Annotated in this window: 45 protein-coding genes and 3 pseudogenes (1 of these 48 running past the window's edge); 24 read left to right on the top strand and 24 right to left on the bottom strand. The window is 50.6% G+C overall.

Features of this window, described 5'->3' with window-relative positions; translation table 11 throughout:
- The 4 genes from F3I44_RS18090 to F3I44_RS18075 form a co-directional block, all read right to left on the bottom strand.
- A protein-coding gene (locus tag F3I44_RS18090; protein ID WP_150015189.1) for an LLM class flavin-dependent oxidoreductase crosses the window boundary here: on the bottom strand, positions 1–663 show its start. Its footprint begins 687 nt before the window's first position; only the first 663 of its 1,350 coding nucleotides appear in the window; its start codon is at positions 661–663; the stop codon falls past the left edge of the window.
- On the bottom strand, positions 660–1,850 hold the full coding sequence (locus F3I44_RS18085) for an SfnB family sulfur acquisition oxidoreductase (RefSeq protein WP_150015190.1): 1,191 nt from the start codon (positions 1,848–1,850) through the stop codon (positions 660–662). The genes F3I44_RS18090 and F3I44_RS18085 overlap by 4 nt, the downstream gene beginning before the upstream one ends.
- 9 nt (positions 1,851–1,859) lie before the next feature.
- Positions 1,860–3,071, bottom strand: a complete 1,212-nt coding sequence (locus tag F3I44_RS18080) for an SfnB family sulfur acquisition oxidoreductase (RefSeq protein ID WP_150015191.1) — start codon at positions 3,069–3,071, stop codon at positions 1,860–1,862.
- 272 nt (positions 3,072–3,343) lie between these two features.
- Entirely contained in the window at positions 3,344–3,811 is a 468-nt protein-coding gene (locus F3I44_RS18075) for an SgcJ/EcaC family oxidoreductase (RefSeq protein WP_150015192.1), read from the bottom strand.
- A 929-nt stretch (positions 3,812–4,740) separates the two neighbouring features.
- Between F3I44_RS18075 and F3I44_RS18070 the strand changes: the two genes are divergently transcribed.
- Positions 4,741–5,778: a tyrosine-type recombinase/integrase gene (locus F3I44_RS18070; protein WP_150015193.1), complete on the top strand. Its 1,038-nt coding sequence runs from the start codon at positions 4,741–4,743 to the stop codon at positions 5,776–5,778.
- Positions 5,779–6,133: 355 nt separating this feature from the next.
- On the opposite strand, the gene feoB is transcribed toward F3I44_RS18070, so the two are convergent.
- Positions 6,134–8,461 (bottom strand): Fe(2+) transporter permease subunit FeoB, encoded by a 2,328-nt coding sequence (feoB, locus tag F3I44_RS18060; protein WP_150015195.1) that lies wholly within the window; start codon positions 8,459–8,461, stop codon positions 6,134–6,136.
- Positions 8,461–8,685: a FeoA domain-containing protein gene (locus F3I44_RS18055; RefSeq protein ID WP_150015196.1), complete on the bottom strand. Its 225-nt coding sequence runs from the start codon at positions 8,683–8,685 to the stop codon at positions 8,461–8,463. Before F3I44_RS18055 ends, feoB begins: the two co-directional genes overlap by 1 nt.
- A 286-nt stretch (positions 8,686–8,971) precedes the next feature.
- On the opposite strand from F3I44_RS18055, the pseudogene F3I44_RS18050 reads away from it, so the two are divergent.
- A pseudogene (locus F3I44_RS18050) lies at positions 8,972–9,293 on the top strand (WbuC family cupin fold metalloprotein); the annotation flags it as partial.
- 639 nt (positions 9,294–9,932) lie between these two features.
- Complete coding sequence (locus tag F3I44_RS18045; protein ID WP_150019505.1) at positions 9,933–10,214, top strand: hypothetical protein; 282 nt, start codon at positions 9,933–9,935, stop codon at positions 10,212–10,214.
- A gap of 719 nt (positions 10,215–10,933) precedes the next feature.
- Here F3I44_RS18045 and F3I44_RS18040 read toward each other — a convergent pair.
- Entirely contained in the window at positions 10,934–11,314 is a 381-nt protein-coding gene (locus tag F3I44_RS18040) for a YgiW/YdeI family stress tolerance OB fold protein (RefSeq protein ID WP_150015198.1), read from the bottom strand.
- A gap of 682 nt (positions 11,315–11,996) precedes the next feature.
- The gene (locus F3I44_RS18035; protein ID WP_150015199.1) at positions 11,997–12,416 is read right to left on the bottom strand and encodes a DUF1090 family protein; all 420 of its coding nucleotides are present in this window, start codon (positions 12,414–12,416) and stop codon (positions 11,997–11,999) included.
- Between the two features lie 382 nt (positions 12,417–12,798).
- On the opposite strand from F3I44_RS18035, the gene F3I44_RS18030 reads away from it, so the two are divergent.
- The 3 genes from F3I44_RS18030 to F3I44_RS18020 all read left to right on the top strand — a co-directional run bounded on the left by F3I44_RS18030 (position 12,799) and on the right by F3I44_RS18020 (position 14,055).
- A complete protein-coding gene (locus F3I44_RS18030; RefSeq protein ID WP_150015200.1) occupies positions 12,799–13,035 on the top strand; it encodes a YgdI/YgdR family lipoprotein in 237 nt (78 codons plus the stop codon).
- A gap of 62 nt (positions 13,036–13,097) precedes the next feature.
- Complete coding sequence (locus F3I44_RS18025) at positions 13,098–13,640, top strand: YfaZ family outer membrane protein (RefSeq protein WP_150015201.1); 543 nt, start codon at positions 13,098–13,100, stop codon at positions 13,638–13,640.
- A 109-nt stretch (positions 13,641–13,749) separates the two neighbouring features.
- Positions 13,750–14,055, top strand: a complete 306-nt coding sequence (locus F3I44_RS18020) for a hypothetical protein (RefSeq protein ID WP_370452858.1) — start codon at positions 13,750–13,752, stop codon at positions 14,053–14,055.
- A 44-nt stretch (positions 14,056–14,099) separates the two neighbouring features.
- Here F3I44_RS18020 and F3I44_RS18015 read toward each other — a convergent pair whose 3' ends face one another.
- A complete protein-coding gene (locus F3I44_RS18015; protein ID WP_150015202.1) occupies positions 14,100–14,282 on the bottom strand; it encodes a DUF2256 domain-containing protein in 183 nt (60 codons plus the stop codon).
- 1,206 nt (positions 14,283–15,488) lie between these two features.
- On the opposite strand from F3I44_RS18015, the gene F3I44_RS18010 reads away from it, so the two are divergent.
- Positions 15,489–15,890, top strand: coding sequence for an H-NS family nucleoid-associated regulatory protein (locus F3I44_RS18010; RefSeq protein WP_098049800.1), 402 nt, complete (start codon positions 15,489–15,491; stop codon positions 15,888–15,890).
- A 225-nt stretch (positions 15,891–16,115) separates the two neighbouring features.
- Here the strand turns inward: F3I44_RS18010 and F3I44_RS18005 are convergent.
- Together F3I44_RS18005 and F3I44_RS18000 are read right to left on the bottom strand one after the other, a co-directional pair.
- Positions 16,116–16,558: pseudogene (locus F3I44_RS18005) on the bottom strand (VOC family protein).
- 58 nt (positions 16,559–16,616) lie between these two features.
- Entirely contained in the window at positions 16,617–18,188 is a 1,572-nt protein-coding gene (locus F3I44_RS18000; RefSeq protein WP_150019504.1) for a diguanylate cyclase, read from the bottom strand.
- Between the two features lie 274 nt (positions 18,189–18,462).
- On the opposite strand from F3I44_RS18000, the gene F3I44_RS17995 reads away from it, so the two are divergent.
- The gene (locus tag F3I44_RS17995; protein WP_150015204.1) at positions 18,463–18,864 is read left to right on the top strand and encodes an H-NS family nucleoid-associated regulatory protein; all 402 of its coding nucleotides are present in this window, start codon (positions 18,463–18,465) and stop codon (positions 18,862–18,864) included.
- A gap of 90 nt (positions 18,865–18,954) precedes the next feature.
- Here F3I44_RS17995 and F3I44_RS17990 read toward each other — a convergent pair.
- From F3I44_RS17990 to F3I44_RS17970, 5 genes and pseudogenes are all read right to left on the bottom strand, one after another.
- Positions 18,955–19,947 (bottom strand): annotated as a pseudogene (locus tag F3I44_RS17990) (GlxA family transcriptional regulator).
- A gap of 74 nt (positions 19,948–20,021) precedes the next feature.
- Positions 20,022–20,801 carry an MBL fold metallo-hydrolase gene (locus tag F3I44_RS17985; RefSeq protein WP_150015205.1) on the bottom strand — a complete coding sequence of 260 codons (780 nt, stop codon included), beginning with the start codon at positions 20,799–20,801 and terminating at the stop codon, positions 20,022–20,024.
- A 274-nt stretch (positions 20,802–21,075) separates the two neighbouring features.
- Complete coding sequence (locus F3I44_RS17980; protein WP_107320469.1) at positions 21,076–22,092, bottom strand: NAD(P)-dependent alcohol dehydrogenase; 1,017 nt, start codon at positions 22,090–22,092, stop codon at positions 21,076–21,078.
- 104 nt (positions 22,093–22,196) lie between these two features.
- Positions 22,197–24,170: a methyl-accepting chemotaxis protein gene (locus F3I44_RS17975; protein WP_150015206.1), complete on the bottom strand. Its 1,974-nt coding sequence runs from the start codon at positions 24,168–24,170 to the stop codon at positions 22,197–22,199.
- Positions 24,171–24,616: 446 nt separating this feature from the next.
- The gene (locus F3I44_RS17970) at positions 24,617–24,910 is read right to left on the bottom strand and encodes a hypothetical protein (RefSeq protein WP_150015207.1); all 294 of its coding nucleotides are present in this window, start codon (positions 24,908–24,910) and stop codon (positions 24,617–24,619) included.
- A gap of 200 nt (positions 24,911–25,110) precedes the next feature.
- Here F3I44_RS17970 and F3I44_RS17965 point away from each other — a divergent pair, with 200 nt between their 5' ends.
- Positions 25,111–25,287: a general stress protein gene (locus F3I44_RS17965; RefSeq protein WP_009093122.1), complete on the top strand. Its 177-nt coding sequence runs from the start codon at positions 25,111–25,113 to the stop codon at positions 25,285–25,287.
- Positions 25,288–25,516: 229 nt separating this feature from the next.
- On the opposite strand, the gene F3I44_RS17960 is transcribed toward F3I44_RS17965, so the two are convergent.
- Positions 25,517–28,621 carry an efflux RND transporter permease subunit gene (locus F3I44_RS17960; protein ID WP_150019503.1) on the bottom strand — a complete coding sequence of 1,035 codons (3,105 nt, stop codon included), beginning with the start codon at positions 28,619–28,621 and terminating at the stop codon, positions 25,517–25,519.
- A 285-nt stretch (positions 28,622–28,906) separates the two neighbouring features.
- Here F3I44_RS17960 and F3I44_RS23775 point away from each other — a divergent pair, with 285 nt between their 5' ends.
- Positions 28,907–29,074, top strand: coding sequence for a hypothetical protein (locus F3I44_RS23775; protein ID WP_190285975.1), 168 nt, complete (start codon positions 28,907–28,909; stop codon positions 29,072–29,074).
- A gap of 232 nt (positions 29,075–29,306) precedes the next feature.
- Positions 29,307–29,654, top strand: coding sequence for an HNH nuclease YajD (gene yajD / locus F3I44_RS17955; RefSeq protein WP_150015209.1), 348 nt, complete (start codon positions 29,307–29,309; stop codon positions 29,652–29,654).
- A 45-nt stretch (positions 29,655–29,699) separates the two neighbouring features.
- On the opposite strand, the gene F3I44_RS17950 is transcribed toward yajD, so the two are convergent.
- Entirely contained in the window at positions 29,700–30,437 is a 738-nt protein-coding gene (locus F3I44_RS17950; protein ID WP_150015210.1) for a 2-phosphosulfolactate phosphatase, read from the bottom strand.
- 191 nt (positions 30,438–30,628) lie between these two features.
- Here F3I44_RS17950 and F3I44_RS17945 point away from each other — a divergent pair, with 191 nt between their 5' ends.
- From F3I44_RS17945 to F3I44_RS17930, 4 genes are all read left to right on the top strand, one after another.
- Positions 30,629–30,964 (top strand): cupin domain-containing protein, encoded by a 336-nt coding sequence (locus tag F3I44_RS17945; RefSeq protein WP_150015228.1) that lies wholly within the window; start codon positions 30,629–30,631, stop codon positions 30,962–30,964.
- Positions 30,965–31,489: 525 nt separating this feature from the next.
- Positions 31,490–33,817 carry an FdhF/YdeP family oxidoreductase gene (locus F3I44_RS17940; RefSeq protein WP_150015211.1) on the top strand — a complete coding sequence of 776 codons (2,328 nt, stop codon included), beginning with the start codon at positions 31,490–31,492 and terminating at the stop codon, positions 33,815–33,817.
- Between the two features lie 241 nt (positions 33,818–34,058).
- Entirely contained in the window at positions 34,059–35,174 is a 1,116-nt protein-coding gene (locus F3I44_RS17935) for a metallophosphoesterase (protein WP_150015212.1), read from the top strand.
- Between the two features lie 77 nt (positions 35,175–35,251).
- Positions 35,252–36,052: an MBL fold metallo-hydrolase gene (locus F3I44_RS17930; protein WP_150015213.1), complete on the top strand. Its 801-nt coding sequence runs from the start codon at positions 35,252–35,254 to the stop codon at positions 36,050–36,052.
- A gap of 52 nt (positions 36,053–36,104) precedes the next feature.
- Here F3I44_RS17930 and F3I44_RS17925 read toward each other — a convergent pair whose 3' ends face one another.
- A complete protein-coding gene (locus F3I44_RS17925) occupies positions 36,105–38,030 on the bottom strand; it encodes a methyl-accepting chemotaxis protein (protein WP_150015214.1) in 1,926 nt (641 codons plus the stop codon).
- A gap of 614 nt (positions 38,031–38,644) precedes the next feature.
- A complete protein-coding gene (locus F3I44_RS17920) occupies positions 38,645–40,309 on the bottom strand; it encodes a methyl-accepting chemotaxis protein (RefSeq protein WP_150015215.1) in 1,665 nt (554 codons plus the stop codon).
- 616 nt (positions 40,310–40,925) lie between these two features.
- Between F3I44_RS17920 and F3I44_RS17915 the strand changes: the two genes are divergently transcribed.
- Positions 40,926–41,255: a hypothetical protein gene (locus F3I44_RS17915; protein ID WP_150015216.1), complete on the top strand. Its 330-nt coding sequence runs from the start codon at positions 40,926–40,928 to the stop codon at positions 41,253–41,255.
- An 80-nt stretch (positions 41,256–41,335) separates the two neighbouring features.
- Here F3I44_RS17915 and F3I44_RS17910 read toward each other — a convergent pair whose 3' ends face one another.
- Positions 41,336–41,569, bottom strand: a complete 234-nt coding sequence (locus F3I44_RS17910; RefSeq protein WP_150015217.1) for a DNA polymerase V subunit — start codon at positions 41,567–41,569, stop codon at positions 41,336–41,338.
- 946 nt (positions 41,570–42,515) lie between these two features.
- On the opposite strand from F3I44_RS17910, the gene F3I44_RS17905 reads away from it, so the two are divergent.
- The 3 genes from F3I44_RS17905 (at position 42,516) to F3I44_RS17895 (ending at position 45,078) form a co-directional block, all read left to right on the top strand.
- A complete protein-coding gene (locus tag F3I44_RS17905; protein ID WP_150015229.1) occupies positions 42,516–43,730 on the top strand; it encodes a diguanylate phosphodiesterase in 1,215 nt (404 codons plus the stop codon).
- 173 nt (positions 43,731–43,903) lie between these two features.
- The gene (locus tag F3I44_RS17900) at positions 43,904–44,113 is read left to right on the top strand and encodes a CsbD family protein (protein ID WP_010256969.1); all 210 of its coding nucleotides are present in this window, start codon (positions 43,904–43,906) and stop codon (positions 44,111–44,113) included.
- Between the two features lie 200 nt (positions 44,114–44,313).
- Complete coding sequence (locus F3I44_RS17895; protein ID WP_150015218.1) at positions 44,314–45,078, top strand: MerR family transcriptional regulator; 765 nt, start codon at positions 44,314–44,316, stop codon at positions 45,076–45,078.
- Between the two features lie 71 nt (positions 45,079–45,149).
- Here the strand turns inward: F3I44_RS17895 and F3I44_RS17890 are convergent, their stop codons facing one another.
- Positions 45,150–45,638, bottom strand: a complete 489-nt coding sequence (locus F3I44_RS17890) for an Hsp20 family protein (protein WP_150015219.1) — start codon at positions 45,636–45,638, stop codon at positions 45,150–45,152.
- Positions 45,639–45,811: 173 nt separating this feature from the next.
- Complete coding sequence (locus tag F3I44_RS17885; protein ID WP_150015220.1) at positions 45,812–46,051, bottom strand: transcriptional regulator; 240 nt, start codon at positions 46,049–46,051, stop codon at positions 45,812–45,814.
- 370 nt (positions 46,052–46,421) lie between these two features.
- On the opposite strand from F3I44_RS17885, the gene F3I44_RS17880 reads away from it, so the two are divergent.
- The 3 genes from F3I44_RS17880 (at position 46,422) to F3I44_RS17870 (ending at position 50,438) form a co-directional block, all read left to right on the top strand.
- The gene (locus F3I44_RS17880; protein WP_150015221.1) at positions 46,422–46,646 is read left to right on the top strand and encodes a DUF3606 domain-containing protein; all 225 of its coding nucleotides are present in this window, start codon (positions 46,422–46,424) and stop codon (positions 46,644–46,646) included.
- Positions 46,647–47,156: 510 nt separating this feature from the next.
- On the top strand, positions 47,157–48,941 hold the full coding sequence (locus F3I44_RS17875; RefSeq protein ID WP_150015222.1) for an EAL domain-containing protein: 1,785 nt from the start codon (positions 47,157–47,159) through the stop codon (positions 48,939–48,941).
- Between the two features lie 309 nt (positions 48,942–49,250).
- Positions 49,251–50,438, top strand: a complete 1,188-nt coding sequence (locus F3I44_RS17870) for a diguanylate phosphodiesterase (protein ID WP_150015223.1) — start codon at positions 49,251–49,253, stop codon at positions 50,436–50,438.
- 1,482 nt (positions 50,439–51,920) lie between these two features.
- Here the strand turns inward: F3I44_RS17870 and F3I44_RS17865 are convergent.
- Complete coding sequence (locus tag F3I44_RS17865) at positions 51,921–52,994, bottom strand: RepB family plasmid replication initiator protein (protein ID WP_150015230.1); 1,074 nt, start codon at positions 52,992–52,994, stop codon at positions 51,921–51,923.
- A 2,260-nt stretch (positions 52,995–55,254) separates the two neighbouring features.
- On the opposite strand from F3I44_RS17865, the gene F3I44_RS17860 reads away from it, so the two are divergent.
- Both F3I44_RS17860 and F3I44_RS17855 read left to right on the top strand, forming a co-directional pair.
- On the top strand, positions 55,255–56,457 hold the full coding sequence (locus F3I44_RS17860; RefSeq protein WP_150015224.1) for an AAA family ATPase: 1,203 nt from the start codon (positions 55,255–55,257) through the stop codon (positions 56,455–56,457).
- Complete coding sequence (locus tag F3I44_RS17855) at positions 56,454–57,425, top strand: ParB family protein (RefSeq protein ID WP_150015225.1); 972 nt, start codon at positions 56,454–56,456, stop codon at positions 57,423–57,425. Before F3I44_RS17860 ends, F3I44_RS17855 begins: the two co-directional genes overlap by 4 nt.
- Positions 57,426–57,671 lie beyond the last annotated feature (246 nt).

Raw genomic sequence — 57,671 nt, 5'->3', positions numbered from 1 at the left:
ACGCTGGGGGGACGGACTGCTGAGGTGATAGCCCTCAACCTGATAAAATTCACCCTGATGCCTGACCGGATGAATTTTCGTGGCGTCTGCGTAAAGGCGATTCGCGCGATCGACAACCAGCGCATCATCCTGCCAGCTTCCTTCCCATAGCTGATAACTGACATCGAGAAACTCATCAGCCTGTGCATAGCGCTCATCGTGTGCCAGCAGCTGTTTGTTTCCCATGGCACGGGCGGCGCTGTCCAGGTAGCCGGTGACGATGTTCCAGCCTATCCGTCCCTGAGTCAGATGGTCGAGTGTTGATAGACGGCGCGCAAAAGGAAACGGTGCTTCATAACTGAGATTAGCGGTAACGGCGAAGCCAAGATGCTGCGTAACGCCCGCCATAGCCGAAACCAGCATCAGCGGATCGTTGACCGGTAGCTGTATTGACTCGCGTGCCGTTAGCGTAATACCCTGCTGATAAACGTCATAGACGCCCAGAATATCCGCAATAAAGAGCCCATCGAACAGTCCGCGTTCCAGCAGGCGTGCCAGATCAGTCCAGTGGGCCAGCGTATTGAACTCGATTGAACGATCTTCAGGGTGCGTCCACATACCGTGATGGATATGGCCGACACAATTCATATTAAACGCGTTGAGCAGAATCTGTTTCTGAGTCATAGCGTGCCCCGGCGAGGCGGCAGAACACCATTCAAAAGGTAATTGCCGATGGCAGGATATTTCCAGCGTACCGGATCGTGCAGGGTATGGGTGCGAGCGTTACGCCAGTGGCGATCAAAATTATATTCACGCAGGCTGGAGCGTGAACCGCCCAGTTCAAACAGCAAATTAGCCGCTTCCAGCGAGACTTCTGTCGTCCAGGCGCGCGCTCTGGCTACCTCAACCGAGGCCAGCGCTACCGTCGCGGCGTCAGACTGCTGTTGCGCGGCGTCGATGACTGCGCCTGCCTCAGCTAAGAGGGCGTCACCGGCGCTCAGTCGCGCCGCCAGACGTCCGGTGCGATCGAGCGTTAAGGGGTCATCAGTGGCACGCGTTACCCCGCTGTCAGGCCAGGGCCGGGCACGCTGGCGCAGAAAGTCGAGCATGTCGTTAAATGCGGCGCGTGCAATTCCCTGATCGATAGCGGCGTGCATAATCTGCGCAAAAGGGCCGACAGTCGTTGGCCGCTCAAATGCTGTCTGAAACGGCACCACATCTGCAGCATCCACCGTGACGTTTTCGAAGAGGACGCTGCCGCTGCCTGTGGTGCGCTGACCAAACCCGCTCCAGTCATCAATAACGGTCACACCCGCCAGATGACGTGGCACAAATACCAGTTGCTCTTTATCCTCTTCATCGCGCGCAGCCGTGGGAATGCGGTCAGCAAACAGCGCACCGGTAGCGTAGAACTTGTTGCCGTTGATAATATTGCACCGAATCTGCGTGGTCCGCTGATGTGCGGCACGGGAGGAGAACTCAGCCAGCGCATTACCCAGATGCACGCCAGTCAGTACTTCCCGATACAACCGCTGTTTTTGTGATTCACTGCCGTTAACGCGCAGAACTTCCAGCGCGTAGTAGTGATTCTGCGGAACCTGACCGATCGCTGCATCAGCCTCGCTAATCAGCGTGATCACAGACACGAGTGTGGCGGTTGATACGGCAATGCCTCCATAGGCCTGCGGCACGGTAATCGCCCCTAATCCTGATTGAAACAGGGTCTGCAGAGGGGAATGCGGCAGTTCACGTTCACGATCTCGCGCTGCGGCCCCCTCGCGGAACTGCTGCGCCAGTTGCGCAGCCACTTCCAGTGCATGCTGCTCGTTACAAATACGGGAAGCATACTGTTTGGGCTGAACCTGACTCATTCTGTCTCCTTAAATCCATGCATGACGCGCGGGGTAGATCGCATTGAGGTAGTAATTGCCTATAGCGTATGTTTTCCAGCGCACCGGATCGTGCAGCGTATGAGTGCGCGCATTGCGCCAGTGGCGATCCAGCCCATGCTGCAGGAGCGTGGCGCGACTGCCGCCCCACTCCAGCAATTTTTCACTGGCACGCAGCGCAATGTCGGTGGTCAGCACTTTGGCTTCCGCTACGGCAATAGAGGCGGCTGCGCTGTTTTCCACTGTCAGTGCCTGCTGATCGAGTGAATCAAGCATCTTTGCGGCTCGGCGCAGTAAGGCATTTGCGGCGCTCAGTTCAGTACTGATACGACCGATGTCAGCAAGGATGTAGGGATCGTCAGCGTTGCGCTCCACGCCTGCATCCACCCAGGGGCGTGAGCTGCTGCGGACAAACTCCAGTGCATCGTCCAGCGCACCCTGGGCGATACCGGCATCAATCGCCGCCTGAATCAGCTGCGAGACAGCACCGCGCAGGGTCGGTTTTTCAGCTGGCGGCAAGGGGATAAGCAATGCAGGATCTACGGCAACCCGATCAAGCCTTACCGTGCCGCTGGCCGTGGTTCGCTGACCCATGCCTGACCAGTCATCAATAATCTCTACGCCGTCGGCAGGCAGCGGGATAAAAGCCATTGCAGGCTGGTCACCCTCCTGCAGAGCGGTGGTTACCAGAATGTCTGCGAATAATGCACCGGTTGAATAGAATTTCTCTCCGGTCAGATGGTGTTCCAGACCGTCACTGACCAGCCGTGCCTGAATGTCCCGCGTATGGCGGGTGTTCTTCTCGGGGCCCCCGTTGCCCAGTCGTTTGCCACTGACCACCGCCTGCAGCAATGTTGACTGTTGTTGCGGGTTGCCTTCGCCAAGAATGAACTGGATCAGACCAAAGTGATTTTGCGGAATCTGGCCCAGAGAGGGATCGCTGGCTGAGATGATGCGGAATACCTCCGCGATTGTCTGAAAATCCAGTCCCCCGCCACCATAGCGGCGTGGAATACTGATGCTGCCCAGGCCGAGCCGGGTAAACTTGTCGAGCAGGTCGCGGGGGTAAAGTCGTTGCTGATCGCGTTCGATGGCACCAGGTTTCGCCTGTTCAGCCAGCGAATGGGCAGCCTGAATAGCCTGATCGCGTCGGGTAATGACGGCCGCCAGGCAAGTCTCGGGAGGATCTGAGATGAGTTTCATAGCGCTTCCGGAAAAAGAGACAGGCGTCAAAGCAGACTGGCTGATATTGAGCGCGTCACATTTATTAACGTTGAAAGCGATAATAGTCAGTTGGTCAGAACGAAGTAAATAGCGTGGTTATTACAATATTCGCAAAGCTAATTCATAATAAAGCTTTGCCTTCTTCGGGTGTTTCTGGTTGGTACTAAATAAATTTTTTTGACCATAACAATCAGCCTCTGAAATATCCAGAGGCTGATTTTAAAAAAATCAATAATAATGCGAAACGAATATTACTGGCTCACTGGTTCTGGCATAGCTGAAGAGTGATGGGTTGAGATTTTCCAGCCCTTACCATCCCAGACGTAAGTAAAGGTATAGCGTGCTGTAACGTGCGTATTATCTTTGAAGGTAAAGGTGTAAACGCCGGCATCAATCGCTTTATTACAGCCAATTCGGATGGTGCGGGAATCAATTTTACCGCTCGGACCTTTTTTCAGGAAGTCTTTAAAATAGTTGATGCGTTCCTGATCTGTCAGACGCACATGGTTTGAAATAGTTGGCAGCAGCACGGCATCGCTGACATATAATTCAGAGACTTTAGTGGCATCGCCAGTTGCCAGCGTAGTGTTCCATGTATCAAACAGATTGGCCACATCCTCCTCAGAAGCTTTAACACAGGTCACAGGCTGTTGAGCCAGCGTGATAGCGGGTGTGCACGACAAGCCTAACAGGCACAGCGACAATAACGTTTTTTTCATGAGATATCCTCTTTTTACCCTGGTGATTACAGCGTTCTGTGACTTAATTCAGACGCAGTTATAAAATTTTTTAACGCATCAGGAAGAAATGCCCGTTACCTTGCCAGAAATTAATTTTCGGCAATAGATTAATTATCAGTCTCATTTGATAAAGTATCTGGCATAAAGCATCAACGTTGCTTTTTATTTCAGGCTGAAAGATAACGGATAGTCGCTAACAGTTGACATTTAAATCTTTGCGAAGTCAGTATTTAGTTTTTTATTCTGATTTCGGATGCAGACATGCTCCGGGAGAGCGTGAATGAGAAGTGTTCATATGATGATGGCTGAGACAGCATGGGAAATTTTCGCTGCAGCAATTCAGTAAAAGAAGTGATTTCAAACGGATCTGATAGACAGAAGTTTCATTCGGGATCCTTCAATTATCTATAAATTAAACTGGCTGAATACATAATAAAATTTCAATCCTCAATAGTCTGTTAATTGAATTTCACGTTTTTTTCGCCTTACTCAGCGCATTGGAAGTGCTGACTTTATTCAGATTCTATTTATCAGGTTACTATTTCACGATTTCACTAGATAGTTATTCAGACTTCTCTTCTATTTTTCATTTTATGCCTTGTCATAAATAACCGCTTCGTCATTAACCCTGGATAGGTTGGTGTTTCGAACGTCTCCCTGCCTTACCCATTTGAGAATCTGTTTATCAGGTCAAAACCGGGCTGAATCCTGCACATTCACATGACTTCGTATAATTGTTCTTATACGAAGTCATGACACAGCAAAGTCGTCGGGTTATGATAAAGAGCAGCAAAGATTACCCTGCAAAATGGCAACGCTACGTAAATTCTGGCCGGTAATCCCCCTGCGAAATTCTCAGAATTCACGTAGCGCGATCATCGCGTTTTCTGATTGATAAGTGAGCAAAAATGAGCGAGATAGTGCCGTTAACCCGTCTGACGGTCACCCGGAACAGTGATATCACCGAACGGCTCAGGCAGTTCGTCCAGGACAAAGAGGCATTTTCCCCTAATACCTGGCGACAGTTGCTTAGCGTCATGCGAATCTGCAATCAGTGGTCAGAAGATAATCAGCGTACTTTTCTGCCGATGAGTGCAGAGGATTTACGCGACTATCTCTCTTTTCTGGCTGAAAGCGGTCGGGCCTCCTCGACTGTCACCTCCCATGCTGCGTTAATCTCGATGTTACACCGTAACGCCGGGTTGCCCGTTCCCAATGTGTCTCCGCTGGTTTTCCGCACCATGAAGAGAATTAACCGGGTTGCCGTCGTAAGCGGCGAGCGCGCGGGTCAGGCCGTGCCTTTCAGGCTGACAGACCTTATGGCGCTGGATAAAAAGTGGTCAGGTTCTGACAATCTCCAGGTGCTTCGTGACATGGCTTTTTTGCATGTCGCTTATGCAACACTACTGCGTATCAGTGAACTGTCACGATTACGGGTGCGTGATGTGATGCGTGCCGGTGACGGTCGTATCATTCTGGATGTGGCGTGGACAAAAACAATTGTGCAGACTGGCGGATTGATCAAGGCGCTCAGCACTCATTCAACCCGGCGGCTTGAAGAGTGGATTGAGGCATCCGGCCTTTCCAGTCAGCCTGATGCCTGGCTGTTCAATGCAGTACATCGCTCTGGCCGGATAATTATTACAGAAAAACCAATGAGTACCCGGGCACTGGAACAGATTTTTAAGCGCGCCTGGCGAACGGCCGGTAAAGCAGGTGCAATAAAAGCCAACAAAAATCGTTATACCGGCTGGAGTGGTCACAGTGCACGAGTGGGAGCAGCTCAGGATATGGCAGATAAAGGCTATCCTGTCGCCCGGATCATGCAGGAAGGCACCTGGAAAAAACCGGAGACGCTGATGCGCTATATCCGTCATGTGGATGCGCATAAAGGCGCTATGGTGGAGTTCATGGAACAGTATGCTGAACCCGATATTCCCGGCTGATAGCTTCATGAAGCGCGAATTTGACCTGTTTTCAGGCCAGAGTTATCCACAGAAAAAGTGGACAGCCTGTGTGTAAGCCGGTACGGTTTATCACTATTGCGGGAGCATGGTCGGTTCATCCGGCTGATTTCATTACTTTCTTCGTGCTGCCATACCATCTGCTGTGAATCTGTCTCTGAGATAGCAACTGCCAGCTTAACAGGAATGACCAAAACGCGCGGTGCGCCAGGGGATATCGATCAACGCTCTTCACTGATGTTCCTGACTTATCACTGTCAGCGAAAGGACGATCGGGTATCTCTCCGCTGCGGCGCTGATAAATCAGCATCGCAACGGAGAGCATCGATGTTTATCTTTACTGCGCGTAGCCTTTCTGTTTATCACAGCTTCCGTGGCAGCCGCGACAACCTCTTTTTTCCTCTCCAGGCATAACCGGTATTGCCTGCACCCTGTTTCCAGCTTTACGCAGTGTCAGCAGGATGATTCCATTCAGCAACAGCACGCTTATCAGGCAGACTGCACTGAATGCAGGATGCGCGTTAAATGTGACGGTCTGATAAAAGAGTGTCGCCATGGTATAGGCGATGTTAAGCCCCCAGAAGAATGAGAACATCATCCATTTTTTCCCGGCCTCTCGCGCGATTGCACCCATGACTGAGACGCAGGGAACGTAGAGCAGGACAAAGATTAAATAGCTGTAAGCGGCAAAGCCGCTGCCAAATTTTGCTGCCATCACGCCCATTGAACCGGATGCCATCTCACCATCGCCTTTACTGGCATCAATAGGATGGGCCAGCGAATCAATTCTGAATGCAGCCGTCAGGCCCGTCCAGGTTTCCGTCAGCGCCTCTTTCAATTCATCCGCCAGGTTAAAAGCCTGCGGATTAAACACACTACTCTGAATCGCCTCCGTGGTGTAAAGGCTGTTAAGCGTACCGACCACAACCTCTTTTGCCATAATGCCGCTCACCAGCCCCACTGTCGCCTGCCAGTTATCCTGTGTCACGCCGATGGGCAGAAGCACGGGTGTGATGGCTTTACTGGTCGCTGCCAGCGCAGAGTGATTTATGTCATCAACCAGCTGACCATTGAATGCAAAGCTGCTCAGCACACCAATCAGCATACTCACCAGGATAATGACCTGACCGGCACGCACTACAAACATTTTCAGCCGTTGCCAGCTCTGCAGCAGCAGGCTTTTAAGATGAGGTCGGTGATAGACCGGCAATTCCATGATAAACGGTGAAGCTTCGCCACCCAGCAGAGTATGCTTGAGCACCAGTCCGGTCACAATCGCCACGACAATGCCCAGCAGATAGAGTGAAAATACCAGGCTGGAACTGTGAGCATCAAAGAATGCCGCGGCGAACACCGCAAAGATTGCCAGCCGCGCGCCGCAGGACATAAAAGGTGCAATCAGTACCGTAAGCAGACGCTCACGCGGCGTGTCCAGCGTCCTTGTACCCATGACTGCCGGCACATTACAGCCAAAGCCGACAATCAGTGGCACAAAAGATTTTCCCGGCAGGCCAAGTGACTGCATCAGCCGATCCATCACAAAGGCGGCGCGCGCCATATAGCCTGAATCCTCAAGGAAAGAGAGGAACAGGAACATCAGGCCAATTTGTGGAATGATTGGCAGCACGGTATTGATACCGGCACCCAGCCCCTGCGCCAGAAAAACCGTCAGCCAGACCGGGAAGTGGCAGACATATCCCAGCCATTGTGCGCCATGAATGAATATCGCCACCGAACTGCCGTCGAACAGCGGCTGCAATGCCGCGCCGATATTAATAGAGAGAACAAACATCACATACATCACGGCCAGGAATATCGGAATGCCCAGCCAGCGGTCCAGCACAATGTTATCAATCTTGCGGGTAAGGCTGGCTGGGGTAGCCTGATGAATGTTACTGACGGCCGCACAAACCGCATTAATGGCACGATAGCGATAATCGGCAATCTGCACGCCCGTATCGCCACCCGCCCGCTCCATAATCTCAGGCAAGGTTGGAAGCAGTTCCGGGCAAAGTTTCTGGCTGTTGATATCGCCTTCAAGCAACTGCAATGCCAGCCAGTACCTTTTCTGCGGGGTCAGCGACCCGGACATCCGCAGGCTGAGCTGCTCAATCGCGGTTTCAATCGCGGCCGGATATGGCACCTTTTCTGGGGCGCGATAAATAGGTGGCTGGTCAATCAGTGCTTTTAGTTGAGCGATACCGTCGCCTTTGGTTGATGTCAGTGAAACCACCGGACATCCCAGGCGGGCTGACAACGCTGCGGCATCAATTGTGATGTTCTGGCTTGCGGCAATATCCTGCATGTTCAGGGCGACAATACAGGGTACGCCAAGCTCAAGTAGTTGAAAGGTCAGGAACAGGTTACTTTCCAGACTGGAAGCATCGACGACGTTAATCACTACATCGGCGGAATTCTGGTAGAGATACTGACAGGCGATGCTCTCATCAATAGAGCTTTCAGCGGATAGCGTAGTCAGCGAGCGAGTGCCGGGCAGATCGATGAGCCGGACGTCAGACTGTGCAGTAAAGAACTGTCCTTCTTTACGTTCAACCGTGACACCCGCCCAGTTACCGACCCGCTGGCGAGCACCGGTCAGCTGATTAAACAGTGTGGTTTTGCCGGTGTTGGGATTGCCAATCAATCCGATGGTAATCTTTTTCATCAGATGACTTCCTCCAGAATGATGTCGGCCAGATCACGCTGTCGCACCGCCAGGCTGACACGGCGGGTACGAATCTGAACCGGATCGCCCATAGGTGCCACGCGAATAACCTCCACCACTGCCCCGGGCAGCATGCCCATTGTCAGTAATTTTTGCCGCCAGGCGAAATTGACCGATGGCTGATAACCAAGGATTCGGTAGGTGCTGCCCATGTTAATTGCCATACCACGCTCTGCCTCTGAGTAAGAAGCACTCATTCTATAAATGATAAGCGTTTCGGTTTTTGATCTGGCTTCAGGCAGACAGTGTAAAAGCGCTCAAAATGGCTTTCGTTTAGGAAACAGAGAACCTCTTTCTGTCACCTGCTATCACGCGATACAGACGATCTTTGTGAGTTCTGCCATCGTCAGTTTTATAGCGTTAAGCAGCATCTATTATCCGGGCTGAGATTTGTTCCGCGAATGCAGAGGTTATACATCCGTTGAGAATGGCAAAAGCCTTACGGCAACCGTCCGTCCTCATCGACATCCGCATACTTTTGAATTGCTGACCTCGCTCTGTGGGCGGTTTCAGGTATTACACTTTGATGAAAATGGGTATGTTACCCAACGGGTGGTGTTAGGAGAGGGGTGCAAGGTCATGGAGACGGAAGCAGGCACCTGGCATGCGGTGTTATCGTTGGGGTGTTATTTTTGAGGTTAAACACGGGGGTTACCAGTCTGTGACTGAACAAGACTTAGCGCCATGGGCACCCGCCGAAAATGAGCCGGGCACTGGGGAGCTGATGGAATGGTATGCTCGGGCACAAGTAGGGGATTCTTTTATCCGATAATTATTGTTTTACGCGGAGTAGACAGTATCGCTAGCGATGCTGTTTTGCCGCTTTATCCTGGCCTGACTGAATATCTTTCCTGGTGTCTTTTTGCTCTAACTCTGGTGTGGCGGCATACACTGTTTTAATCAGCTAAGAATTTTCAAAAGTGCAGGATTCCTGCCGTAAAATTTAAAATTCTGTTAATACTGACCATGAAAAGTGCCGCTTTTACATAAAAGCTAACCGGATTAAATAATTGAAATATAGGTTCATTACAAAAAGATTAGCCTCCAGACTCGCCTGGAGGCTAATCAAGCGTTAAATATACTGATTTTTAAGAAAAAAATCACTTATTTCGTTACTCAGGTAAAGAAATGATGGGCGAATCACGATGCGGATTTTAATTTATTTTACTTAATCAGAAATTGCGTACGCAAACGATCTTGTTTTCATGATATGGAAAAATAAAGTTATGTGTATGCCAGTTCTAACGGGCCTTGCTCTTATCAAGTCAATCAAAAAAAATCCATTTACGATTTATTTTAACTTTCTTTTGATAATGATAATTGACATTCAGGGCAGCTACAACCTCAGTACTTCTTGCTAAAATCCCCCTGCATTACCAGTTAAATTATACAGACATAAAAGGATGTTAAAATGCGTGAATTGAATATGTCAGAAGTGATTACCGTAAGTGGTGCCGACATCGGTTACTCGAAACTTCTTAGCTTGTGGAATGATGCGGGTCTGAACTCGCAGGGCTATTTTAACTATGACCGTGCCGCTAAAAGTATCAATGCATTGGGTTTTGCCAGCGCAACAGAGAATAAAGACTGGAATAACTCATCCATTGGTGAGGCTGGCTGGATACTTAATAGCGCGGGCGAAAAAGTAACATGGTTCAACAACGGCATCTTTATGGCTTTCCAGATTGGCTGATTTGAGGCGGCTGACACGGTTTACTTAGCCAGACGTAACTGTGATCGATAAAAGGTTTCTGAAACTATCCTGATTCAGAAACCTTTTTTATCTTTAATACTCACCTGTGAGGGACTATCAGACCAGCTGGTTGTCATGTAAAACATGTCTCAGTTTACAGACCGGCCTCAGAGTTAAGGTATTACAAAGCCGTCATAACGATATTGTGCACAATAGCCGTACCTGCCTGAGCGAAAACCGGATAGAAAGTATCTGCCTCTCATTTCTTTAAGACGCTACGGTCCCCCATCTTTAAATTCCGAAAAGAAGATAACAGCAGAAATTTAGTTACATCATTCATTTTTTACTGTAAAGAACAACCACGGCCCTTCGGGCCGTCCGGGGCGGCTTGTCAATGAGCACTCGAATTTTCAGGACGGCTCGGTTAGATTTAGCCAAAAGCATGCACATTTCATAGGAGGATCTCCTGTCCAGCTACACGCACTTTAGTGTGTTGTAACTAATCTATATCTGTTCCAGGATTGATTCAGCACCATCTTTTTAAGTTGTGAATGCACTGCCTCATTCGAGGTTAAGACTGGAAGTTTTAGTCATCGCTATCTTGCCGGACATGCTCCGAATAGTTATTGCTTAACCTGGAATACTCAACCGGCAACGCGCATATAAAAAATGGCAGTGGCCCGGCTTCAGGTCACTGCCATATCAGTGGTAAATACAGGTTACTTCAGAACGCGGACAGTTTTCACGTCAATTTCAACGCTGTTCCAGTCTTTATCGATCTCTCCTTCAATACGAACTTTATCCGCAGGTGAAAGGGTTTGCCCCATCCAGCGTTTGTCGTCGATATCGACATAAATGCTACCGGTGGTATCTTTGAACTCGTAAAGTTCATGTCCAACCTGCCTGATAATATTGCCTTCCAGAACAACCCAGGCATCATCCCGTAGTGTTTTAGCCTGAGCGACTGAAACAGCACCGGGTGTCGGACCTTTAAATCCGCCCTGCGAATAGCCCTGCCCTTCTGCCGAAACAAAACCTTCCTGCGCTGAAACACCAAAAGTCATACATGTAAACAACGCCGCTAAAATAATCTTCTTCATATTTTTATCTCCGTTAAACAGTCAGGTTAATTTACAGCGCGGATCTTAACGAAATCTTAAGAAAGATTATTAGCTGCGCGTGTTTCCAAAATTCAATCAGCAAAATGTGGTTGAAAACCCACCTCAAAATAAAAACAAAAGTTAATAAGGTGTTATCAACACAAAATAAAAAAAACACCAATCCAAATTTCGACACCTATTTTTTAACGCCGACTATAAAATGACAACTTCTGCAATCAAATCTTTTGCCTTTTCGCAAAAATTATATAGTTTTCTACGGTACCAAAAGCTATCATTCCCCTGCATAGATATATCCCAGTATTAATTTATTCTGTATCGCAGCTTTGCTCATGAACAACCTTGTATTATTTATAACCACTCGAATGAGTGGTTTTTTTTATGCCTTCTTCCAGATTGTCACGTGAATCCTTAACGGTGAATATTTATTTCATCAGCAATATTTTTAGCAGCAATACCGTTCTGGTAGAGTACAGGAGTGGGGATGTTTTATGGTTCTGTCTACCAGTGCTTAAACAGACGAAGAACGGTAATTTATGTTCTACAAGCTTGTGCTGTTTTCTTAATCAGAAGGCGAATAATCTGCCTTGCCTAAACTGACCACAAAGAGCGGTGGATTGCGAAATTCGAAGGCTTATGCTGGTAAGCCCTCGAATAAATAATGTTAATTCAGTCTATGAGCATCATCCTGTGCTTCTTGCAAGTCTAATTTTGCAGATTCAAGCTTCAGTTTCTTTTCTTCTATCTTATTGATTTTATTTTTTATTCTGTCGGTGCGACCTTCTGCTTTTGCTTCAGCCAAATCCTGCTCAGCTTCCTGAAGCTCAAGCTCTGCTTTTTTAACCTTGATTTCTCGTTTTCTGACGTCATGAGAGGCACGCGTTGCCTGACGCTCATCAGTACAATAAGTTTCAATTTTGTCACGAGCAATATTGAGTCGGGCAATTTCTGCGCTATTTCCATGAAGTTTAGCCATTTCTCTTTTAGCTGAAATATCGGCCAGTTGATCTTTGCAGGAATCAGTTGCAGCGAACACGGTTAATGGTGAAGCAACAAAAATCAAAGCGATAATTGTTTTTTTCATAGCTATATTAACTCCTTGTTAAATCACACTAATCATAATGATATTGCCGGCTCACTATAGCGAAAAGAAAAAGAGCCACAACGTAAAATTTGAAACATCAAATTATCCTGTCATTAAGGAGCTATTGTTAAATTCCTGCCTTGCACTTAACAACACCTTTCATGCATATCACTTCTGAAAAAAGAAAAGTGCAATGAGGTTATTTAAATACCTTAGCTTTCAAACAATGCGTAATTCTTAACCCTCTTCTGAACAACCTGTGAAATGATCCAGATCATTTTTTTATGCATTCGTAGCCGTACTCCCAGATTGTTATCATGTCGTTTAACAAACACAGCTAATAATGCCGCATCTTCTTAAAGAACAACGAGTGGAAAGTAAAATGACATCTTTCAATCATGGCAGAAAATTCGCCTTCGCTTTCGTGATGATGGTTTCAGTTATGTCCATTTCCGCCTGCTCAGGCAATTATGTCATCTCCACCAATGACGGCCACATGATAACCACGCAGGGTAAACCCGTCAGAGATAAAGAAACGGGCATGCTCTCCTATAAAGATGCGGACGGAAACATGCATCAGTTGCAACAGCATGATGTTAAAGAAATGATCCAAAAGTAGATCGTTTTAAACCACGATATTGATTAATTCCCTGAAAACTCCTGATGTGGAAGAAATGAGCAATGAAAATCTCCTTAATTAGCCTTGGCTTACTGCTGTGTGTCTCTTCATCTGCAATGGCCATTGGCCTGAATGCTGAACAAGGTAAAAACACCTCTGCGCTGGATGCTGAAATTGGCCGTTCTTCCGGCGGACTCTATCTGGACAGCCAGTGGATCAAAAATACGGCAGATGGTGTGCAGATTGGTCAGGCAGGTACCGGCTATAACCTCGAAATTGGTCCGGTGATGCTGACGGCTGGCGCTAAAGCTACGTATATCGGTGGCAAAAAAGGGGATAACGGCGTCGCATTTCCTGTCGGCGGCGGTGTGAAAATCAATCTGCCTGCCGATTTTGCGATTTATGGTGAGGGGTATTCCGCGCCGGAACAACTGACTAACAGCGTTAAGAATTTTGTGGAAGCAAACGCCGGCGTCAGCTGGTCACCTCTAGGCCCACTGGTCTTAAAAGTGGGCTATCGCTATGCAGGTGTCGATGGCAAAGATGGGCGTCCAGGTCATACGCTGATAGACGGACCCTACATTGGTGGCGGTCTGACATTTTAATGTTGGCTGAAAGTTTATTTTTGCAGGAGAGGAAGCCCATTCAGTTGACCAGACTGGCTTCCTTACTGAATAACTCGCCTCAAGGCTGGCGGGGGTCGCTGAGGAACAGATGATGAAACCGATAATGCTGATGTTGTTCACTCTTTGTCTGACCGGATGCGTGCAATATAAATGGGTCAAACCCGATGCATCTGAGCAGCAGGAAACCATAGCAGAAACAGCCTGTCAGGCTCAGGCGCTGCGGGATTTACCTCCTGATAATATCGTCAGTGGTAAATACACCTCGAAAGACAGTAAATATAAAACGACTGATACCGACTACTCCACCAGTGACGCCAATGAAAGTCAGCGCGAGATACTGGTAAAAGATTGCATGTTTAAAAAAGGCTGGCAACAGATTGAGGTTCAGCAATAGCAATCTGTGAGGCCAGGTCAATACCTGGCCTGTTCCTGTAAGTTTCACTGGTTCCGCTCAGCGTTCTGCGCATCATCTTTATGCTGCGCAGAACGCTGACGCCGGCAACGCTCTGAGCAATACAAAACCTCATTCCAGCACTTCTCCCATTTTTTACGCCATGACATTGGTTTGTTACAGGTTTTACAGTAACGAACCGGTAATGATTTTTTATTGCCTTTAAACACTTCAGACCTCTGCAGAAGTAATCATCGCGCTGACGTTAACGCATCAGTTGTTCAGTGTAGCTTAGCCTGAGGTTATTCCTCCCCATGCTTGCATTAGCGACGTGTACATTGTGTTCAGGTGACGCTGATGCATGATTATGCTCACCCAATCCTGCACTGATTTATAGTGCGCATCTATCCCTCGCAACTATTCAAACTTGTTCCTCTCTTCTGTAACCTGAGAAAGAACACGGCATAAGTGAGAAACCACAGAGTTAATTGCACCATGAAACAGTCCAGCGCCGTTCACAACTGGACTCACCAGGCCGGTAACTCATTACTCTACTGCTGAACGTTATGCCGTGGACTGAAGGCCAGAAGAAGTTGTGAAATCACTTATCAAACCTGGTCGAAGTTATGCAACTAAGTGCTGGGTTTAATGCGCCTTAAGCAATAATCCTGGATAAAAATGGCACCAGGCTTCTAGCCACACCATGTCATGGGCTTATTAGTTGGAAGCTCTGATTGAACTAAGGGTAATTATTACCGTAAATAATCAGTTTAATGGCAGCAGCCAGGCGATGATTCTGCTTAACCCCTATCCAGTTGTCTGAGTACACTGCACAATGTACCCATATTTAAACCAACCGGCAGACAATTTTGCAGCGCTGTTATGCGCTATGTTATGTTCATGAAAATAGAAGATTTTGTGGATAAATTAAATTGTTTTCATGAACTTATGACTAAGATGCTGCTTCAACCTTACTCAGAATAAATTAGCTAAATAATTCATATCGGGATCTTTACTGAGAAATTACACTCAATATCATTGCACTGTGCGCTAACTGCATGTGAGCTTTGCAGTTAACGTAATCCTCTTTCTCAGGAGGAGCATGCGAATAGCGAAGCGACTCCGCTAACAATGCAGAAAAATCAGCACGATTAATCCATAGCCCACTAAATTATCGTGCTTCTCAGGTGATACAGGTTTTAGCCACTTTGATTGAAGTGAGTAAGATAATAGCATAAATTTACTTTTGTTTAACGAGCATGCGTTAAATAGAGTTTCAACTCTCTCAGAAACAGATTAATATGTTAAGGTTGAACTATTGGTTCTGTATTATGATTCTTCGAAGGCAAGCATTTTAAAAAAGCAGGTCTGACGAAAAGCATCAGCGTGAACCCGCTCTGTATTTTTATTATCTGAACATGACTATGGTGACTTTGATGAGTGACACTCTCAACAGCTTGAATAATATCCGTACCCTCCGCGCAAATGCTCGCGAGCTTGACCTTGCTGCCCTGGAAGAAATGCTGGAAAAACTGTCTGTTGTGGTTAGTGAGCGACGTGAAGAAGCTCAGGCTTCTGAAGCGGCTAATCGTGAAAAAGCTGAAAAACTGGCAAAATATCGCGAATTACTGTTGCAGGAAGGTATCGATCCTAACGAACTGTTAAATGGTATGCCAACTGCGCCCGCTGAGAAGAAAAAACGTGCGCCTCGTCCGGCTAAATATCAGTATACCGACGAGAATGGTGACGTTAAGCAGTGGACAGGTCAGGGCCGTACCCCATCGGCTATTAAATCAGCCATCGATGCAGGTAAATCGCTGGACGATTTTCTGATCTAATTCAGAATGCCTGGATGATAACCGCCTGGCGTTGCTCAGGCGGTTTTTTATCAGCAACAGACAGAAACATATCAATCACCGACTCATACTTCTCCTGCCTGTTTACGCGCTGCTTACCCTGCTTCATGCTCAATCATGCACAGACGCTATCCTGGGTGAAATAACCGAAATGCTCTGCGCAATCGCGTTGCAGATAAAAGCTTTCATTTACTTAGCTGAGCCGTTTTATCTATTCAAAACAGACCCGGACTTACGGGACGTGATGATTTCCAACCCGACCTGCTGGCCAAATGAAAGTTCAGGCGTATTACCATCAGAGTCGGCCAAAAATGCCCAGTAGCCTACTGGTGCACCAGATTGCTGCGCATCGCGTCGCAATACACCTTCACGCCATGCAATCGCCACTTTTGCCTCTCTCCGCGACTGCCGCAGGCTACGCCAATATGACCAAAAGGCCCCAGTGGCGTATCGTTACTGTTATCAAATTGCACCAGCACCAGAGCAACAGGTCGGGTCAGGTCTGACAGCCATGCAACTTTCTGCGCTTTTGCAATGGCCGGTTCTCGCTGATCTATTACCTGCATACCGGCATAACGACGATAAAACTACGCTTTTTCTAAATCACGTACCTGTAAAGCAGGATGAGTGAAACCGGTATCGTTTGACATGCTCGCTCCCTGGTGAGGTTGAGCGATCACCGTGCTACGGGTGCAGTTCAGAATTTGCTCACGCGTGCTTAGCCGGACGCTCTTCACACATTACCTGGTTGCGCCCTGCCCGTTTCGCACGATACAAGGCCTCATCCGCGCGCGCTATCAGCGCCTGTTTTCCCTGCTGTGAATCAGTAGCAAGATACATGGCACAGCCTGCACTCAGGGTTACGTGCCCTTGCGGCAGCTCCGTAGTCATATGCGGAATAGCGAGCCGATTAACGGCTGCGATGATGGACTCCGCCAGTTCCAGCGCAGCGGACAGCGGTTGTTCAGACAGAATGATGGCAAATTCTTCACCGCCATAGCGCGCGGTGAGTTCGTTTTTTCGCCGGGCGGCGTGCTTCAGAACGGCGGCCACTTTTTTCAGACAGTCATCACCGGCTACATGGCCGTAAGTGTCGTTGTAACGTTTAAAATAGTCGATATCAAACAGAATCAGTGACACGGGCAGACCACTGAGCTCCGCATTCAGCAGGCTTTCTGTCAGCATGTGGTCGAAATGGCGACGGTTAGCAACCCCTGTCAGCCCGTCACTCTGTGCCTGATTTTCCAGAGAGCGATTCGCTGCAGTCAGCTCATCGCGTAGTCGTGTCAGTTCACGCTGATAACGCAGCGTATCGCGCGCCTGACGCAGCACAAACGCACCCAGTAAAAGAATAACTAGTAGCAGAGCCAGACTCAGAATCAGATCCTGTACCCGGCTCTTAAGCCAGTGGTTAAATAGGGCATGCTTGTCGTAGCCCGCGGCTACCACCAGCGGATATCGCTGTGAGCGGACAAAGCCGAAGATGCGTCTTTTACCATCAAGTGCAGCCGTCCACTGACCGCTGCCTCTATCCGAATTGGCCAGGATCTTCAGGAACAGCGGACTCACTGAAAGATTTTTGCCGATGTAGCTATCGGGCATCGGTCGGGCGTAAAGCACCGTACTGTCTGCCAGCATCAGCACCAGCACATCGCCATCACTGAGTTCGTAGTAGCTGTAGAAACGGCGAAAGTAGTCCACTTTAATGGTGGCGAGCAATACACCCTTAAAACCCTTGTAAGCATCGTTGACGCGCAGGGTAACCGGAATCACCAGTTCGTGCGTGGTGCGGCTGCGAATGACCGGGCCGATATGCAGGTTATTGCGCGGACTGGCGCGATGATAATCAAAATACTCACGATCGGAATTATCAACGTCCGACGGTATCCGGCTCATCGAGGTCGCTATCCACCGGCCCCGCTCATCATAGTAGAACAGACCGTGAAGTTGCGGCAGACGGCTCTGCAACAGATGCATCGTCTGACTCAGCGCCTTACCCTCTGCGCCGGTAGTGGCGAGCAGCCTTTCAAGCTCACGTTGTACTTCGCGCAATGAAAGTTCGGTTTGCAGAAACGTATCGTCAGCCTGCCGCGCCTGCGACAGTGAGAGATTCACAGCCGTATCTTCAGCTTTAAGGACGGTTTCATTCCAGTCTTCCCGCAGCGTCCACACATTTAATCCAATGACCGCCACGGTGAGCAGTGCGCCTGAGAGCATAATGCTTCTCAGCAACGGCGAAATTGCTGGCGCAGGATCATCATTTTTACGGCGAAACTTCATGCCTGTCCTTAATAAACCCGGTTGACTGATTTAAGCACAGTTAATCAAAAGCAAAAATGTAAATCCCGCAATCCTGCTTCGATAATGACACTCAGCATTAAACCAGCACAATTCGCTTAAATCCTCTCCTTGACTGGCTCAATCAGTGTTCATAGCGGAGCACTACTAGCGAATAACACCACATTTAAGCTTCATTTCTCAGGCACGTAAATGTTACCCTTGCCGGCTGAATAATTTGCACTTTATTGATTAACTTGAATATTTGAGGAATTTTATGACTAAGAACCTGAGCAGCCTGAATAATATCCGCACACTTCGTGCAGAGGCGCGCAATATGGCTCTGGATATGCTCGAAGAGTTGCGCCAGAAATTAGAGACCGTGGTAAATGAGCGTCGTGATGAGGAAAACGCGCGGGCAGCAGAAGCCCGTGAAAAAGCGGAGAAACTGGCGTTTTACAAAGAGCTGTTGCTGGAAGAAGGCATTAACCCAGCGGAGCTGGTAAACAGCACATCTCCTTCCGCAACCGGTACAAAGAAACGCGCGAAACGTCCGGCCAAATACCGTTACACCGATGAAAATGGCCAGGTCCGTTACTGGACCGGTCAGGGGCGAACGCCCTCTGTCATTAAATCGGCGATTGAAAATGGCCAGTCGCTGGATGATTTCCTGCTTTAATCGCAACGTTCCTGTCGGAATAGTGATCGCTACTGTGTGGCACTGTTCCGGCATTGCAATTCCGGAATGCCGATAGCCATCCCGACTTGATCATACGTTATCTTTTGCCACTTTCTCTTCGTTCACCATCTTCTGTGGACCACGAAATGTCCGGCGCCACTCGCTGGGAGAGACGCCAAACCGGGATTTGAAACGCTGCCGGAACGAGACAGGTGAATCAAAGCCTGCCTTTGCTGCTACACATTCAATGCTGATGCCGGTGGTTTCCAGTAACTGCTGGCTACGTTGCAGACGCTCGGCCGTAAGCCACTCGCCCAGTGACATCCCCGTCGCCTTATGAAAATGCCGCGTCAGCGTTCGCCGGCTCATGCTGAGTGTGCGCGCAAGTGAGTCCAGATCCTGCGGCTGATGCAGATTCTCTCGCAGGGATGACAGCAGTGCATTGATCTTACCGTCTCGCGTGGATTCCGGAACCGGCCGCTCAATAAACTGCGCCTGTCCGCCCTCTCGGTAAGGCGGCACCACCATACGTCTGGCCACCCGATTCGCCACGGCGCTGCCATAGTGCCGACGGATGATGTCCAGACAGCAGTCGATACCCGCTGCGGTGCCGGCAGAGGTGATAAGACGATCGTCCCCGGTATAAAGGGCGTTGCTGTCGAGCAGAACCTGCGGAAAGCGTTCGCTGAAGTCACGCTCAAATTCCCAGTGGGTAGCAGCACGATGCTGATCAAGCAGGCCTGCATAAGCCAGTACGTAAGTCCCCAGACAAAGTCCGACGATCTCCGCGCCACGCTACCAGGCCGCCACCAGCTTATCAAGCAGCGCCTGTGACGGTTTTTCTTCCGGATTGTGCCAGTATGGCACGATAACGATATCTGCCCGATCAAGCAGGGTCAGCCCATGCGTCACCATGATTGACAGTCCCATCTCTGAGATCACCGGGCCTGATTTTTCTGCGCAGATATCAATATGAAACAGATCCTGCTGCGGCAGAGCAGAGCCGAACAGAATGCAGGGAACTGAAAAATGAAATGGACTAAAACCGGCCGTTGCCAGCACAGCAACGCTCAGAGCAGCCATCTTTCCCCCCTTATTGTATGAAAATGTATGATTAAGAATGAAACGCGCAATTGGCCGGTTTAATGCCACGACGCTCAGAACGTCATCGTTTCACCCTCTTCCGGGATCACCACCTGGTCAGCAATATCCTGTTCCTGGGTGTAAGCACGCAGTTCAGCGCGTGTCAGAAGACAATGGTTGATCGCCTCCATGTGCGAAGTCACCAGCGTCGCTTCAGGCAGAATATTGAGCGTACGCAGCGTATCCTCTTTTCCCATGATAATCGGGCCATAGAGATCGTTTGTCGCATTACCGGCATTGATTACCACGACCTGCGGCTGAAAACGTTGCAGTGTTCTGACATAAGGCTTAACCCAGACGGTATCCCCGGCAATGTAGAGCGTTTTTTCTGACGGATGGGTAAATACCAGACCACAGGCATCACCCAGAATATCGCCCATTGTTTTGTCGGCATACAACGCATTGCTGCCATGCTGGCCCTCTGTTTTGTGAATTGTCAGGCCGTCGACAAACGAATTTTCATCCCGCAGCACCCTAACGTGTGCAAAACCCTGCGAACGAATCAGCGCTGCATCACGTTCATTCTGGCTATAGATCACCATCGTCTTCGGTATCAGCTGCTGCGCGGCCTCGTCCCAATGGTCCATATGTGTATGGGTGACAATCACTGCATCTACCGCCAGCAGCGCCTCAACCGGGAGAGGCAGTTCAACCATAGGATTTCGCAGATGGGGACGGGCATTACCGGCAAAGCCTGGCCACGCTTCTTTATCAGCCAGCATCGGATCGATCAGGAATTTATTGCCTGCATACTCCAGCAGCAGTGTGGCATTACGAATCTGGGTCAGCTTCATTTTGTGCTCCGCAAACGATCTTTTTTGATATCAGCCAGGCTTACAGGCTGCGATAAGTTCACTTTACCGCACGCTCTGACCTGCACGTGACAGGCTCACAGGACAGTCTTCGATGGATTCGGGCCAGTTTTTGAAGGTAGCGCTGACTGGGGGCGGAGCCTGATGGAAGAAAGGGCATGACCTGAGTGTGAAACGAATTATCAGGATCAGAGCTGACAACATGAGGACAAAAAAATGCCGCAGCAGGCTGCGGCATATTCATTTCAGATTCGCATCAGAAATCGGCTTTCAGAACCACACGGTAATTGGCTTTACCGGCGCGGACGTGATCCAGCGCTTTATTGATGTCTGACATCGGGAAGAACTCAACCTGTGGCGCAATATCCGCACGCGAAGCGAGTCGCAGCAGTGATCGCAGCTGGCCTGGTGAGCCGGTTGATGAACCGGTTACCGCTTTGTCGCCCAGGATCAGATCAAAAGCACTGACTTCAATCGGCTTCATCACGGCACCCACGGTGTGGAATTTACCCTGAGGTGCCAGCGCAGCGAAATAAGGTTTCCAGTCCAGGTCGACTGCTACGGTGCTCAGGATCAGATCAAAACGACCCGCCTGCTTTTTCAGGGCTTCAGGATCACGGCTGTTAACCACTTCATCCGCACCCATATCCAGAATCGACTGCTTCTTATCCGGCGTTGAGCTGAATGCCACGACTTCGGCACCCATCGCGTGCAGGAGTTTGATAGCAATATGGCCCAGACCGCCGATACCGATCACGCCAACACGGCTGGTGGCAGTGATGTTGCTCATCAGCAGGGGTTTAAATACGGTAATACCGCCGCACAGCAGCGGACCGGCGCTGGCCGCATCCAGTTTTTCCGGCAGCGGGATAACCCATTGCCAGTCGGCGCGCAGCTTCTCGGCAAACCCTCCCTTATTCATGATGGTCGGGATGCTGCCCTGTTGACAGTTAACCTGCTCGCCGTTGATACAGGCATCGCAGTGCTGACAGCTTTTGGCTGTCCAGCCAATTCCTACACGCTGGCCGATTGAGAGACCTTTGCTTTTAGCCGCTTCGCCCAGGGCTGAAACCCGGCCAATCACTTCATGTCCTGCAATCACCGGGAACTGAGAGATGCCCCACTCGTTATCGATCATCGACAGATCTGAGTGGCAGACGCCACAATATTCGACCTGGACTTCGACTTCTTCGGCTGCCAGTTCGGCGGCATCGTACTCATAGAGTTCAAGGGCCTGGCCAGCCTGCATGGCTGCATAACTTTTGATTTTCATTAGTACCTCTGCGTGGTTAATCACCGACAAGTGTAACAACTGAGAGCCTGCCTTGCCTGGCCGTTACGCTTACACCGCACTTTTTTGTCTTTTATGCTGATAAATCAGCCTTTAACCTGTGCCCCGGAAAGCGTTTGTAACACTTTGAGCTGCGCGACGGCTTCCTGCATCGCGTCCATTCCCTGCGTCAGTTCACGCAGGCTGCCGAGATGCTTCGCAATGTCGGCGCGCTCATGTCGGGTCTGCTGATTCATGGCCGCCAGCGTATCGGCCGCGCTGATGCTGCGCTCCGCCATCTGTGCAGCCGTCTGCGCCGAGTCACTGGCTACCAGCCGGATCCGTGAGATGGTGGTAACCGCCTCGCCGATGTTATTCGCCGTGGCTTCAGCCTGCTCTTTCGACGAATGGGCCAGACGACGAACTTCGCCTGCTACCACGGCAAAGCCGCGGCCAGCCTCGCCTGCACGAGCTGCTTCTACGGCAGCATTCAGCGCCAGGATATTGGTCTGGAAGGCTATGTTGCTGATACCATGCGTAATCTCATTGATGCCATTCGAGATTTTTTCCAGATCGTCCAGCCCTTCATCCAGCCGCCCCTGCGCCTGCTGACTCTCAGTGGCGATGTTGCTGATATTACGGATACTGCTTTCTGCCAGACTCAGCGTTTCACCCTGGCTCTGAGTCGCCGTTTCCAGCACCGGCAGCGCCTCCATCAGCGGCGTCAGCGCCTGCTGATAGTTGATCACCCGATCCAGCACCCGTGTCTGAATGCTGTTCAGCGCTTCCCAGCGGCGCAAGGCGCGCTGCGCGTAATGTGCGGCGTAACCAGCATATTCCACCGGAAACTGGCTCATCGCTTTGACGTCATGATTGAAAAACACCAGCGCCGAAAGCGTCTGATTGATTGGCACGCCCAGAATTTCGCCAAAGCTTGAGAAACCAGCGGCAGCAATGCCTTTGAAGAAGTGGGCATTGTGCAGTTTATCGGCATTACCGACACGACGTAGAATACAGTCGTTCATGAGTATTGCGGCCGGTTTGCCATGCCGGGCAGTAAAAGCCTGCCACTCCTGCTGTGTCGCCTGTTTAAAGTCTTTTTCTTCCATCAGGAACAGTCGATCGCCAAACTCAAGGTCACAGAAAAAGTGCACGCCACCCGATTCAATTTTGGCGATTGAGCGAATAAAGTATTCGCCGCCGACTTTGACACCGAAGGTCAGCCCCTTTAGCCGCTCGTTCAACTGCGCTTCGGTGCAGCTCAGATGTTCACACAGCGACGCGACAAACGGCTGTTGCTGACCCTGACGGTTAAATACAGAAGTGACGGTGCGCGCAATCGGATCGGCTTCAGCAATCAGCCAGCTCTGCTCGCGTGGCGTGAAGTTCTGGCTTTTAAAAGGCGCAAAGGATTTCCCAGCAGCCATCTGGCAGAACACAATGACGGCTTTGCCCTGCAATACCCTGCCACCCGCACCAATCCAGGTGCCATCAAAGGTAATTTTGCCACCCGCTGAACCGCCAATCGCCAGGCAGGGAAAACGCCCGCTGTTATACCAGGCCTGCATCAGAAAGCCTTCTGACGCAGACAAGCCGTCACAGTAAATCATCGCAAAAGTCCGATCGGCCGAGAGGGGCATCCGTACCTGCAACCGCATCAGCTCCTGCTGAATGGCGGTAATACGCTGACTGGCGGTCTGCGTATCGGCAACATGCAGATCGACAATGTGCGTTTCATGGCTGGCGATCAGCGTGTCGGGCAGCCAGAGATAACTTCCTTCCGGGCCGTTGCCATCACAGTAGGTACTTTGCGATCGGCTGCTGCTCAGCGCACCGTTGGAAGAGAGCGTCAGCACCGTCAGATCGGGGGTGTTAAAGCGCTGCCAGGCCTGACTGACCCGCTGAAAATCGGCTTCAGGCGGAACAAACGTCATCAGAATCCCGCCCGCGCGCGAGCTTAAACCAATGGAAGAGAGTGAATCTGGCAACGCACGACAATCCCAGGTGCCATTCGCTGGCTGGCTGCTACGCCTGAGACGGGCAACAGGCAGGCGTCTTTTGATCGTCTTAATGATCGACATATTATTATTTTCGCTTTTATTTGAATAAATTGCGCTTAATTCGCATTGTCTGGTGTGTATTAAAAGGAGGGCTAAATGCAGGTCCGTTCGCGTTCAGAACTCGTCGCTGAGTGCCGGGTTCATCATTGACTGGCGCGCTCAACGCCATTGGGTTATCGCCACCAGCGGGAAAACCTTTAGCAATTGCTGCAGTTGGTTTAATGGATGAGTTTGTTACAAAATCGTAGCATAAAATAACCCAGGACGGGAGTCTGGCGGGCGGATGTAAAGCTGTGCTGGTGACTGATGTCTACTGTTTGCGATGCAGACTCACCCGTTTTTAATGAGCTGGGTCTTTTTTATTGTGGCGGTCGGTAAAAGAGAGCGCTCAGAGGGTTATTCTGCCGCCTCCAGGCGTCTCTCTTAATCGGGCGACTTCACCGCTAAAATGAGCAGCGCTTTACTCATTATGCACTCTGCTCCTGCCAGTGCCGTTCGCAACGCTCCCGAGCTTCGGCAGGCAGATCGCGTAAATCGGGCAGCGTATCGCCGGAACCGTAGCCCATTGATCCCATCGCTTCCTGCTGTTCATCCTGCGCGGCAAAGGTGATTTTCTCCTCCAGTTTCTGCCAGCTATCACCCTGTTGCCGGGAGATAACAGCAAAAGTGGGCGTTTGTGCATCGTCGCCATAGATTTCATATTTCTGCTTATGCTCGTCAGAACCAAACTCAAGCGTGTCGATTAATGTCGCGTCGCTCATAATATTCTCCTTTTCGTCAGACCTTTAAGCGTAGTTCATCGGTCATTTCCCTGCTGTGGCAAACCGGTAGAAGAAATTTAATCTCCGCCTTATCAAAACCTTGACGCTGTGCATTTGCATAAACGAAGCGGGCGGCTATGCTTCCTGGTGTGACTAGCTAGTCCTTTTTATCTCACGGAACATTGATATGAGGTCTTCCTATGACACAACAGAAATACAGAGGTGGTGCCGGTAATTTTGCCAACGATCCGGAACGTGCGAGTGAAGCTGGCAGTGCAGGAGGCAAGGTCAGTGGGGGCAATTTCAAAAACGATCATGAAAAAGCCAGGGAAGCCGGTCGGAAAGGAGGCAAGATTAGTCGCCGTCCTTCTAAGTAATTCTGAATAAAGCGCTTTAGGACGTTTTACGCCATGGAGTGGCATCTCTCGTGAGTGAAACCACGACAATGTCCGTCCCTCATCTGGCTCTGCCATAAAATACTTTTACGCTATTCCACCGCTCTGGTATTCGCAACCCGGATAGCAGGTCTGACGGCACGCTTTATTTTCAGTCGCATGAGCCGTGATTTCAGCCCGCCTGTCCTGTCGGACAGACGAGCTGACTGCGTTATTTAACGTCACGATGCCGGGTCAGATAGTGCTTCACCAGCACAAAGAACAGCGGAACGAAGAATAATGCCAGCACGGTACCTGCCAGCGTGCCGCCAATGATACCGGTGCCGATGGCGATGCGGCTGTTAGCACCGGCACCGGTCGCCACCGCCAGCGGGATCACCCCGGCGATAAAGGCCAGTGAGGTCATCATAATCGGTCGCAGGCGGGTTCGTGCCGCCAGTAACGCCGCAGCACTCAGCGAACTGCCCCGACGCACCGCATCCTCGGCAAATTCGATAATCAGTATCGCGTTCTTGGAAGTCAGCCCGACCGTGGTCAGTAACGCCACCTGGAAGTAGATATCGTTGCTTAATCCGCGCAACGCCACGGCCAGCACCGTACCCAGTACACCGAGTGGCACCGCTAACAGCACGGAGAAGGGCACTGACCAGCTCTCATACAGCGCAGCCAGACAGAGGAAAACCACCAGAATCGAGATCGCATAGAGCGTGGTCGATTGCCCACCCGCCTGCTTCTCCTGCAGCGAGAGTCCGCTCCACGCGCCCGTCGTGCCTGCCGGTAGTTCATTGGCCAGCCGCTCAAGGGTGTTCATGGCATCACCGGAGCTGAACCCTTCGGCGTTCTGACCCTGAATTTCATAGGAGGCAGAACCATTGTAGCGGTTAAGACTTTCCGGTCCCATAGTCCAGCGGGTCGAGGCAAACGCCGAGAACGGTGTCATGGTGCCTTCACTGTTACGGATGTACCACTTATCCAGATCCGACGGTGCGGAGCGATACTGACCATCGCCCTGCAGATAAACGCGCTTCACCCGGCCACGATCAATAAAGTCATTGATGTAGGCTCCGCCCCAGGCGCTGGTCAGCGTGTCGGTCACATCGTCCAGCTGGAGGCCCAGCACCACCGCTTTGCTGGTATCAATATCAATCTGCAGCTGCGGAGTCTGTGGCAGGATATTCGCCCGCACGCCGCTCAGATCCGGGCTTTGCGCGGCGCTCTGTAACAGCTGATCGCGAAGGTTACTGAGTTGCTCACGCGTGGTGCCACCGCTGGCCAGCAGCTCATAGGTGAAGCCATTATTCTGTCCCAGCCCCGGCACCGACGGCGGCGTCAGCGCAAAGATCTGCGCATCCCGAATCGACGCAAGCGCATAAGTGGCGCGTCCGGCAATCGCTTCGGCAGAGTTCTCACTACCGGGTCGCTGGTCCCAGTTTTTAAGCTTGATAAACGCCATACCGGCATTCTGCGCCGCACCGCTGAAGTTAAAGCCATTGATGGTGAAAACCACATCAATATTCTGTTTCTCCTCCGTCAGAAACCAGTCAACAATCTGCTTATTGACCGCCTCGGTACGGCTGGCCGTGGCGCCTGCCGGCAATGTCGCCTGAAGCATAATGCTGCCCTGATCTTCAGTCGGCAGGAAACTACCCGGCAATCGGGTGAACATCACAAACAGTACTACGCCCATTGCGGCGTAAAGTGAAACCATGATTAGCGGACGACGCAACGTGCTCACGACTTTGTGACGATACTGACGCTCGGTGGCAGCATAGAAGCGGTTAAACCCGCCAAAGAAACCTTTGCGATGAGGTGTTGTTGGCCGCAGCAGCATGCCACACAGCGCAGGCGTCAGGGTCAGTGCCACCACCACAGAGAAGGTCATGGCGGCTATGATAGTGACGGAGAACTGCCGGTAGATCACGCCGGTTGAGCCGGCGAAAAAGGCCATAGGCAGAAAGACAGCGGAAAGTACCAGCGCGATAGCCACCAGTGCACCGGAGATCTCCTTCATCGACTTTTCCGTTGCCTCACGCGCCGGCAAACCTTCGTCATGCATAATGCGCTCGACGTTCTCAACCACCACGATTGCATCATCCACCAGCAGGCCGATGGCTAGCACCATCGCAAACAGCGTCAGGGTATTGATGGTATAGCCGCACAGCGCCAGCACGCCAAAGGTGCCGAGCAGCACGACCGGCACCGCCAGCGCCGGGATCAGCGTGGCGCGGATGTTTTGCAGGAACAGGTACATCACCACCACCACCAGCGCAATCGCTTCGATCAGGGTGATCACCACATCCTCAACGGAGATTTTGATGAAATCGGTACTGTCGAGGGCATAGGCCACTTCGTAACCTTCCGGCATAGAATGGCGATATTCTTCAACTTTGTTTTTGACCAGCGTCGCCGTGGCCAGCGCATTCGCACCCGGTGCCAGCATTACACCGACCCCCGCCGCAGGATGCCCGTTGAGTCGGGTGGTCATGTCATAAGATTCGCCGCCCAGCTCTACCCGCGCCACATCCCCTACCCGCACGATGGCACCACTTTTATCACTTTTAACAATGATGTTGCGGAATTGCTCCGGCGTCTGCAGCCGTGACTGCGCTCTGACCGTGGCCGTAAGTTGCTGATTGTCAGGCGATGGAAGGCCGCCGATTTTACCGGCTGAAACCTGAATATTCTGCGAGCGTATTGCTGCCGACACGTCAGAAGGCTGCAACGCATAAGAGCTTAGCTTGAAGGGATCGAGCCAGATGCGCATCGCGTACTGGCCGCCGAACACCTGGATGTCACCGACGCCTTCAGTCCTGGCCAGCGGCTCCTGCATATTGCTGACCAGCCAGTCGCCGATATCGGTGCTGTTGCTTTTACCTGTCGTGTCATACAGCCCCATCACCAGCAGGAAGTTCGACTGTGATTTGGTCACGGTGACGCCAAGCTGCTGCACCTCGCTGGGCAGACGCGAGAGCGCCTGCTGCACCTTGTTCTGCACCTGCACCTGCGCGGTATCCGGATCGGTGCCCTGACTAAAGGTGACGGTGACTGACACATTACCCTGCGAGCTGCTGCTGGAGGTAAAATAGAGCAGATTATCCAGCCCGGTCAGCTGCTGCTCAATCACCTGAGTAACGCTGTTCTCCAGCGTCTCCGCAGAGGCACCGGTGTAAGTCGCACTGATATTTACCGAGGGCGGTGCAACATCAGGATATTGTTCAACCGGCAACAGGGTGATGGAAAGCGCACCAAGCAGCATAATTAAAATGGCAACTACCCATGCGAACACGGGACGATAAATAAAAAAGCGAGAAAACATCAGCGGGATCTCATCCATTGGGGCGGGGGCAAAATCTGCATTCCTGCAGATCAACAAACTGCGTTGATTATAGGTTGTCACATCCGGTTAAACATCCTGACATTATCTTTTCCTGAACCGGGCTGATCGCGACGCTGTGCCGCCAGTTTGCTTTATAGCAACCAGATGGGTTTATAGCCGGTGTAATTGCTAAAAACATCGGTATGGAACGAATCTGATGATGCACTGAGCAAAATAGTCATCCCTGACTATCCTGAAATAAAGGATATCAACCAGGAGAGAACAATGAAATTTTTCTACTTCGTTTCGCTTATCGCCTCTGCACTCTATTTACTGATCTTTCTGCCCAAACTTCGTACCCGCCGGGAACCCATTGCCTACTGGGGATGCTGGATTTATCTGGGGGCCAACGCAATTTTCTGGGCGGTTTATGGCATCCGGCATTACATTTAGCGCGGAATTTTAAGCAAAGCGGTAAATCTTCATGTTTCTGGCGCTATCGTGCTGATAGGCAAGGCTAGCGCTGACAATAGGTTAAGTTTTTAGTAGCGGGTAGTTGCCGGTTATCACTTTGAGCTTGTCAGCCCTCCTTCCCGCGTAAAAGGATGATTTTTCCTCTGGTTCCGTTGTGGGATATAGTGGCTGCACTAACGTGAACACCTCTGCAAAACAGGTAATAACTGCCATGACTCTGATCCCTAAAAACTATTCGCGGCTGGAAAGCGGCTACCGTGAGAAAGCACTTAAAATCTATCCGTGGGTGTGTGGGCGCTGCTCACGCGAATTTGTTTATTCAAATCTGCGCGAGCTGACGGTTCACCATATCGATCACGACCACACCAACAATCCGGAAGATGGCAGTAACTGGGAGTTGTTGTGTCTCTATTGTCACGATCACGAGCACTCGAAGTACACCGAAGCTGATCAGTATGGCACCCGCGTGGTCGCAGGCGAGGATGCACAAAAAGATGTTGGTGAGGCGACCTACAATCCCTTTGCCGATCTGAAGTCGATGCTGAATAAGAAGAAGTAACCGCTGAATTTTTGAGCCTGTCAGGACAACAACGTGCTGACAGGCTCAGCCCCGTTCCGAACCTGCCGCATAAAAATCGCCCTGTAACTGCCAGGTCCACTTCGCGCTATCCAGATCCAGACAGAGCTCGACATCCTCCTGAAATCCGCGCTGTTGAAGTTCCAGCGCTGAAGCGCATTCGCGAAGAGATAACAGATTCAGCTGCTGCCAGGCGGCAACCGCACCCGCTGCTTCCGGGGAGAAGCAGTCACGCCCGATGGCTGCAATAATGCCACCGGCTGCAGCATAGTCCTCTATGGCCGGCCGAAGCGAGCCATCGGGCCAGCGCTCCCCACAGGGGATAACCAGAATGCGTTTAAAGTCCCGGCAGGCCATTGCAGTCTGCGAGAGGTTCCTGAAGCAACCGCTAAATAGGGTGACGTCCGTAACCCGATCACGGGCCAGGAAAGAAATCGCAGAACCATTGGGTGATGGCAGAACCAGCTTTTCACCCTTTTCAATTTTTCGAATCGAGGCAGGAGAAAGGCTAAAACCGCCAGCATCTGATAATCTGTCGTAGCTGGCGAGCCGTGCGCCGATGTTGTTTGCAAAACCGATGGCAGATGCATCCTTCCAGGGGTAAGGATAAACCTGTGCGCCATTGTCGACCGCCAGACTGACACAGGTGGAGAAAGACATCACATCGACGATCACGATGCACTCCACATCTTTTGCCGCGTAACGGACTGCGGCAGTCCCCCACTCAAGGCGAACGTCAAATCTGTCCTGATTACACCATTGCATATCTCATCCTCCGTTACAGCCTGTCAGGGGTGCACCGCTCAATCCATGACACGCCAGGGTCGATTAAAGTATCAGCACTGTCAAAAATCCATTGAGGTGATTAACGACACTAAAAATTGAGCGTCAACAACCTGGCCTTGTATAGTTAGCCAGGGCTTAAATCCTTACAACAACAACCAGGACGCAGGATGATGATTTCAAATGAGAATGCAGAACATTATAGCTGGGGGGACGGGTGCGATGGCTGGTATCTGATAAACCGCAAAGATATGTTAATCATTCATGAAAAAATGCCGCCCGCCACCCGTGAGAAAAGACACTATCATGCTTCATCCCGGCAGTTTTTCTTTGTTCTTCAGGGCGTGCTCTCGATGGAACTGGAGGGCGAAGTGCATGATATCTGTGCGCAACAGGGAATCGAAATTCCGCCGCACGCTAAACACCAGGCCAGAAATAACAGTGATGCGCCAGTAGAATTTATTGTCATTTCTCATCCGACAACACGCGGGGATCGTACTGACCTCTGATCTGCCAGCAGCGCCAGGTAATAGCGCTGTCTCATGAAGTAAACAGATATCTCATGAACAATATTTTAAATACCCGATCGGGTTGTTAATTTGTGGGGTAATAACGACACGTTATGTTTGTCCGACTCCCGTTACGCTAATAATGCCGTTGTGAATATTTTTTGCTTCAGCGTCCGGGTAGAAATATTAACCATAATGACCTTACCCGTAAGAAATCAAATCCCCCAAATATTACAGGCTCACTACTGCATTATTATTCCATTATAACAACACCTTACTCACAATCACTTTATTGCCAGTTATAACGGCCTTTCTATGCCTGATAAATAGTTCAGGGCATAACGCAGAGCCGTCTCGTTTATTATTGTATAATTCTCACGCTTATTTCATAGCAGGAAAACAGAGCACACGGCTCACCGAAACATTTTGAGAAAAAATTTTGCTGAATAATAGTCAGAATCCACGTTGTTGTTCCTTTTTATGTACCAGGCTTAGCCGATAACAATAGAGACAATGTGGAGCATTATGAAAGAGCAAAATCGCACAAATGGCATCGCCCCTTATGGGGGTGCTGCCGGTGGCTGGGGCGCACTAAAGGCGGTTGCCGATGCTATCCGTGGCCAGATGTCAGTAAAGCAGGATGTGATTGCCCTGTTTAAAGTTAATCAGCCGCAGGGCTTTGACTGTCCGGGCTGTGCCTGGCCTGACCCACAACACGCCTCATCCTTTGAGTTCTGCGAAAACGGGGCGAAAGCTGTCTCGTGGGAAGCCACCAGCAAGCGCACCACACCGGAATTTTTTGCCGCTCATACCGTGACTGAACTGTGGGAACGCAGCGCACTGCATCTGGAGGGCGAAGGACGGCTGACCCATCCCATGAAGTACGATGCCGCGACCGACACCTATCAGCCCATCGAATGGGAAACGGCGTTCCGGGAGATCGGTGAGCATCTGCGCAGCTACAACGATCCTGACAGCGTGGAGTTTTATACGTCTGGCCGCGCCTCCAATGAAGCGGCGTTCCTGTGGCAACTCTTCGCCCGTGAATATGGCACCAATAACTTCCCCGACTGCTCAAACATGTGTCACGAACCGACCAGCGTTGGCCTGCCGGAATCGATTGGCGTTGGCAAAGGTACGGTAGAGCTGGAGGATTTTGATCACTGTGATCTGGTGCTCTGCATCGGCCATAACCCTGGCACCAACCATCCACGCATGCTCGGCACGCTGCGTGAAGTCTCTAAACGCGGTGCCACTATCGTGGCGATTAACCCGCTGCGTGAACGCGGGCTGGAACGCTTTACTTCACCGCAAAGCCCGATTGAGATGCTGTCAATGAGCTCTACTGAGCTGGCTTCGACCTACTACAAAGTGCGGGTGGGCGGCGATGCAGCAATGCTCAAAGGCGTAATGAAGATCCTGCTCACCATGCACGAGGAGGCATTGAGCCAGGGCAAACCCGGCGTCATCGATGAAGTGTTTATCAGGGAGCACACCGAAGGTTTTGACGATCTCAAGGCCGACCTGGAGAGCACCGACTGGGCGCACATCCTTAAAGTCTCCGGCATGGCGCGTGAGGAGATCCAGCATATCGCCCGGCTCTACGCCAGCGCTGAACGAACCATCATCTGTTATGGCATGGGAATTACTCAGCACCAGTATGGTACCCAGAACGTGCAACAAATCGCCAACCTGCTGCTTATGCGCGGCAACATCGGTAAGCCGGGCGCGGGTATCTGTCCGTTACGTGGTCACTCTAATGTGCAGGGCGACCGCACTGTAGGCATCACTGAGATCCCGCCGCAATCGTTATTGGATGGTATTGAGAAAGTGTTTGGTTTCAGGCCGCCGCAGAAGCATGGTCACGGCGCTGTGGAGGCAATTAAGGCGATGCGCGATGGTAAAGCTAAAGCGCTGCTCTGTCTGGGGGGTAATCTGGCAGAGGCAATTTCAGATCCCCAGGTGACGTTCCCGGCCATGCGTAATTTAGATCTGGTAGTGCATATGGCCACCAAGCTCAACCGCTCACACCTGTTACTCGGCAAGCACAACTATCTGCTGCCGGTGCTGGGCCGGACTGAAACTGATGTTCAGGCGACCGGCGCACAGAGCGTGACCGTTGAAGATTCGATGTCGATGGTGCATGCCTCGCGCGGTTCGCTGAACCCGGCCTCACCCCATCTGAAATCTGAACCGGCGCTGGTCGCTTCACTCGCTAAGGCCACCCTGCCAGACAGCGTGGTTGACTGGTCAGCCATGGTCGCCGATTACAGCCGCATCCGTGATGCCATTGAAGCCGTGTTCCCGGCGTTCGAAAACTTCAACGAGCGCATTAAGCATCCGGGAGGTTTCAGGCTCCATAACGCCGCATCAGAACGCGTCTGGCTCACGCCTTCCGGTCGTGCGCAGTTTAAAGTGATGCAGGGCATCAACGAAGATCCCCGCTCGCTGAAATGCCATGATCTGGTACTCACCACCCTGCGCAGTCACGACCAGTACAACACCACGCTGTACGGACTAAATGATCGCTATCGTGGCGTGACGGGCCGTCGTGATGTGCTGTTTATCAATGCGGAAGAGGCGGAAAAACGAGAGCTGCGCGTGGGTGACCGTGTCGATCTGATGGCGCTGGATCCGGAGGGTAATCCCACCTCGCGTCAGATGAAAAACCTGACCATCGTAATTATTGATATGGCACCAGGTTCAGTCGGCGCTTACTACCCGGAGGCCAATGTAATGGTTCCGCTCGACAGCCATGATACCAAAAGCGGCATTCCCGCCTATAAAAGTATTCCAATCGCTATGACGCGCGTAACCGACGAGACGCACACTACCTCAGGTATTCTTCGTTAGTCTGACCTGCCAGACAGTTAATATTGCCAGCGTGGCCGGTGTTCCGGTCACGCTGTTTTTACTTTTTGGGCCTGCTGGCATCATTTTTTCGGCCCTCAGCTTCTTTTATCACCAGTAAAGCACCTCGCGCGAAGTAACCCGAGCGGCAGCGTCGTATACACTGTTGTGCTGAAAACAGTTCTATAAACGATCGTCTCTTATTTGCCTGCGCGGATGTTCAGCGCCCTATCGGAAAACTGCCATGTTTCACCTGATTTTCAGCTTACCCAGCTGGTATGTCATTGCGCGCGTCATCATTCCCTTATCACTGCCACTGGCCATCAAGATCCTGCTCTCAGCACTGGTGCTGCTGGCCTCACAATATCTGCTGGTAAGCCGCTTTACGTCTGGCGGCATTTTCTCCGCCGAAATGCCCCGCATTATCATCATCCTGTTTAACTGGGCGTACAGTACCGTGCTGCTGCTGGCGCTGCTGCAGATGCTGATGGATGCAGTCATGCTGATCGCGCTGCTGTTGCGATATCCGCTGGAGCTGGTGCCTGGTATTCGCTATCTGGCTGTGGTGCTGGCGATGATGCTGGCTGCTGTTGGCGTACAGCAGGCGATACGGGTTCCGCCGGTCAAAGAAGTGACGCTGGTGCTGCCCAATCTTCCGGCTGAGTTTGAGGGTTATCAGCTGCTGCAGCTGACCGACCTGCACATCACCCGGTTGTTTAATCGTGTGTGGACCGCCGCGATGGTTGAGCGGGCGATGTCTCTTAACGCCGATCTGATTGTGGTAACGGGCGATGTGATCGATGGCAGCCTTGAACACAGGCGTCATGACGTTGAACCACTGCGCGCGCTGACCGCCTCTGACGGCGTATGGGCAATTACCGGTAACCACGAATATTTCTTCCATCAGGCAGTCTGGACGGCCCATCTGGCCTCACTGGGGCTGCAGCCGCTGCTCAACAGCCACACCGTTATTCAGCGCGGCGCGGCAAAACTGGTGATTGCCGGCCTGCCGGACGCCTCCGCAGCTGGCAGAAATGCGATCGGCCCCGATCTGGCCCGCGCGCTGGCACAGGCACCTGAAAACGCACCGGTGATCCTGCTGGATCATCAGCCGCGCAATGCCCGCCAGAACGCGGCGCAGGGCGTAGATGTGCAGCTTTCAGGACATACGCATGGCGGTCTGATTATCGGACTGGACCGGCTGTTTGCTAAACCCAACGCCGGATTTGTGTCCGGGCTTTATCAGGTTGACGAAATGCAGCTCTATGTGAATAACGGCACGGCACTCTGGCCAGGCATGGCGGTCAGGCTGGGCCGTCCCTCGGAACTGACGCGGATTACTTTACGCCGCCAGCGGTGATCGTGTGGCGAGACTGCGTCAGGAAAGTGCGGTTTTTGCAGGTGTGCTTAAGCTTGAGTGAGACAAAGGAGATCACCATGACGATGTTATGTACCGCCTGCGGCACCGCTTATCCGGATCAGTCTTCACATCAGCATTGCAAAATCTGTGAGGATGAACGTCAGTACGTTCCTGCCACGGGTCAGAGCTGGATCGCGTTTGACGCGCTGCGCGACAGCCACGCAAATAAGTGGACGGCCCACAGCGATGCGCTGTTAAGCCTTAAAACCGTGCCTGAGTTTGCTATTAATCAGCGTGCCTTTCTGCTGCGTACGCCGCACGGCAACGTGCTCTGGGACTGTATTGCTAACCTTGATGACGCCACGTACACGCTGATCGCAGCGCTGGGCGGCATTGATGCTATCGCGATTTCACATCCGCACTACTACACCACCATGCAGGAGTGGGCTGAGGCGTTTAACGCGCCCCTTCATCTGCACGCCCGCGATAGGCAATGGATTGTCCGAAAGAGCCCGTACATCCGGTTCTGGGAGGGTGAATCTCACGCGCTGATGCCATCGGTTACGCTGTTACGGCTGGGCGGCCATTTTCCCGGAGGCAGCGTGCTGCACTGGGACGAGGGCAAAGGAGTGATGCTGGTGGGGGATATCATGCAGGTCACGCCGGGCGCGCATGGCGTGTCGTTTATGTGGAGCTACCCAAATATGCTGCCACTGTCAGCCGCCACGGTAGGCGACATCCTGCATCGGCTTGCTAACGTGACATTCGGGCAGCTTTATGGCGCGTTTGAAGGTCAGGATATTCGTGAGCAGGCGAAAGAAAAAGTGATGCGGTCGGGAGAAACCTATCTGGCCTGTCTGCGGGATCATCAGGCGTAGCGAGCGTTGAGAGAAAAACAGCCGCCCACAGGTGGCGGCTGTTTTAACACCATTACGCCGTCTGGAACACCGCAACCATGGTACGCAACTGCCCTGCGCGTGCGGCAAGCTCATCAGCAGAGGAGGCCGACTCTTCCACCAGCACGGCGTTCTGCTGCGTCACCTGATCCATCTGGTTCACTGCAATATTGACCTGTGAAATACCACTGCTCTGCTCCTCAGAAGAAGAAGAGATATCACGCATCAGCTGAGAGGTCTGTTCAATAGCACTGACGCTCTGCTTCACTTTGTCGCCCGCGTTCTGCGCCATCGCAATCCCTTCCTGTGCGTGACCAACTGACTGCTCAATCAGGCTCTTAATCTCTTTTGCTGCACTGGCGGAACGTTGTGCCAGCGCACGCACTTCGGATGCGACAACCGCAAAACCTTTGCCCTGCTCACCGGCGCGTGCCGCTTCAACCGCTGCATTCAATGCCAGAATATTGGTCTGGAAGGCGATACTGTCGATCACGGAGGTGATCTCTTCAATCTGACCTGAGCTGCCACGGATTTTGTGCATGGTCTGCATCACAGAATCCATCGCCGCGCCGCTTAACAGTGCCGCCTGTGTTGCTGATTCTGCGCGATCAGAGGCAAAGCGGGTGTTATCCGCATTCTGCTGAATAATTGATGCCAGCTGTTCCATGCTGGCCGCTGTTTCAGCCAGTGAAGCCGCCTGCTGTTCGGTGCGTGACGAAAGGTCGCCATTGCCACGGGCAATCTCTTCCGAAGAGTGGGCAATGGTGGCGGCGTTACCTTTGATATCCGAAACCAGCTGGGCAAGACGCTGCTGCATCCGCATCAGCGCATTCAGCAGTTCAGCCATTTCATTACTGCCTGAAATCGTCAGCTGTGCTGTCAGATCGCCTGCCGCAACGCGGCTGGCTACTTCAACCGCTTCTTTGACCGGGCGGGTCACAGAGCGGGTGATCATCACCGCCACCAAAACGGCCAGCAGAGCGACGGCCAGCAGACCTGCCAGTAGCAGATACTGTGCATGACGTTTTTTATCGATCTGCACATCCATCATCTGTTCCAGTCGGGAACTGGTTTGATCGCCCAGCTCCGCATAGCGGTTGATCGCCTGAGTAAACACCCGTACATATTCAACGGGTACCACGCTGGCGTGTCCGCTCACAAATATACTATCAGCCAGTTGCAGTGCGCCTTGTGCCTGCTGATTCGCATCCTCAGCTAGCCCTGAGAACGTCGTTTTCAGAGCCGGCTCAATGAAAAACGCCTTATCCAGATTTTTGCTGAACTGTGCCAGAGCCGTCCTGCCATTATCAATCTGGAACGCCAGACGACTGCGATCGGACTCAGAAATATTGCCACTGGCAATCAGCGACGTACCATTGGCTCGGATCTGACCCAACGTTTCAGTCAGCAGCGGCAGGCGGCTATAGATGCTGACGATCAGCTGGTAGGTATTTAAATCCGCATCCAGTGACAGTTGATAAAAATCCAGCACATCCTGATTGGTGTCCAGTAACGCCTGAATAAGATGGGCATGACGTGTCAGGCTGGTTGCCAGCGTGAGTTTGCCTGCGTTGATATCATCCTGCAGCTGACCCCACTCCTGATTAACCCGCTGCAGCGATTTCAGCGGTTGTGCCTGCTCGTCATCGTTGCGCAGATCGTCAGCAATTGTTCCGGATAACGTATTGATTTGCGAGACCAGTGCCAGACGTGGTGCGTTATCAGGCTTGTTAAGGGAGATGGCGATAGCGCTTTCCGCCCGATGGCGCTGCAGCAGGTTCAGTAACTGCAGGACTTTTTTCTCAACCGGAATACCGGTGAGTTCGACTTTTTTAGTATCAATAAGCTGGTTGCCTGTCTGAATAAACAGAAAGGTAGGTAAAATAAACAACACCAGTGCAAAGGATCCCAGTAACAGGAATTTTGCTGGCAAATTAATCCGGTCGAGTATTTTTTTCATTCTTTTCCGCTCTGATGTATGAGGCGTGCAGGTGAGTAGTGCACAAAATTGCTCGTGTAATATTATTTTTACCCTTTCTTTTGTATAGCCAGAGGCGCCTTATGCAGCGCAATAACGCTATGAAGAAAGGGGTTGGGTATAAAATCTCAGAAATGTATATCGCAACAGAAAGGAGTATAGATTGCGTTGCGTTATTTTACAGTGAATAAAATGACGATATTTACTGCAATATTCACCTAAGTCAAACTTACAAATAGTGATACATATCATATAGATAAAACAATAATATACACAAAAGCGTTTTTAGTCGTAAGCCTGACTTCAGCATCGCCGTTATGAAAATTAAGAAATTAAAGTTAATGTCATTGCCGCCGATAACAGACATCCGCACTGTATCGACTCAATTTCCATTCCGCTATTAACCCTGGAAAACGCTTTCCTTATAAATATCGACACAGTCTCAACTTACTCTAAAGAGTTAATTCCGGCAACATATGTTAATAATGAAATCGATTTCATTTCACTTTTATTTAAATAAAAATTATTCCTATTTCGCTTATAAAAGATAAAAAAAGCCCCCACAGTGTGGAGGCCAGAACTTTACTGCTCAGCGATCAGAAACTTTCCCAGTTCGCCTGAGTCATGTCGACGGTGTGGCGTTCAGGCTGCTTCGCCTGCAACAACGGACGACGTACACCAGCGGGCTGTTGCGACTGCGCGACACGCTGGTTACTGTTACCTTCCAGCGTAAAGGTCGCCACCAACCCTGACAGCGTCTCTGCCTGCTCCTGCAGCGATTTAGAGGCGGATGAAGCCTCTTCTACCAGCGAGGCGTTCTGTTGCGTCACCTCATCCATCTGGCCGATGGCCTGATGAACCTGCTCAATGCCCTTGCTCTGCTCAGACGTCGCCGCGGCAATCTCATTGACCAAATCGGCTACCTGCTGAATCGCCTGACGGACATTTTCACTGTTTGATCCTACACCGCTGGCCTGCTCTAAACCCTGCTCCACCTGTGAAACCGACGTTGAGATGAGGTCTTTGATTTCCCGTGCGGCAGAAGAAGAGCGTTGCGCCAGATTACGCACTTCAGACGCGACCACAGCAAAGCCGCGACCATGTTCACCGGCTCGTGCTGCTTCGACTGCTGCGTTCAGTGCCAGAATATTGGTCTGGAAGGCGATGCCTTCAATCAGCCCGGTGATTTCAGAGATTTTAGCTGAGCTGCTGCGGATCTCATCCATGGTACTCAGCATCTGCTCCACCGCCGCGCCATTCTGGATGGACATGTGATTGGCGTTATTCGCCAGGCTGCTGGCCTGATGCGCGCCTTCTGAGTTCTGTCGCACCGTTTCGCTCAGCGTCGCCATGCTGGCAGACGTCTGCTCCAGTGATGCCGCCTGCTCTTCCGTACGCGCGGAAAGATCTTCATTACCTGCAGCAATCTGCGTGGATCCGGCACTGACCGATTGCGCGGCGTGACTGACTGAAAGCAGCGTGCCGGAAACACGTGACAGCAACTGGTTAAACGCCATCGCCGTTTTGCCAATCTCATCCTTACTGCTGACTTCAGCGGTATGGGTCAGGTCAAGCGTATGACTCACCTGCGTCATCGTGTTGACGATGCCTGAGAGGCTCCTTTTAATGCCGAGGATAACCTTAGCGGAGAAACCTGCCAGCAGCAGAACAAGCAGCAGCGAGCCACCAGACATCGCCCACAGCGTCTGCGAATAAATGCGCTTGTTCTCAGCCCTGAGCTGTTCGCCAATATCAATATTCAGCTGAATCTGACGGGTATAATCCGCTTCCATTTTACGGGCAGCAGCACCCACACCATTATCACTCTGGAGTAATGGAAGCGTGACAGCATCATTATGGGCGCGTGACGCGGCAAGAAATTCCGGTAATGCGCTGCGTACCGCATCCAGATTTTTATTAGCCTGCTCAGTCATCGCTTTGTCTTCATCACTGGAGATGTCATTCGCCATATAATAATCATTCAGTGACTTAACCTGCTGAAGCAGATTTTCAATGCGCTCTTCGGCAGCAGGGAGTTTTGTCGCATCGCTGGTGCTCTGGTGGCGATAAAGCGCAATCCCTAACTGATTGGTGACACTGATCGATTTGTTGAGATCACGAATGCTGGGTATCGCATTCATCTGTACGTATTCAAAACGAGATTGAAAGCCCGAAATCACTGATAAAGAAATAATCACCAGCGCAATCAGTGACATTGCCAGCAGTGAGAAAATCAATACCAGACGCTGTGTAATAGTCATAAACGTCCCCTGGAGAGAAATAATTGTGAACCTGGTTTTAACTGGATTATTTTTATCGGCTTTCATCTGCAGGGCTTTAATCAATCGTAGAGGATATATTTTTATTTTTTTCCTTGAGTCTGTAACAGAGTGAACTACCTCACGATGTTCTCAGTTAGTGATCCCCTTTAACAACGCATCCCGACGAAAAATCTGCCAGCCTGCTTACACGATGTTTACACAACCCGATGGCCAGGATCGGGCTTCCGCTGCTGTTGGTATGGATCTGATGATTAGCCTGCTAATTCAACAGGATGGTTGACGATAATTGTTATTAAGAAGCACGTTAACACCATGAGAGAGGGCAACAGATCCTTCAACCTCAGTGCTGCGAATAGCAGGCGCTGTCGGGAATGAACATTCGAAATGCGGGCGTGTCATCAGATTTACTGATACGTGTAAACGAGGCCGGATGAATACTGGCGATACATCTCTGAGATTTTAACGATTTGTGTCAGGGCCAGATTAAATCAGGGAATTCACTGGCGGAATGCTGATTCTGGTCTATGCTCACTGGCCCGACCAGGCTTAAGTCTGTCGCGCAGCAATAACGCTTACAATAAAAAAGGTAGTTCTCATGGATTTAGCCACATTTGAAACCAGAACCGGTCTTTGGCCACACATGCATTTTACAGATGTTGAATATGAAGAGTGCAGTGCTGGCTTTGAGATCTATGCCATTGATGTCAGCCGCCAGACGAAGAGCAAGCTGTTCATTTGTCGCGTCACAACCGAACAGCAGGCAGCGTCGCTGACGTCGCAGTTCAAAGAGTGGCTGCCTAAGTTAAAGCTTAAAAAGCGCAAAGTTGCACTCAACCTGGCACGCAAGGCCTGCGAGAAGAGGTATCCCGCTAATCCGAACTATCATGACCGTTCGGATATGGGGCGTCATTCGTCCAGGCTCTGAAGCCATTCAGTCAGCATCTGCCAGAGCAGAGTGGCTGAAATGCCTGCACTGAAGTGTTTTTTCCGGTTCTGCGGCGCGTATTAATCGTGCGCCGCAGGCATCTGAAACAGGCGACACTCTCCAGGCTCAACTGAGATATCACTGAAGGTCGTAATATGCATCTCTATCCAGGTATTTGCGGCTCGCAGTGTATGAGGTGCGTTGCGCTGTTGCAGCTCCGCCACAAAATCCCGGGTACTGACAGTAAACTGACCGGTATCATCCTGTCTTATCGCCTCTCTGAACGCATGCCAGATCTCATCATCCTGTGACATCGCATTGACTCCACAACGGCTTTTGTTTGAAAATAATGCTGTATGCATGAACAGTATAATTAATCTGTCAGGTGGTCAAGTCTGCATTCACCTGCTGTACGCTGCCTGAATTATGGCCATTAATAGCCGTAGCCGCAGGCAGATCAGGACTTTAATCCTAATCTTAGTAATCGTTTTCATATCCAATTAACTGACTGATCCTGCTCATTATTTTATATTGCAGGCATTTTAATTGTTTGATATCTAACTAAAAAAAAAGTTAACCGCAGCGGAAATAACAGCGGTTTTGCCCTATCTTTAAATGGCTCTGCAACGAAATCCACTTCTGTTTCAGAGTGATCTGACTCCTACCCTTGCCCCCTACAAAAAGGGGGCACTTTTTCAGATATCGCAGATGTCGACCGGAGTTAACTCTGCAGAACGATAATGTCTACGCGTACCGGTTAAACCTGCTGAAGACGTTAAGAATGTGACTGGAAAAAGGGGAATTTGTAACCTGATAATTCAATGATTGCGCTGATGTTATCAAAAGACTAAACCAGTTGATTGAATATCAGGACAATTTTCTGAAATAGCAGAGAAACTGATTTTACCCGCTTAATAATTCCGCCAGTTCAACATGGTAAGGAGAACAAAAAGCGCGCAATAATCAGGCACAAACCGAATGATCGACGCCTCACCAGGGATGTCGTTACGTTATAATAATAGGCTATATCCTCTCTTCGCCCCCGCTTTTGCGGGGGCTTTTCTTTTATCTCTGTTTATTCGCCGGTTTATTATTGAAATGCCATTGGACATGCGTGCGCTTAATTCCTGATGTGTTGCCCTGCCCTATGTCCGGTTTGATGCCGCAAGCAGAACGTTATATTGGCCGCAGTTATGCCCTTAACCATCAATATTTCTGTGGTATGGTTAATCAGTAACTTCCTGCCATGTGAGTCTGCTTATGCTCTCTACCCTGATTTACCGTAGCCAGCTTGCGGGTTCGGTCTCGCCAGAGAAGCTCAAAGCGCTGGTGGAGCGCGCCAGTATCAAAAACGCTAAAGCTGAAGTCACCGGGATACTGCTCTATGACGGGCAGCACTTTTTTCAGGTGCTTGAAGGGAGCGTCGAGAACGTTCACACGGTTTTCCAGCGTATCAGTCAGGATGATCGGCATTTTAATCTGATTGAACTGATGCGAGATTACGCCCCTGCACGTCGCTTTGGTCAGGCCGGTATGGCCTTATTTGATTTACGTGACTATCAGAAACATACCGTCGTGGAAGCCCTGCTTAAACGGGTCACCCTGACTGATGAACGAATCAGACATGACCGGGTAGTGAAGTTCCTGCGTTCTTTTGTCGAAGGCAGGGACAAAGAGACGTTTATCGGAATTGCCCCTGCCAGCGAGTGGACACTGACTACGCCCCTTACCGTCAGTGCCGTGCCACCCCTGCAGCCTGCAGCGGATCAGCGCTGTGAATTTGCGCTTCAGCCTATCGTAGACGCAGCGAATCGCCGGATTGTCTCCTGCGAAGCCCTGATACGCGGTCTTCAGGGCGCACCACCCGCCGACTACTTTTCACAGCTGCCGGAAGGCGAGCGTTATCAGGCGGATCTCCATTCCAAAATCTATGCGTTTCAGCTGGCCAGACATCTCGGCCTGCGGGAGCAGACCCTTTCCGTCAACCTGCTGCCCATGTCACTGGTAATGATCGACGATGCGGTTGAACATCTCATTCAGCAAATCAGGCAACAGGGATTGCGCCCTGAGCAGGTGGTAGTTGAGGTGACTGAAGATGAGGTCATCTCCCGCTTCGATGCCTTTCAGTTTGCTGTGCGGCAGCTGAAAGCAGCCGGAATCAGCCTGGCCCTTGATGATTTCGGTGCCGGTTTCGCAGGCCTGTCGCTGCTGGCCGATTTCCAGCCCGACAAAGTTAAGATCGATCGCAAGCTGATCATCGATATTCACCGCAGTGGCCCACGTCAGGCGATTGTGCTGGCCATCCTTAAGTGCTGCCAGGCGCTGGAAATCACGGTCATTGCGGAAGGCGTCGAGAAAATTGAAGAGTGGCTCTGGCTGGAAGGGGCCGGGGTCCGCTATTACCAGGGCTTTCTGTTTGCCCGCCCTGCCCTTAATGCCCTGCCTGCCGTGAGCTGGCCTGCACGTCGCCCATGATTCTCCCGACAATATACTCCCCCTGCCTGCGCTTTTGCTCATAGTTTGAAGCGGCTCACACCGCTTCGCTGCAAAAGGCAAAAGCTGTGCCATGCTTGATCCATCTGACAGCCTTCTGGCAAGACAGATATACATCAGGTCCCTGGATAACAACCGGAATTGGGAGAATCACCATGAACGAAGATCGCATTGGCGGCAACTGGAAGCAGTTCAAAGGTAAGGTCAAGGAAAAATGGGGTGATCTTACGGATGATGATATGACCGTTGTAGAAGGGAAGCGCGATCAGCTGGTCGGAAAAATTCAGGAACGCTACGGCTACGAGAAAGACCGTGCTGAAAAAGAAGTGAAAGAGTGGGAAGATTCTAACAAGTACCACTGGTAAAGCGTTCATAATCGCCGGGCGTCTCTGCGCCCGGCACCGGCCTGTCGGCTCTCATCTCCGTCTGTTCATTTACTCTCTGACATCTCTGCACCTGTCACAGGGAGAGATTATGGAAATGATTGTTTCTTTATTTATTCCTGGCGCGCATACTGCCACCATCTTCGCCATCATGAAATTGCTAATCTTTCCGGATATCAACTATGCCTCAGCACTCTACCGATACCGTATGTGGTCTCGTCGGTGTTCTTCCTGAAACCCTGCGTCGCTGGCGTCGTGCCGGGCTGATCACACCGCCAGGCCCTGCTGGCTACTCAGATCAGCAGCTCACGCGCGCGCTCTGCGTTCGTGAAATGACATCAGGAGGCCATACGCTGTTTGATATCCATGCTGCCCTTAACTGGCCCAACGTCACGCTGCCCGGCGGCTGGGCCTGCCGGGAAGAGGATATGTTGCAACTGCTGGCGAACAATCCGGACGCAGATATTGAACGTGAACTGCAGATGATGAATACCGACTACTGTGGCGATGATTATGTTAATCGCTATCTGCGGCCGCTCAACCTCTGGCTGCGTTCTGACCTCAGTGAAGGAGCAGCAGAGCGTCAGCAGCGTTTTCATAATGCCGTGATCGATCAGTGGGATCGCCTGTCGCTGGCCGCACAGCGACGCAGCACCGTACCGCTGTTTCTTGAAGCGGTCAGCGTGACGGATGAAACCGAGATCTGGATGGAAGCGATACGGCTCAACGGACAGGGCTTTCGGGTTGAAGTCGCAGCGACCACATGCGGTGTCCCTGCCGTGGCGCATCGCCACTTTGAGCATCATCTGATGTGGTGTGGCGATGGCATCAGTGCTGCGATGAAGGCGGCATTTCTCTCCAGCCTTGAGGCGGGTAACCCCGTTATGCTGACCGGAACAAATACCGGCTTGCAATCCCCCGTCGGCCCTATGTCTGCCAGCGCCTGATGCAGTTGGTTTTTTACTGCCAGCGATTAAAAAAGGCGGAAACAGCCTGAGCCGCTTCCGCCCTGTTCACATTATTGATGTTCCAGCGTTCGTGGTCCGCCGATTGCAATCGGGATACGGCGCGGTTTCTCGCTCTCAGGTATTTCCTGGATCAAATCAATGCTAAGTAAACCGTCCGCCAGACTGGCACCGGTCACCTTCATGTGCTCCGGAATAGAGAAGCTCATCTGGAAATCATGCCGGGAAATACCGCGATGGATCCAGCTGCTGTTCTCCTGCCGGATCTCGCCAGACGATTCCTCTGATGCATCATCCCGGTGACCTGCTACGGAAAGTCGTCCGCCACGTAGTTCTATTTCCAGCTCATGCTCTTTCCAGCCGGGTACGCTGACGGTCAGCGCATAGCGGTTATCCTCAACCCGCTGCAAATCGTAAGCGGGAACTGACGTCACCGGATTGTCGCCAGTCAGCTGGCTGAACAATTTATCGATACGGCTAAAACGGTCTGAAAAGACAGAATCCGCCAGCGAAGGGAAAACAGAAAACTGTTGTACTGACATGGTGATAATCTCCTGAACAGGTTCATCCAAAAGTTCATCTGACCGGTATCATATTCCCGATCACCGTTAAAATAGGGATTGGTTATCAGCTTTCAAGTGGCTGAATAGATTTTTTTAACGTGACTGTCCGGTCTGTTATCACAGGAATAGATTTCAGGATATTAACAGCGCCGTTACTTTTTGTTCTGAGGCGCAAGAATGAAATGGGGATGACAACCAGCCAGTAATAACAGCAGTTCATATTCACCCTGGCTGAGTAACGTCGGATTACCTGCTGCTTCTTTGGTTTGCCAGACTCTCAGGCTAAGGTCAAAACGCTCAGCGGCGCTCTGCTGTGAGAGGCCAGCGGCAAGTCGAAGTTCACGCACATTACTCTGGACAATCACAGGCGGCTTGGGGGGACGATTAACCAAACAAAGACTCCTTCAACATGATTAAAAACGCAAAAGCACAGCGTTTCGCCAGCAATTAAAGCGAAGCGACCCGAAAGCGCTCAGTGCGAAAGACCAGAGAATAATTGACTATTTTGCTTAAATGTCAAATTTCAGACTTAACAATTAAGCGAAATTTTCCTGTAAGCGAAGCGGCATATTTCGTCCTGACTGCGCTTTTCCTATTTCCTTAGAATGCTTTATTTCTTCCGCCAGGAATTATCCTGTTATTTGACTTAAGAAGCATTCAGGGATTAATCCGCTACCTCAATGCCCCATTCTTCATCAGGATAGATGTTTAGCCTGAGGTTCCTGTTCAGGCTGCATCATTGAAACCAGCGGAGGATAATAAATGAAAAATCCCATCCAGCGTCGCTCACCCGACGATCTGTCGCATGTGGAAATTCGTGAACAGTGGCAAATCACCTACTGGACTCAGGAGCTGAGGACAACCCAGGAAAGACTGACACGCGCGATCCGTGAAAGCGGCGCACGAACCGAACAGGTGCGTGACTGGCTGGAACAGAACCCGCCCCCACGTCGCCCGGCTCAATCTCTGAATGGTATCAAAAGTTAAGCTGATTGCTGACAGAAATGCTGCGTCAACGTCGGCATTGTGGTGGATTGGCCTGCATCAGCCGGGGGCACGCTGACAGGTCATCTCTGCCGGTCCAGGTTCCTTCCCGGCTTTTACCTTGTGTTTTAAGAGGTTATCCCGCAGAGCAGCCTGCGCATAACGATCCTGCCTCCGGCATCAGGGCTACTTCCCCTGAAAACCGACTTAGAAATAATAGTAACCATCCTGAATGCTTATTGATTTTTTGTCCGAAAATAAACCTCAATAGCGCTGAAGCTCCGGGCTAAAAATATAAAAAATAAATAATCAGGCACCGCTTCGATTAAATTTTCGAATCGTAAATATTGCCTTTATGCGTTAAAGAAAATATTAAGAGACACTCGCCGCATACTGCCTTATCATCAGGCTGAAAATAAAAAATACGCTATATTTCCTGCCGCCCGAATCAGATTTCGCTCCGGACAGTTTTCTTTTTTCGCTCCGTAATCAACCGGTGCGGAGGTTACACACATGCTCAAGAATTTAGACGGCGACAATGAACGCCGAAGTCGTGCTTTGCAGGCACTGCGCAACCCTGACGAAAGTCGCGATGACGTTCTGCGAAAATTTGTCCGGTTAGCCAGTCAGGCCCTGGGTATCCCGGGAAGCTTTATCTCGGTGCTGGATGACGAATTCCAGACCGTGCGGGCATCACATAACTTTGATCTGCAACGCTCAACGCGTGGGGATTCACTCTGCCGTCATGTGGTAGACAGCGACAGCGCAGTGATCGTGCCGGATACCTATCACGATGCGCGCTTTGTCACGCATCCGCTGATCACTGGCTCACCTTTTATTCGCTTTTATGCCGGTGTGCCTCTGAGAACCCGCGACGGCATTATTCTGGGCACACTCTGTGTTACCGACACCGAGCCGCATGCGTTTACCGTTGAGCAGGTGACGACATTAACGCTGCTTTCCACGCTGGTCATGTCCTTTCTTGAAGCCTGGCACTCCGCTGGTTTTTGCGATCCGGTGACCGGATTGCCTAACCGCCAGCGCCTGATACGTGATTTGCAATATCTGGCCTTAGCCGGCGATACCACGCCACGACGTCTGGTGCTGATTGATTGCATCGACATGTCACGAGCTTATGAACTGGCCCGCACTATGGGAATGAATCCGGTTGAAAGCCTGCTGAAGGATATGGCTACCCTGCTGCCGCTGCGTCTGCGTCCGGCGGTGGGTGAGATGATCTACACTGTGGCCACAGGCCGGTTTGCCATTCTGACCCGTGCTGATAGCCGGCTGAGTGCAGCCTGGGTCGCCGGTCGCCTGGAGGGTATCAGTGCAGACATGGATGAGGGGCTGTCAGTTGCACTGACGCCTCATACCGGTGAGGCAGGCTTTGTTGCTGGCAGCATGCCAGCGTCGGAAGTGTTGCGCCGCGCGGTCAGCGCGCTGAATGAAGCGGTCGGGCGCGGGCTGCCCTCTCAGCGTTATGATATTGAGACGGAAACACAGCGCTCAGAAGATTTCCTGCTGATGACCGATCTGAAAACAGCTCTGCGCGATAACATCGGACTCTATATGGTCTATCAGCCCAAGATTTGCCTGCAGAGTGGTAAACCGGTGGGCCTGGAAGCGCTCATCCGCTGGCGACATCCCAGCAGAGGCGAACTTTCACCTGCTGCCTTCATTCCGCTGGCCGAGCAGACCGATCTGCTCTCGGTGCTGACCGCCTGGATTATCGATCAGGCAGTTGAACGTCTCAGACGACTGCGTAATAACTGTATTCAGTTGCCGTTAACCATAAACGTCAGCGTACGCGATTTTGCATGCGAGGGATTTGCTTCCGCTCTGGAAAGCAAAATGCTGAAGTCTAAGCTTCCGACCTCGCTGCTGGGCATCGAATGCCTGGAGACAGAACGTATCCTTGAAAGCCCCACCGCCCTACGCGGTCTGGAGATGCTCAGAGACCGGGGATTCACGATTTCACTTGATGATTTTGGTGCAGGCTACAGTAATATCAGCTATCTGCGCCGTATGCCGCTGGATGTTATCAAGCTGGATCGTTCTCTGATTAGTGAGCTCTCTTCAGATACGGCTTCACGCATTATTGCCCGCAGCATCATCGCCATGCTTAAAGAGCTGGACTATACGGTGGTGGCCGAAGGCGTTGAGTGTCCTGACGCTGTGACATCCCTGACAGAATATGGCTGCGATCAGGCTCAGGGCTATTTCTACTCCAGGCCATTAAAGGAAGAAGCGCTGGATCACTGGCTTTACTGGAAACTGCGTGGTGAGTGTCAATAAACCTGCACGCAAAGAAATCACTGGTGCACGCGTTGAACTTTGCGTTTTTGCCCTGCTGATTACGCTTCCGCTAAAGCCACAAGGCCGCCATGATGGCGGTCTTATTTGTGATGTACTGACATGAGTTTATCTGCGGATATCCAGCAGCGTTAAGATCGTTACGGTAACCTGCTTCAGGTCTGCCGACTTGCCGCTTCGCTTAGTGCCACCTGCTCTGGTGCAGTCTGTGCGACAGTCACCAAGTAAAGATGAAACATTTTTTGAACAGTGTTAGCGTGTCCGCAACAATCACATAAAACGGAGCTGCACATGCTAACTACCATAATCTATCGCAGCCATATTTCAGATGATTTTCCGGTCAGAACCCTTCCGGAAATGGTCGATAACGCCAGTAAAATCAATAGCACCCACGATGTAACCGGTATCCTGTTATTTAACGGCACCCATTTCTTCCAGTTACTCGAAGGCCCGGAAGTGGGCATTCAGGAAGTTTATCAGCGAATCTGTGCCGATCGCCGTCATCATAATGTGGTGGAGCTGATGCGTGACTATGCGCCTTCCCGACGTTTTGGTAATGCGGGTATGTCGCTGTTTGACCTGCGCGAACACGATCGCTCATCACTGCTACAGGCGGTGCTGGACAAAGGTACGTCTAAATATCGCCTGACCTATGATGATCGGGCACTGCAATTCCTGCGTACTTTTGTAGAGTCACGTGAGAAAGAAAACTACTACGAGGTTCTTCCGCCAGGTTACTGGGAGTTTATTTCAGAGCACACTCATGTGCCGGACTCCCGCCCGGAGACAGAAGGCGTAAGCTTCCGTCCGGTGGTTGATCCGCTGGCGCGTCAGGTGACCGCCATTGAAGCTGTTACCCTTCGTCCGATGACTGACGGTGAAATTTCCGGCGACAGGCTTTATGTTGACGATCTGGAAACCGTGAAAAAAACCTTTTCCCAGGCTGGTCTGGTTTGTCCCGATGGTATGACGCTCTACGTGAGTCTGCTGCCAATGACGCTGGTTGTCTTACCCGACGCCGTCGAGCATATTGTGGCAGCTATTCAGCAGGCAGGTCTGGTGCCGGAGCAGGTCGTGATTGGTGTGAGTGAAACCGGCGTGATTTCACAACTGGACGCATTCTCTGAAGCCGTACGCGCGCTGAAAGCATTCGGTATCAGTCTGTCTATCGACAATTTTGGAGACGGCTCCGCAGGATTAGCATTGCTGACTCATATCCAGCCCGATCGTATCCGTATTGATGCCAGTATTACCCGCGACGTTCATCGCAGTGGGCCAAAGCAGGCGGTGGTGCAGGCGATCATCAAGTGCTGCTCAGCGCTGGAGATCACCGTCATCGCGGCAGGGATCGTACAGGCGGAAGAGTGGATGTGGCTGGAAGCAGCAGGTGTAATCAATTTCCAGGGTACGCTGTTCGCCGCCGCGGGCCGCTATGAGGCCCAATCGGTCGCCTGGCCGGAATATCGCGAGGCGATGTAACGCACACAGTCCAATCGTCCAAAGCGGTGCGCCAGCGAGCGGCCGCTTTCTTAATCTATGGCCCTGTCAGCTCTCAGGAACAGGTGTCATTGACAGGTATCCTCTTATTTATCCGCGCATTCCACGCTTCTTTCACAAACATCCTGAACGTGATACTGCACTTTTAATTGAGTTTCTGACGCGTATACGGCATACATTTCCTGATAACCACTATAGCGAGTAACTTTGACAGGTTAACCACTATAGGAAGTAAATCGGAGACTGAACTGCACTCTCAGCCCTGTGGAATGTGACAGATATCCACTATAGCGAGTAAAGGTGCACCAGAAGCGTTTCTGTCAACCACTGTAGCCAGTATGTTGCGCAATAATCATCCGGATCATTACGATAAATCACTCAGGCAGACAATAAGCGCTCAGATAACCACTGTAGTGAGTACCTGCTCAGTCTTTCCTCTGATGATAACCACTCTATCGGGTAAGCAATCCAGAAAGAGGAGCCTGAGATCATCTGTGCTCAAAAGGGCACCACTCATGATTCCCATGTGGGGTAACCACTGTAGCGAGTAAAAAGGTCGTGTGAAAATGTGTATGTAGCACGAACGGAATGATAGCCCTGCCCTGCTCTAAGCTGTTATTCAGTAATAATAACTTTGTTCTGTTAGCGAAACCATTCTGCTCATCCTGTAACGCAACCACTGTAGCGAGTGCCTGTCTGACCTTAGCTGGCCTGCTGATTTTTTATGCTCATAATACTGTGTGAGGTACATATTGATAGTAAGCATTCACTTTATTGGCTGAGTAAGATTAACAGGCAGAGTAAAGCGATACTGCTAACCACTATAGCGAGTGACGCCCTCCCTTCAATCCAATAAAAATAACCACTGTAGCGAGAATGTTGTAACAGCCAGGTCTGTCACCTGATCATTATCTGAACACATGAGTCAATAAATCACCAGAAAACCACTATAGCGAGTAAATTCTGTAGGCAGAATGAGGCAAACAAAGATGAGATGGCCATTTTAGAATGGCGATAACCACTGTAGCGAGTAAGACCATAGAGCTGAATTTCGCCTGCGGCATCCCACACATGGCGTCAGGAGGAGAATCCGCATGCTGTTAACCAGACCAGACTAACCACTATAGCGAGTGATAAACACCGTAATGCCTGATTGCAGCGTTTGCAGAGATGCCGCGGTACGTACTGGTTAACCATTGCAGGAAGTAGATTTTTTGTGAAGCTCAATGCACCCTGCTGGCCGTAGAGGCGGAATGGAAGACCAGAGCTAATTGCAGGATGCTTTTCAGGCAGGCGATTCAGGCTCTTGATGCTCTGTCGGGAAAAGACTATCCACTATAGCGAGCAGCTTTACTCGCTATAGTGGTCAGGGCTGTCAGATGCCATCAAACAGCCCTTTTTCTCGCTATAGTGGTTAGCAGGCAGCAGGATTGCTCATTGGTGAACGGTGAGATGAACAGGTATCTAACGCTTTTTCTGTTCCCTGATTTTGTTAAGTAACTCTTTTTCCTCACGCGACACCATGACAAGCTCACTGCTTTCATCCGCACTCACCGGTTCGGGCAGATTGACATCAATACCAGTGGGATCACTGTCCAGATCGTCAAACTCGTCCATTTCATCATCGATCAAGCCTGCCTTGCTGAGCGGCAGTTCGGCCGGGCGCAGTTTGGGGTGACGATAATGAACCCAGAAGTAAACGGAAGAGCCGCGTCGGGTCTCGGTATAGTCAAGATAACCAATCTCTTTTAGCTGCTCCATCGCCTTTCTGACCGTCGCATTCTGGGTGATCACGCGCGACGTAAGGTTAAGCCGTGCACGCAGACGCGCCATAGATATTGGCGCAGGTTTAGGCGGAAGGCTTTCAATGAAGGTATAAAGCGCCTGAGCGGACTCTTTGCGTGCCAGCTCATTAATAGCCTTAAGCTGCAGCAGCACCTTTCTGTCGAACTGATACAGCTCAAAGATTTTAGGATCAGCCTGTAAGGTTACTGTGTCCTTCTTGACGCTGTATTTGGCGGACTGCACCAGATGCGTTGTGTAGTTCTCTCCGCCCTTGCTGGTAAAAGTCAGGGTATTAGATGCAATTCGCGTCAGCGAAGCGTCCAGACGGCTCCTGAGCTTCGATGAGAGGCGCGCAGAAGGAATGCCACAGAGTTTTGCAAATTCTACGAATGAGAGCGTTACCGTGTCTCCCAGACACTCATGTGTAGCGAATGCGCGAATGATCCCGACCCAGGTCTTAAAATCATTATCCATATCCAGTCGGGCACCCAGGATCTTGATATTGTCATACCCTTCCGATCTGACCAGGGATAACTGTTTCAGATCCTGAGTCACATCCATCGCATTCATCTGGTTTTTCTGACTGCGCGCGGTGGATTTCAGCGTTGGAACAAACAAGCCGAGTCGCATTAACGCGACCGGCTGCACGGTGTTGTTACTGTTGGGCGTCAGAGTAACAACTTCGCCTGTACGCTTGTCTGTTTCGCTAAACGCATCAGCTATGTTCAGGATATCTGGTTCTTTTCTTGGCATTAGGAAGATCCGTGATGTGAACAGGCGAGAGCCGCTGTTACTCAATACAGTGGATACTAGCACTCACTATAGCGGTTAATCTACTTGCCATAGTGGTTATTTATCTCGATATAGTGGTTGTTTTACTCGCTATAGTGGTTAGCTAACCTTCTTTATCGCAGTGATACCACGGGCTGAGGCGGCACAGGGATCTTTAAGGAACTTAAAAAGGATCTTATGTGGATCTGTTATTGGATCTGCTCGGTGGATAACCCGTTAAAAAAGCCTGTCCGCGGTTAATCAGAATCTCCGTTTTTACCCTGTTTCCTTGCCAAAGACTCTAAAACTACAGCGGATGTGCTCAATCGGGGGTTATGCACATGAAAAAGTGTTATCTACTCGCTACAGTGGTTGTTGAGTACTCGCCAGCGCGGTTGCTTTACTCGCTATAGTGGTTGTTGTGCTCTCTTCAGTGGTTATTCTTCTCGCTACAGTGGTTACCAACACCCTTTCAGACCTTGTGCTGCGTGGCTTCAGAGCCTGTTGGGATCTGTTAAGGATCTCAATTTGATCTATTGAGGATCGACCAATTGGATCTCGCCTGTGAATAACGGGGATAAAACAGACATGATTCAGCAATAACCAAAGCTGAGGTCAAACGGGTTTTCAACTGCAGATACGAGATGAAGAATGCTATAAGCAGGTTCTGAGCGAGTTATTAGGTGTGGGAGCAATCTGTTGCTGACAAGGCAAAGCATTTAATCGGGTGTGGCCAAAAACCATAAAGATATAAAGGTTTTAAGCTCTGAGCGAAGATCTCCCAGCTCTTTAGGTAAACTTTCAGGAGTGAAGAACAGGTTTTCACCATGAAATTAATGATGTATATTTTTGATAAATAAGTTATTTTTACATATTTTCATAGTGAAAACACCCTGCTTATGATCCCGGAAATAACGTTTCTTATGGCTGAAGATCGACTCATTAAGTCCGACTGGCTCATGAATGAATTCAGACAGCGATAAGTTAGCGTAGCGATTGATACTTTTCCCCAACCTGACGAACTCAGTTCATAAAGAAATCTGTTATGCATAGTCACATCATCAGGTAACTGCAGGCGATCGTTTATAACGAGGGCAAAAAGAAAGTTGGTTGTCATACCAGTACACTAACCGAACAGACAATGTTTAAATTATGCGGATTTCCTTTTCCTGCTTAAGCGGTGTCTTATTAGTTAATGCTATCTGGCCTGTTACTCTCAATCCCCTGCCCCATTCATAGATCTCAATGTTTCATCGTAGTACTCATAAAACCGCTAAAACAAACAGTCGAAATACAACATCTTCATGGGGCTCAAAGTTAGTCAGAGATATGAATAGAATCACTATCAGATGTAATGACAAATGCTGCAGGACTCTGTGAGAAAGCATCACACAAACTCTATACAAATCGTTATCGAAAGTTATAAGAGGGTATGAATTTCTGGCAAGCTTACGATGAGCACCATTTCTTAGAGGAACAAACAGATTCTGCCCTGCCTTTACAGAAGCTGTAATTCCGATACGCATATGACTATTTTTCATGTAGAAGCTCACAGCCCGATAGTTGATGTGTCAGGTTTACAGCATGGCTCATAGCAATACTGACAGATTATGCTTAGTGCGATAAAAGAAATTCTTCGATTTCGATTGTTATGATCTTAAAAGTCAGAATAGGTTAGTTTGGTAATGTACAAAGGCTGATATCTGTTTTTCTGAGGAAGCAAAGTTTGATTACCAATAAGAGTGTCAATAACTAAAAAGGAGTATTGTCTGAGTGACCGCTTATGCATTTCATCAACGTTTAACCCACGATTTATAGTTAAAAGAATACTTGATGAAAACCCATTTTCGCTGCAGATTTTCACCAGGCAAATATTCTCTTAAGATACTGATATAAATGGATATATATAGAATTTTCATGATGAAAATACCATGATCAGCAACTGTAATAAGGGCCACGATTGCCGACTGGGCATTTCTGCCATTACAGAATTAAAACGAATATCGGGCACTAACATCCGCCATCCATTATCACACTCATCTCTGATGCCTGTTCAACATACTCAAACTGAATGGACTACGGCCACAGAGCTCAAGAGATCCTCTTTTACAGCTGACAATAAATTTCCGAAAACCATTCCACCACCTGAGACAAAAAATCCAGGTTTTTGGCATTTTCCTAAAAAATTGGCAGGTTTGCGCTTTTTGTGTAGTATGCAGAAAACATTAACGCAGAGGGGCTTATGAAGCGCGATTATGGTGGAGTGCTGGAGATGGCAACGCGTGCCAACTCCATGTTACATGGACTCAGTGATCACATTGAGCAACAGCGTCAGGAATTTAACCAGACAGGGTTTTACCAGACTTTCTCCCGCAATGCTGTTGCTAATATGCCCCTGCTGAGTAAGCACGCTGTCGTCGCTGCGATTAGTGATATGGAAGCAGCAGGATATCAGTTTGGTAAAAAGCAAACCGGCAGTACATCGCAATATGCCCTGACCATTCAGAACGTCGTCGACATTTATCAGCATCGTAAAGTACCAAAATATCGCGATCGGCATGATGGCCCCTTTGTCGTATTTGTTGTCAGCCTCAAAGGCGGCGTCTCTAAAACCGTCAGTACCGTGACGCTGGCTCACGGTATGCGCGCCCATCCATCTATGCTGCACAATGACCTGCGTATACTGGTTATCGACCTGGATCCACAGGCGTCAAGCACAATGTTCCTGAGCCACACCAACAGTGTCGGCTCAGTACTGGAAACAGCAGCGCAGGCTATGCTCAACGATCTGGATGCAGACCAGCTTCGTGAGCAGTTTATTAAGCCTACCGTCATGCCCGGCGTTGACGTTATCCCGGCCTCAATCGATGATGGCTTCGTTGCCAGCGACTGGGAAGAGCTGGTTGCTGAACATCTGCCCGGCGTTGCTCCCTCAGAAGTCCTTCGGCGTAATGTGATCGATCGTCTGGCAGGTGACTACGATTTTATCTTCCTTGATACCGGCCCTCATCTGGATTCCTTTATGCTGAATGCGATCGCGGCCAGCGATGTGCTGCTGACACCGACGCCACCGGCACAGGTGGATTTCCACTCCACCATGAAGTATCTGACGCGTCTGCCAGAAATGCTGGAGCGTATCGAGTCCGAAGGTATCGAACCTCGACTCAAAGCTAATATTGGCTTTATGTCTAAAATGACCTCGAAGCATGATCACCTGACGTCGCAAAGTTACGCCCGTGAGGTGTTTACTAAGTCGATGCTGGACTGTGGCTTACCTCGTCTTGATGGATTTGAGCGTTGTGGCGAATCCTTTGACACGGTAATCAGTGCGAATCCCGCTTCCTACCCTGGCAGTGCAGATGCGCTGCGAAAAGCCAAATATGAAGCCGAGCAGTTCTCAAGGGCCGTGTTTGATCGCATCGAATATATCAGGAGTACCCTGTGAGCAAACCTATACAGCGTATTGGCCGCAAGTTCGGCGATTCTGCTATTGCGAACATGATCGACAGCAGCAGCCAGTCGCGCACGTTTACGCTGAAGTCAGGTGCAAAGGCGACCTTTGTACGCCAGCTGATCCTGCATGACGATATTGAAACCCGAACCAGCGTTGACCCGAAAATCAACGGACGTGACCAGAGCACGCTGACGCCGGAATCGCTGCAGGAAATCACCCGTACGATTACACTGCAGCAGTTTTTCCCGGCCATAGGTCGCGTTAACGGTGACCGGATTGAGGTTATGGATGGCTCGCGCCGTCGTGCTGCCTGCATTCTTTCCGGGGCCAGTCTGGAAGTGCTGGTCACCGCGGATGAACTAAGCCTGAGCGATGCGCGTCAGCTGGCTGCTGATATTCAGACAGCTAAAGAGCATAACCTGCGTGAATTGGGTCTGCGCTTTATGCTGATGAACGAAAGTGGCATGAGCAAATCAGACATTGCTAAAGCGGAAGGTATCTCAAACGCTAAGGTCTCCCGTGCATTTCAGGCCGCATCCGTGCCCGCTGAGTTTATTGAACTCTTCCCGGTCGTTTCTGAACTGACCCTTCAGGATTATCAGCTGCTGCTTGATGTCTGGGAGGAGGCGAAAGCGGAAGCGATTGATGTCGCCGGACTGGTCAGCGAAATCCAGCAAAAGCTGGAGGCTGATGATTCACTGCCAAACGCTAACGCAGATGAGAAGAAGAGCGCTATCCTGAATGGCTTTAAAAGTGCCCGCCGTCAGTTAAAAAAACCTGCACCCGTCAGTAAAACGGTGACGGAAAAGCTGGCAACGTTTACGACGGCCAATACCTATGCGCGTCGTAAAACCAATGACGAGAAGCGCACTGTGCAGTATGAATTCAGTCGTCTGCCAAAAGAGATTGCTGAACAGATTGATGCGTCGATCAGACAAATACTCTCTACGCTTAAATAATCCTGATCACACATTACTGACAATGGAACCGGCCGCTGCGCCGGTTTTTTTATTGCCAACTTAAAACCACGTCCTATGGACGTGGTTATCGCCTCGGTTCTGGCTCTGCCTGTAAAGACCTGCCCATGTCAAACTCCTCATCTGTTGTCCCCACAACTGATAAGGAAATTCAACATGAGCAGGTTTCAAAAAGCTTCCCACGTGCTGTGGCATTGTCAATACCATATAGTCTGGACGCCAAAGTGT

Source organism: Pantoea sp. F_5 (assembly GCF_008631595.1).
GTDB classification, from domain to species: Bacteria; Pseudomonadota; Gammaproteobacteria; order Enterobacterales; family Enterobacteriaceae; genus Pantoea; species Pantoea gossypiicola.
The sequence above is the reverse complement of the archived record's forward strand: the minus strand, read 5'-3'. Positions and strand labels throughout refer to the sequence as shown.

Coding starts and splice junctions, on each gene's coding strand:
- F3I44_RS18085 (WP_150015190.1), bottom strand. CDS start 1,850: ATGAGTCAGGTTCAGCCCAAACAGTATGCTTCCCGTATTTGTAACGAG.
- F3I44_RS18080 (WP_150015191.1), bottom strand. CDS start 3,071: ATGAAACTCATCTCAGATCCTCCCGAGACTTGCCTGGCGGCCGTCATT.
- F3I44_RS18075 (WP_150015192.1), bottom strand. CDS start 3,811: ATGAAAAAAACGTTATTGTCGCTGTGCCTGTTAGGCTTGTCGTGCACA.
- F3I44_RS18070 (WP_150015193.1), top strand. CDS start 4,741: ATGAGCGAGATAGTGCCGTTAACCCGTCTGACGGTCACCCGGAACAGT.
- feoB (WP_150015195.1), bottom strand. CDS start 8,461: ATGAAAAAGATTACCATCGGATTGATTGGCAATCCCAACACCGGCAAA.
- F3I44_RS18055 (WP_150015196.1), bottom strand. CDS start 8,685: ATGGCAATTAACATGGGCAGCACCTACCGAATCCTTGGTTATCAGCCA.
- F3I44_RS18045 (WP_150019505.1), top strand. CDS start 9,933: ATGCGTGAATTGAATATGTCAGAAGTGATTACCGTAAGTGGTGCCGAC.
- F3I44_RS18040 (WP_150015198.1), bottom strand. CDS start 11,314: ATGAAGAAGATTATTTTAGCGGCGTTGTTTACATGTATGACTTTTGGT.
- F3I44_RS18035 (WP_150015199.1), bottom strand. CDS start 12,416: ATGAAAAAAACAATTATCGCTTTGATTTTTGTTGCTTCACCATTAACC.
- F3I44_RS18030 (WP_150015200.1), top strand. CDS start 12,799: ATGACATCTTTCAATCATGGCAGAAAATTCGCCTTCGCTTTCGTGATG.
- F3I44_RS18025 (WP_150015201.1), top strand. CDS start 13,098: ATGAAAATCTCCTTAATTAGCCTTGGCTTACTGCTGTGTGTCTCTTCA.
- F3I44_RS18020 (WP_370452858.1), top strand. CDS start 13,750: ATGATGAAACCGATAATGCTGATGTTGTTCACTCTTTGTCTGACCGGA.
- F3I44_RS18010 (WP_098049800.1), top strand. CDS start 15,489: ATGAGTGACACTCTCAACAGCTTGAATAATATCCGTACCCTCCGCGCA.
- F3I44_RS18000 (WP_150019504.1), bottom strand. CDS start 18,188: ATGAAGTTTCGCCGTAAAAATGATGATCCTGCGCCAGCAATTTCGCCG.
- F3I44_RS17995 (WP_150015204.1), top strand. CDS start 18,463: ATGACTAAGAACCTGAGCAGCCTGAATAATATCCGCACACTTCGTGCA.
- F3I44_RS17985 (WP_150015205.1), bottom strand. CDS start 20,801: ATGAAGCTGACCCAGATTCGTAATGCCACACTGCTGCTGGAGTATGCA.
- F3I44_RS17980 (WP_107320469.1), bottom strand. CDS start 22,092: ATGAAAATCAAAAGTTATGCAGCCATGCAGGCTGGCCAGGCCCTTGAA.
- F3I44_RS17975 (WP_150015206.1), bottom strand. CDS start 24,170: ATGTCGATCATTAAGACGATCAAAAGACGCCTGCCTGTTGCCCGTCTC.
- F3I44_RS17970 (WP_150015207.1), bottom strand. CDS start 24,910: ATGAGCGACGCGACATTAATCGACACGCTTGAGTTTGGTTCTGACGAG.
- F3I44_RS17965 (WP_009093122.1), top strand. CDS start 25,111: ATGACACAACAGAAATACAGAGGTGGTGCCGGTAATTTTGCCAACGAT.
- F3I44_RS17960 (WP_150019503.1), bottom strand. CDS start 28,621: ATGTTTTCTCGCTTTTTTATTTATCGTCCCGTGTTCGCATGGGTAGTT.
- F3I44_RS23775 (WP_190285975.1), top strand. CDS start 28,907: ATGAAATTTTTCTACTTCGTTTCGCTTATCGCCTCTGCACTCTATTTA.
- yajD (WP_150015209.1), top strand. CDS start 29,307: ATGACTCTGATCCCTAAAAACTATTCGCGGCTGGAAAGCGGCTACCGT.
- F3I44_RS17950 (WP_150015210.1), bottom strand. CDS start 30,437: ATGCAATGGTGTAATCAGGACAGATTTGACGTTCGCCTTGAGTGGGGG.
- F3I44_RS17945 (WP_150015228.1), top strand. CDS start 30,629: ATGATTTCAAATGAGAATGCAGAACATTATAGCTGGGGGGACGGGTGC.
- F3I44_RS17940 (WP_150015211.1), top strand. CDS start 31,490: ATGAAAGAGCAAAATCGCACAAATGGCATCGCCCCTTATGGGGGTGCT.
- F3I44_RS17935 (WP_150015212.1), top strand. CDS start 34,059: ATGTTTCACCTGATTTTCAGCTTACCCAGCTGGTATGTCATTGCGCGC.
- F3I44_RS17930 (WP_150015213.1), top strand. CDS start 35,252: ATGACGATGTTATGTACCGCCTGCGGCACCGCTTATCCGGATCAGTCT.
- F3I44_RS17925 (WP_150015214.1), bottom strand. CDS start 38,030: ATGAAAAAAATACTCGACCGGATTAATTTGCCAGCAAAATTCCTGTTA.
- F3I44_RS17920 (WP_150015215.1), bottom strand. CDS start 40,309: ATGACTATTACACAGCGTCTGGTATTGATTTTCTCACTGCTGGCAATG.
- F3I44_RS17915 (WP_150015216.1), top strand. CDS start 40,926: ATGGATTTAGCCACATTTGAAACCAGAACCGGTCTTTGGCCACACATG.
- F3I44_RS17910 (WP_150015217.1), bottom strand. CDS start 41,569: ATGTCACAGGATGATGAGATCTGGCATGCGTTCAGAGAGGCGATAAGA.
- F3I44_RS17905 (WP_150015229.1), top strand. CDS start 42,516: ATGCTCTCTACCCTGATTTACCGTAGCCAGCTTGCGGGTTCGGTCTCG.
- F3I44_RS17900 (WP_010256969.1), top strand. CDS start 43,904: ATGAACGAAGATCGCATTGGCGGCAACTGGAAGCAGTTCAAAGGTAAG.
- F3I44_RS17895 (WP_150015218.1), top strand. CDS start 44,314: ATGCCTCAGCACTCTACCGATACCGTATGTGGTCTCGTCGGTGTTCTT.
- F3I44_RS17890 (WP_150015219.1), bottom strand. CDS start 45,638: ATGTCAGTACAACAGTTTTCTGTTTTCCCTTCGCTGGCGGATTCTGTC.
- F3I44_RS17880 (WP_150015221.1), top strand. CDS start 46,422: ATGAAAAATCCCATCCAGCGTCGCTCACCCGACGATCTGTCGCATGTG.
- F3I44_RS17875 (WP_150015222.1), top strand. CDS start 47,157: ATGCTCAAGAATTTAGACGGCGACAATGAACGCCGAAGTCGTGCTTTG.
- F3I44_RS17870 (WP_150015223.1), top strand. CDS start 49,251: ATGCTAACTACCATAATCTATCGCAGCCATATTTCAGATGATTTTCCG.
- F3I44_RS17865 (WP_150015230.1), bottom strand. CDS start 52,994: ATGCCAAGAAAAGAACCAGATATCCTGAACATAGCTGATGCGTTTAGC.
- F3I44_RS17860 (WP_150015224.1), top strand. CDS start 55,255: ATGAAGCGCGATTATGGTGGAGTGCTGGAGATGGCAACGCGTGCCAAC.